This is a genomic window from Rubrobacter sp. M3-4, from assembly GCF_059772285.1.
In genome coordinates, this window is the sequence record NZ_JCBAJP010000005.1 from 55,257 (window position 1) to 111,040 (window position 55,784).

Below are 55,784 nucleotides of genomic sequence, written 5' to 3' on the forward strand. Positions count from 1 at the left end.
CATCGCGGCGATCTCGTCCGGCCTGACGAGCCGCCCGTGCGGCTGACGCGCCCGCATCCTGGCGCGCGCCTCCTCCGGGTCGTCGTAGCCGGCCGTGATCCTGGCGACCCACGGCGTGTCCACCGTCCCGGGCGCGATGCAGTTGACCCTCACCCCCTCCCCGATGTGGTCCATCGCGCAGGCCCGGGTCATCGAGAGGATCGCACCCTTCGCCGCGCAGTAGACCGCCCGGTCGGTGAGCCCCACCAGCGCCGCGATGGAAGACATGTTTATGACCGACCCACCCCCGGAATCCCGGATGGCGGGGATGGCATACTTCATCCCGAGGAAGGTCCCCCGCACGCACACGTCCATCATCCGGTCGTAGTCCTCCTCGGTCGTATCGGGAGCGGTCGCCGCCACCCCCACCCCGGCGTTGTTGACCATCACGTCGAGCCCGCCCCACTCCTCGACGACCCGCCCGACGAGCGCCTCCACCTCATCGGCCCGCCTCACGTCCACCCGATGCACCAGCGTCTCGCCCTCGATCTCCGCCGCCACCTTCCGCGCGGCCTCCTCGTCCACGTCCGCCAGAACCACCCTCGCCCCCTCCGAGGCCATCCTGAGCGCTATCGCCCGCCCGATACCGCTCCCGGCCCCGGTCACCACGACCCGCTTCCCCTCGAGCCGCCTCATCCCCTGCGTCATCACCCACCTCCAGAGATTTGTTCCATTGAATGAAAATTGCTTTCTTTCCTTGACACGAAACATGAAAGCATGTACCTTGCGCTACTGCAAGGGGAAGGAGAGCAGGTGGAAGGGAAGATCAGGGAGAGACGCGACGGCCGGGTAGAGACGCTGGCGCGGGGTTTGAGCCTTCTGGTGGCCTTCGGGGAGGGAGGCGGGGGCAAGACGCTCACGGAGCTGGCGCGGGCTGCGGGTCTTCCGAAGCCGACGGCGATGCGGATGCTCCGTACTCTGGAAGAGTTCGGGTTCGTGAGCCGGGAGGGGAGGCTCTACCACGTGGGTCCGCGGTGTCTTTCGCTCGGCAACCTCTACGATCTGGACGAGGATCTCAGGTGCTGGTCGCTCCCGGTGATGCGCGAGCTGACGCAGGAGGTCGGTGAGGTCGTACAGCTCGCGGTGTTGAAGGGACGGGAGATCCTCTACCTCGAGCGCACCGAGCCGCGCCGGTCGGTCACGGTCGTGCTCTCGCGGCCCGGTTCGACCCGCCCGGCGCACTGCACGGCTTTGGGCAAGGCGCTTCTGGCCTTCGGCGGCGAGAGGGAGCGGGAGGAGTATCTGGCGGTGGACAGGCTCGAGTCGCGCACCCCGCACTCCATCACGAACCCGGAGGCCCTGCGCGCCGAGCTCGAGGTCACGCGGGAGCGCGGGTACGCGGTGGACGACACCGAGAGCGACGAAGAGGTAAGGTGCGTGGCCGCCCCCATCTTCGACGGGGAGGGGAGGTGTATAGCCGCCATGAGCATCTCTGCGCCCGCCTACCGTCTGCCGGAGGAGAGGCAGGCGGCGCTCGGGGCGCTGGTGCGGGAGTATGCCGGGAGGGTCACGCAGGCTTACGGTCGGGAGACAGAATCGACACAAACGAGTCAATCGGTGGGACGCAGAAACAGTTGATGGGAAGAATCCCGGCGTTGCAGGAGTACGAGTGGGTCGACCTCTCCCACACGCTGGAAGAAGGCATCCCTGTGTGGCCCACGCACGCACGCTTCGGCCGCACCCTCTACGAGTCCTACGAGCTCGGGGATGCGGCCTGTCAGTACGCGCTCGCCATGGGCGAGCACACCGGCACCCACCTCGACGCCCCGCTCCACTTCATCGCGGAAGGCAAAGCCCACTACGGGATAGACGAGATCCCTCTGAACCGGCTGGCGGGACGCGCCGCAACGATAGAGGCCACAGACCTCGCCCCGCGCGAGACGCTTTCGGCGGGGCGTATACGCAGCTGGGAGCGAGAGCACGGCGAGCTCGAGCCCGGGGACGCCGTCCTCATACGCTTCGGCTGGGACGAACGCTGGGCGACGGGCAGGGAGGGCAGGGCCTTCCTCGAGGCCTGGCCGGGCCTCGGCCGGGAGGCCGCAGAATACCTGGTGGAGAGGAAGGTGTCGCTCGTGGGCTGTGACACCCTGGCGATAGACGCCTCCGGTGACGAGGAGTTCCCGGCCCACCACACGCTTCTCGGCAACGAGGTCTACATCGTCGAGAACCTCGCCAACCTGAGGTCGTTGCCGCCCTTCTGCATGTTCATGGCGTTCCCGCTCAAGATCCGCGGCGGCTCGGGATCTCCGGTCCGGGCCCTCGCGCTGGTACCGAAGTAGATCCGGGAAAGGAGGAGAACCATGCAAGACTCTGCAACGCCCGCTCCGGTGGGCCGGGCCCGCTGGGCCAGGCTCATCCCGGTGGCGATCATCGTCTACATCATCTCGTTCATGGACCGGACCAACATCGGGTTCGCCTTCGGCGGGATGGAGAAGGAGCTGGGGATAGGAGCCGCAGCCGCGGGGCTCGCCGGGGGGATCTTCTTCATCGGGTACCTCTTCCTGCAGATCCCCGGCGGACACCTCGCCGAGCACTGGAGCGCGAAGAAGTTCGTCGGGATCATGATCATCGTCTGGGGCATCTTCGCGGTCCTCTCGGGGCTCGTGCAGAACTACTGGCAGCTCCTGGCGGTGCGGTTCTTGCTCGGGGTGGCCGAGGGCGGCATCTGGCCCGCGATACTGGTGCTCATAAGCCACTGGTTCCCCGCACGCGAGCGCGCCCGGGCCTACGGTTTCTGGATCATGAACATCGCGATAGCCTCGATCATCACCGCGCCGCTCTCCGGCTGGATCCTGACGTTCGCCGACTGGCGGTGGCTGTTCATCATCGAGGGGCTCTTCCCGTTCTTCATCGCCGCCCCGCTGTGGTGGTGGCTCGCCGCCGACTGGCCCTCGGAGGCCTCCTGGGTCTCGCAGGAGGAGCGTGACTACATCGAACGCACGATCGCCGAGGAGCGCCGCAACGCCCCCGAAGTGGCCGGCTACAGGGAGGCCCTGCGAAGCGGCGTGGTGTGGCAGCTCGTCCTGGTCTACTTCCTGATCCAGATAGGCTTCTACGGGCTGAACCTGTGGCTTCCGACCGTGATCCACGAGATGAGCAACCGCGGTTACGGGGCGGTCGGGCTGCTCACGGCGATCCCCTACATCGTCGCCATGATCGGGCTGTGGGTCAACGGCTGGGCCGCCGACAGGGACGGCCACTACTCGCTGCACGTCTTCCTCGCGATGCTCATCGCCGCGGTCGCCCTCGTCGCCTCGGTGACCATCGGCAAGGGCAACATCGTCCCCGCGATGGCGCTTTTGAGCCTGGCGATGGGCGGCGCCCTGGCCTACGACGGTCCGTTCTGGGCCGCTGCCTCGGAGGCGATGCCCGCGGCCGTGGCGGGTGGAGCGATGGGTCTGATCAACGCGCTCGGCAACCTGGGCGGGTTCGCGGGGCCCTACCTGGGCGGATATCTGCAGCAGAAGAGCGGCAGCTTCGTGAGCACTGCGAGCGTGCTCGCCGCCGCGCTCTTTCTTGCGGGAATAGTGATGATGACGGTGAGGGTGCGCCGCCAGCACGTGGAGGCGCGTGTAGGGAGGACCCAGGAGGTGGGAAGCTAGCGTGAAGGCACTGGTCTGGCAGGGGCCGCGGAGCATGTCGGTCGAGGAGAGCCCGGAGCCCGAGCCGGGTCCCGGAGAGGTGGTACTGCGCACCGGCGCCGCCGGGATCTGCGGCTCGGAGGTCGAAGGGTACCTGGGCAGGATGGGCAACCGCACCCCGCCGCTCGTGATGGGACACGAGTTCGCAGGCACGGTGTCGAAGGTCGGCGAGGGGGTGGACCCTTCGTGGGAGGGGAGGAGGGCCGCGGTTAACCCCCTGCTCCCGTGCGACGAGTGCCCCATCTGCCGGGCCGGGATGGAGAACGCCTGCCCCAACCGCACCATGATCGGCATCCAGCACCCCGGAGCCTTCGCAGAGTACGTCCGCGTCCCCGCCGCGGCGCTGCTGCCGGTCCCCGACACCCTCCCGATGACCGCCGCGGCCCTCGCCGAACCGTTCGCCAACGGGGTGCACGCGGTACGCCTGGCGCAGGTTCGGGGGCCGATGGAGCGCGCCGTCGTCCTCGGCGCGGGCACCATCGGCACGATGGTCCTGCAGGCCGCGGTCCTGAGCGGGATCCCGGAGGTCACCGTCGTCGAGCCGCACGAGGGGAGGAGGGAGAAGGCATTCTCCTTCGGGGCGAACGCAGCGTTCCCCTCGGGTGAAGACGCGAAGGAGGCGCTGCGCGAGGCCACGGGCGGCCTCGGTGCCGACGTCGTCTTCGACGCTGCCGGCACCTCTCAGACGCGGCGTCTCGCCGCCGGGCTGCTCCGTCCCGGAGGGATGGCCGTCCTCGTCGGGCTGCACGAGGACGAGAGCCTCATACCCTTCCACCACCTGGTGCGCAACCAGCTCGCGCTGCAGGGCTCCTACGCCTACACCCGCGAGGACTTCCGGCAGGCGCTCGACTGGATCTCCGAGGGCCGCGCCGGGATCGGCGAGCTCCCCGACCCCCTGCCGCTCTCCGAGGGCCCCGAAGCGTTCCGCCGCCTGGCCGAAGGTCCCACAGACCAGGTGAAGATCTTTCTGGCGGAGGGGGCGTGAACGGGCGTCCGCTCTCCGGGTGCACCGCGATCGTCACCGGGGCCTCGAGCGGGATCGGGCTCGCCACGGCGAACCTCTTCTGCGACTCCGGGGCCCGCGTCCACGCGGTGGCGCGCAGGAGGGAGGCCATGGAGGAGGGCGCCGGCGAAGAGCGCCTCGCCACGGGGCGCCTCATCCCGCACGCCCTCGACGTCTCGGACCGCGAGGGCGTGGAGGCGCTGGTCGCGGAGACGGGCGGGCGTGAGCGAATCGACCTCCTCGTGCTCGCGGCCGGGACCAACGTCCCCGACAGGAGCCTGGAGAAGCTCTCCGCGGAGGACTGGGAGCGCATCCTCTCGGTGAACCTCTGCGGGGCGTTCTACTTCCTCAAGGCCGCGCTTCCCCACCTCAGAACCTCGCGCGGCCAGGCCATCCTCATAGGCAGCGTCTCCGGGTTCTGGCCCGACGCCTCCGGCCCGGCGTACCAGGCCTCGAAGGCCGGGATGGCCGCGCTCGCGCGGGCGGCGGGCATCGAGGAGCACGCGAGGGGCGTGCGCTTCTCGAGCGTGCTGCCCGGCATCGTGGACACGCCCCTGCTGGACGACCGGCCCGCACCGCCGCCCAGGGAGGTGCGCGAGCGGGCGCTCAAGCCCGAGGACGTGGCGCGGGCGTGCCTGTTCCTCGCCACGCTCCCGGAGCACGTCTACGTGCCCGAGATGACCATCCTGCCGGCCGAGCTCCAGGCCCTCGGCAAGACCGGAGCGGCGACCCCGCAACTTCCCCCCAGAGAGGAGGACGCGTGAAGATAACGAGCATCAGCACGGCCGTCGTCGAGGCCAACTACGACTGGACCTTCATCCGCATCCGGACCGACGAAGGGATAACCGGGCTCGGCGAGAGCTACCTGGCGCCGGGGCTCACCGCGATCATCCGCGAGATGGGGCGGCTGCTCGTCGGGGAAGACCCGAGAGACATCGACCGGCTCTTCTCCAAGATGCGCTGGGCCGCCTCGGGCGCGGGTTCGATGGGCGGGATCGTCTACAACGCCATCTCCGGGATAGAGGCGGCGCTCTGGGACGTGCTCGGCAAGTACTGCGGCGTCCCCATCTACCGCCTGCTCGGCGGTAAGTACCGCGACCGCGTCCGCGTCTACGCCGACTGCCACGCCGGGGAGGCGCTCGAAGCGCTCGACTCGCTCATGGTCGCCCGCCGCCCACGCTGGCTGCCGGAGGAGGAGAGGACGGCGATCTCCGCCGAGATCAACCACCCCGTCCACGGTCGGGCCTACGGGGAGGCGGAGGCCACCGAGGTCTTCACCCCCGAGATGTACGCCGCCCGCGCCCGCGAGGTCGCCTCCCGCGGGTTCACCGCGCTCAAGTTCGACCTCGACGTCCCGAACCCCCACACCCTGGACACCCACTCCGGCACCCTCACCCACGCCGAGGTCGGGTTCATGGTCTCGCTCGTCGAGGCCGTCCGGGAGGCGGTCGGGGATACGGTGGACATCGCCTTCGACCTGCACTGGCGCTACGACGTCTCCGACGCGCTGCGGCTGGCCTGCGAGCTCGAGCCTTACGGGCTGATGTGGCTCGAGGACCCGGTCCCGCCGGAGAACGTCGAGGCGCTGCGGCGCGTCACCGCGGGGACCCGCACCCCGATCTCGAGCGGCGAGAACTTCTACATGCGCTACGGCTTCCGCGAGGCTCTGGAGAGGGGCGCGCTGGACATCGCCGCCCCCGACCTGCAGAAGACCGGCGGGCTCCTGGAGGGACGAAAGATAGCCGACCTGGCAGACACCCACTACGTCGCCCTCGCCCCGCACTGCATCGCCTCTCCCGTCGGGACGCTCGCCTCGGCGCACCTGGCCGCCGCGATCCCGAATTTCCTCGCGCTGGAGTGGCACGGGATGAGCGTCCCGTTCTGGGAGGAGATGGTCACGGGTCTCGACCACCCCGTGATCGAGGACGGGTTCATCCGCGTTCCGGAAGCCCCGGGGCTCGGGGTCGAGCTGAACGAGGAGGTGGCCCGCCGCTACGCCCGTCCCGGCGAGCCGTTCTTCGAGGAGACCTAGAGAGAAGGACGCCGGCCTTCGAACCCCGTCGCCTGCTCGAAGGCGTGCGCGAGGCGCAGCACCCCGACCTCGTCGCGGGGACGGCCCACGATCTGAAGCCCCACCGGAAGCCCCTCCGGGGTGAAACCTCCCGGCACCGAGATCGCGGGCAGGGCGGTCACGGTTATGTAGTAGCAGGACTTCATCCAGTCGATGTAGGTCTGCATCGGCTCGCCCGCCACCTCCGTCGGGTACTCCACCTCGACGTCGAACGGGAGGACCTGAACCGTCGGGAGGAGCAGGAAGTCGTAGAGATCGAGGAACTTTCGCACCCGGTGGTAGAGCTCCGTCCTGGCCTTCTCGGCCCGTGCGAGGTCGTCCGGGGTGAGCCTCGCCCCCTGCTCGATGTTCCAGACCACCGTCTCCTTCATCTCGTGCCGGTGCTCCGCGAGAAGCTCCCCGTAGGAGAGGTGGAACTGGAAGGCCCTGAAGACCTTGAACGCCTCGTCGGCGCCGGAGAAGTCCGGTGCGGCCTCCTCGACGGTGCATCCGATCTCTTCGAAGACACCGAGGGTGCCTTCGAGCGTCTCCAACACCTCCCGCTCGACGGGGAGCTCCCCGAGGGTGGGACTCCAGGCGAGACGCGCTCCGGAGAAGTCATGCTCCAGGGAATCGAGGAAGATCTCCCCCGGCTCGGACAGAGAGAGCGGGGCGCGCGGGTCGGGGCCCGCGATCGCCGCGAGCATGAGCGCAACATCGGAGGCGCTCCGGGCCATCGGACCTTCGACCGAGAGCGGGGACCACGGGACGAGCGTGGGCCAGGTGGGGACCCTCCCGGGTGAGGGCCTCAAACCCACGACGTTGCAGAAGGAAGCCGGGTTGCGCAGCGATCCCCCCATGTCCGAGCCGTCGGCGATCGGAACCATCCCGGCCGCGAGCGCGGCGGCCGCCCCGCCGCTCGACCCGCCGCAGGTCTTCGAGAGGTCGTAGGGGTTTCTGGTCGCCCCGAAGATCGGGTTGAACGTCTGCGAGCCCGCGCCGAACTCGGGGGTGTTGCTCTTGCCCAGGGTTATCGCGCCGGCTCTCTTCAGGCGCTCGACGATGAGCGCATCGTCCTCCGGGACGAAGTCTCTGAAGGCCGGAGAGCCGAAGGTCGTGCGGATGCCCCTGGTGGTAACGAGATCCTTGTGCACCACCGGGAGCCCGTGCAGGATCCCGATCTCCCCGCCCCGGGCAAGCCTCCGGTCGGCCTCGCGCGCCTCCTCGACGGCCCGCTCCGGCACCAGGGTGACGATGGCGTTCACCCTCGGGTTCGTCTCCTCGATGCGCCGGAGGTGGGCCTCGACGACCTCCACGGCGGAGAGCTCGCGCTCCCGGATCATGCGGGCCATCTCACGTGCCGGGAGGTAGCAGATCTCCTCAGCCACGGGCCTTCCGCTCCGGACTCCGGGCGGGCCCCATCAGCGGCATCTGGCCGGCGCGGAATCCTGCACCACCGGGGAGGGAGTCTCGGGTTCGGGGGAGCGGGCGCTGAGGCGTCCGAGCACGAAGACCGAAGCCCAAAGGAGGAGGAAGCCCGCGATCTGGTTGGGTGTGACGCCCACCCCGAGCACGACCCAGTTGAGGACCACCGCGGTCGCGGGGAAGGCGAGCTCGGCGAGGGTGGCGTAGGAGGCGCGGGTGGAGGTCAGGCCCCGGTAATAGAGCAGGAGGGCGATGAGCCCCGGGATCAGGGCGAGCAGCGCCACCCGCAGGGGGTGTGCGGCGATCCCCTCCCCGACGCCGCCCATCCTCCCCTGCCAGAGCACGATCACCCCGAGCAGCGGCAGCGCACTCAGGAGACGGGCCCCGGTGAGGGTGTGGAAGGGGAGATCCCGCAGCACGAAGCGGCCCATGACCGTCGAGGAGCCCCAGAGAAACGCCGCCCCGAGCGCGAAGAGCGATGAGAGTAGCGCACCGCTTCCGAGCTTCCCGAACGGCGAGAGGTCGGAGAAGGAGATCAGGTACGCCCCGGCCATCGCGACGACGAAGCACCCCCAGTAGCGCCAGCCGAGCCGCTCGCGCAGGAGCAGCGAGGAGAGGGTTATCGCGAAGAGAGGCTGGGTCTTCTGCAGCAGGATCGCGGCGGTCGGGTTCCCGAGTGCGAACGCCTCGGTGAACATCAGCGTGGCGAGCGCCGAGCCTCCCCAGCCTATGGTAAACAGCGCGAGCCAGTGCAGCGCCCGGAAGCCGCGGAACGCCCGCCAGCCGAGCGCGACCGCCGGGACCGAGTAGGCGGCCAGAAACAGGTGCTCGGAGAAGACGATCGCCGTCGGCGACATGTACTTAAGGAGCGGCACCCGCAGCACCCCGTCGGTGCCCCAGAACGCCGCCCCGACCGCGACCATAAGGACCCCGAGGAAGCTCCCCCTCTTCCAGCCCAAGCTAGGCCGCCCCCGGCCAGCGGAGCTTCGGGATCACCCGCTCCCCGTAGACGCGGATGAACTCCTCCTGGTTACGCCCGACGTTGTGCACGTAGACCTCGTCGAAGCCCAGGTCCACGTAGTGCTGGATGTGCTCCAGGTGCTCGTCGGGGTCGGCGGAGATCAGCACGCGGTTCGCGAAATCCTCTATCCTGACCTGCCTGGCCATCGCGGCGAAGTCCTCGGGGTTTCTGATGTCGGCTTTGGGGAAGGGCATCCCGCCGTTGGGCCACTCTTTGAGGGCGTTCTCCTCGGCCTCTCTCTGGCTCTTCGCGTAGGAGACGTGGAGCTGCAGGATGCGCGGCATCTCGGAGGGGTCCTTGTCCTCCTGTCGCGCCCCCTCCTCGAAGCGCTCCATGAGCATCCTTATCTTCTCGTCCGGGGCGCCGACGGTGATGATCCCGTCGCACAACCTCCCGGTGCGCCTGCTCATGACGGGCCCGGCGGTGGCGACGTAGATCGGGGGCGGGCTCTCCGGCAGGGTGTAGAGCCTCGCGCTCTCGAGCTTTATGTGCTCCCCCTGGTACTTGACCACCTTCCCCGAGAAGAGCCGCCTTATCACCTCGATCGACTCCATCAGGATGCGCAGGCGGGTCGGGGCCTCGGGCCAGTAGCGCCCGACGACGTGCTCGTTCAGGGCCTCACCGGCTCCCAGCCCGAGCCAGAAGCGTCCGGGGTACATCGCCTCCAGCGTGGCCGCGGCCTGCGCGATCACCGCCGGGTGGTAGCGGAAGCCGGGCGGTGTCACCCCGGTCCCGAAGCGCAAAGAAGTCGTCGCCCCGAGCGCCCCGAGCCAGCTCCACACGAACGCGCTCTGCCCCTGCTCCGGGGTCCAGGGGTGGAAGTGGTCGGAGGCCATCACCGAGGTGAACCCGGCCTCCTCCGCCTGTTTCGACCACCTCAGGAGGTCCGTCGGGTGGAACTGCTCGAACATCGCCGCGTAGCCGAGAGTGCCGGTGGTCTTCATGCCCCTCCCTGATCTCGCCTGTAATAAGCAGGGTACCGGCCAATTATATTTGCGATCCCGGCGGACGGGCGTGTATATTCCGGCCCGTGTGAGACCTTTTCACGGGGAGGAGGGTGCGGACGCAGGGAACCCGGATCACGATAGCCTCGCGCCTGGACCGACTGCCGGTCTACTCGATGCACCGCAGGCTCATCGCCGTGCTCGGTGTAGGCACCTTCTTCGACCTCTACGACATCTTCCTCGGCGGGGTCCTGGCGGCGGTGCTCGCGGACACCTTCAACCTGGGAACCACGGGCAAGGCGCTCGTCATCGGCTCGGGCTTCGTCGGGATGTTCTTCGGGGCGAGCGTGCTCGGGATCGTCTCGGACTACGTCGGGCGGCGGGCGATGTACCAGGTGGACCTCCTGATCTACTCGATCTTCTCGCTCGCCGCCGCGTTCGCGCCCTCGCTGGCCCTTATCCTGATCTTCCGCTTCCTCGGCGGCCTCGGGCTCGGGGCGACGCTCCCGATGACCGACATCTACATGGGCGAGATGGTCCCGCGCCGGGTGCGCGGCCGGTTCACCGCGCTCGCCTACACCATAGGCTTCTTCGGGGTGCCGGTCGCCGGGCTCGCCGGTCGGCTTCTCGCCCCGAACGACCTGGGCGGGATCGCCGGCTGGCGGTGGCTCTTCGTCTTCGGCTCGCTCGGGGCGTTCATCGTCTGGTTCATGCGCCGCAGCCTCCCGGAGTCGCCGCGGTGGTACGAGATAAAGGGCCGTCCGCTGGAGGCCGAGGCGGCGATGCGCCGGATGGAGGAAGCGGCCCGCCGCGAGCGCGGCATCGACGAGCTGCCTGCGCCCGAGCCCGCCCCGGTCGAGCCCCAGCGCGAGGCGACCTTCCGGGAGATCTTCGATGAGGGCTACGCCCGGCGTACGGTGATGCTCTTCGTCTTCCAGATCCTGCAGACCGTCGGTTACTACGGCTTCGGCTCGCTCGCCCCGATAGTCCTCACCGACAAGGGCTTCGACATCGTCGAGACGCTCGGGTACACCGCGCTCATCTTCCTCGGCTACCCGATAGGCTCGATGGTCTCGGTGCCCGTCGTCGAGCGTTTCGAGCGCAAGTGGATCATCGTCGGTTCGGCGATCCTGATGGCGATCCTCGGGATGGTCTTCGGCTTCGCCTCCTCGGTGCCCGTGATCGTCTTATCCGGGTTCCTGCTCACCGCGGTGAGCAACCTCTTCTCCAACGCCTTCCACATCTACCAGGCGGAGATCTTCCCGACCCGCATGCGCGGCACGGCCGTCGGCACGGCGTACAGCCTGAGCCGCCTGACGAGCGCCGTCCTGCCGTTCGTCGCCGTTCCTTTCCTGGCGGCCTACGGCCCGGCGGCGACGTTCATCGGCTCGGCCGTGATCCTGGGGATCCTCTGCCTGGACGTGGGCATCCTCGGCCCCCGCTCGACGGGCCGCACCCTGGAGAAGATCGCGCGCTAGAAGTGGTCCGGGCGGAAGACCCACGGGTCCCGCACCGGGAAGATCTCCTCGAGAACCTCCAGCGCCCGCTCCGTGTCGGGCTCGATGAGCCCGCGCCGGGCGAGATCGCGCGCGGGCAAATACCCGGCGTAGAGCTGCGCTAGCCGCCGCACGTCGAGCGTGACGCGCCCGGCGATCTCCCCCTCCCCCACGACGTGCTCCCCCTCGTTCTCCGGAAAGAGCTCATCTCGGACGTCGAGCGCGAGCGACCGTGATCCCCGGGGCCGCAAGAGATCCAGGGCGCCGCGCACGTCGACGATCCGGAGCATCTGCTCGGGGCTCACCCGCGCCTCGACGTATGAGCTCCTCAGGTAGGGGTGCAGCGGCTCCCCGCGCGGGCTCCACATCCTGACGCCGAAGACCTCCGGGTCGAGCGAGGCGGGGAGCGAGAGGAGCCCGGCCAGGGCCTGGGGTGTCCGCCAGACGAGCTCGCGCACCCGCATCGTCCGGCGCGGCTCCCGGGCGGGCTCGAAGGGGCTCGTCTCGTAGAGCATGTACCCCTCCAGCTCGTCGCCCTGCTCGTAGACGGCGGCCTCGACCTCCTCCCGCCCCAGAAGCCTCTCCCAGTACGCCCGGCCGCGGCGCACGCAGAGCCGGTGGCGGGCGGCCGCCTCCTCGTGCAACCCCATCATCCGCACCAGGTCCTCCTCGCAGCAGGCCCGCACGTTCCGCTGCTCCGGAGACGTCGGCAGCTTCCCCGGCTCCAGCCGGTACTCGATGGCCTCGCCCGCGAGCTCGTAGCCGAAGGAGCGGTAGAAGGCGTGGGCGAAGGGCCAGAGCATCGAGAGCGAAACACCTCCCGCGCGCATCCGGCGCAGCGCCTCGCGCACGAGCTCCCCGGCGTAACCCCGCCTCCGGTACGCCGGGTGGGCGGCCACCGCGGCGACCCCGCCCACCGGCACCGCCCTCCCCTCAACATAGGCCTCGAGCGGGAGCACGGTCGCCGTCGCCCGCACCTCCCCGTCTTCCTCCAGCACGTAGACGCTCTCGGGATCCACCCGGGGGTTCTTCCCGGGGTCGAAGTAGTCCCTCCAGCGCCCGACGTCGTTCCCGAACGCGAGCGCGAGCAACCGGGAGAGGGTCTCGAGATCCTCCCCGGCGACCGTCCTCACCTCCAAAGCCATCCTCCCTTCCGCTCGACTCCGAAGGGATTGTAACCGGATCAGGCGAGGCGGCTGATCAGGAACATGAACAACACCCCCCCGAGCGCGAGCAGCGTGCTCCTCCGGAACCCGAGCGGCGCAGCGAGCGGCAGCAGCCTCCCCGTCGCGGCGAAGATGAAGAGCCCGGAGAAGAACCCTATCGCCACCGGGAACACCACGCCCGGAACCGGCAGCACCATCGCCACGACCGCCCCGACGAGCGGGGTGAGCGCGTCCGCCACGAGCATCCCCACGGACCGCTTCACCGGCTGGCCGTGGGCGACCATGTAGGAGACGGTGTCAAGCCCGTCGGAGAAATCGTGCCCGATGACCGCGAGCGCGACCAGCACCCCCACGCTCATGCTGACCTCGAACCCGAGCCCGATGGCGAGCCCGTCGAAGAAGCTGTGCACCACGAAACCACCGGCTCCGACGAGCCCGGCCGTCCCTCCACCTTTCTCGTGGTGCCCCGCGGAGTGCTCCATCACCCTGAACGCAAGGTACCCGGCGAGCGCAGCCCCGAGCGGCACCACCGGCTGCATCCCGAGCTCAGAGGCCCGGCTCACCGCATCCGGCAACAGGTCGAAGAACGCCGCCCCGAGCACCACGCCCCCGGCTAGAGCCATCAAAACCTGCCGGCGTCCCGGCCAGCGCAGCGCCGCTATCCCCCCGGCCATCGTCGAGAAGAACGTCACCGACGAAAACACGAGCGTGGCTATCGTCGCCCCGTTCATGCTCCCTCCCCCGAACAACGGGGACAGAGGCCGGTGAAGAGCAACTCGTGCCCGAAGACCCGAAACCCCGTCGCCTCCTCGACCCTCTTCTCACACCCGCCGACGATGCACCCCTCGACGGCGGAAATCGTCCCGCACCGCTCACACCTGACGTGCTCGTGGTGCCCGCGGGCCGCCTCGTAGCGCGCCTTCCCATCCCCGAACTCCACCCGCCTCAATACCCCCTCCTCCTCCAGCCGCCGCATCGCCCGCCATACCGTCGAGAAATCCACCCCCCCACCAAGCGCCCGCGCAACATCCTCCACAGACCAGTCGTGCCTCCCCGAAGAGCCCACGAGCCTCTCCACCGCTTCCTTCGTGTGCGCCGGTCGTGCCAACCTTAAAACCTCCCTCTCGAAAAGCTTCTCGCCACCGGGCAGTATAGCCCCGAAACAACATTTTGCAAGTCGTTTGCGAAATGGGGCGGGGTGGTGAAGGAAGGGTTATGGTTAGGGAAGCTGGCGAGAGGAGGTCGGGAGGTCCGTGCATGGAGCGGGGAAGGTTCACGGCTGGCATGGAGGGTTCGTTCGCGGTGTTCATCTTCGGGATCAGGGTGAACAGGCTCCGTGCCGTCGGGAGGTGGCTCCCGGTATTGAGGGCGCTGCGGGGCGTGTTACGGGAGCTCCGCGGGCACCGGGGGAGAGGCTTCTTCGGGGCGGAGACCTTTTTCTATTGGCGGGGGGTGGCGGTGGTCCAGTACTGGCGTTCGCGGGAGGATCTGGAGCGCTTCGCGCGTGATCCGGAGGACGTACACCTGCCGGCCTGGAGAAAGTTCAACCGGGAGGTCAGGAAGAGCGGGGTGGTCGGCGTCTGGCACGAGGCGTATGCGGTAGAAGACGGGCGCTACGAGGCCGTCTACGCCAACATGCCGCCGTTCGGGCTGGCGCGGGCCACCGGGCGCGTCCCGGCCGTGGGGGGCGGGAAGGGCGCCCGGCGGCGTACGCGGGGCGGGGAGGAGGGCTAGCCCCGCTTTTCGAGGTGCGAAGCGAGGAGCGGCATGTCCGCCGGGCCGAGCCGGTCGGAGGCCGTCTTGAGCTGGTGCCAGAACGGGTAGATGAGCGGCGGGGCGCTCACCTCGTCGAGGCGGGCGCGCTCCTCTGCGGTGAGCTCGAGGTCCGCGGCCTTCAGGTTGTCCGCGAGCTGTTCGTCGGTGCGCGCCCCTATTATCACGGAGGCGACGCCGGGACGGCCCAAAAGCCAGGCCAGCGCGACCTGGGCGGCGGAGACACCGTGGTTTCCGGCGATCTCGACCAGGGTCTCTATCGTATCGTAGAGTTTCTCCTCGTCGCGCACCGGGGGTTCGTCCCAGCCGGCGAGGTGGCGGCCCTCCTTCGCGTCCTGTCCCCGGCGGTACTTGCCCGAGAGGAGGCCGCCGGCGAGCGGGCTCCACACCAGGATCGAGCAGTCCTGGTCTATGGCTATGGGCACGTTCTCGTACTCGGCGTCGCGCGATTCGAGGGAGTAGTAGATCTGCTGGCTCACGAAGCGCTCGTAGCCGAGGTGTTCGGAGATCCCGAGCGCCTTCATCAGCTGCCAGCCCGCGTAGTTCGAGCAGCCGACGTAGCGCACCTTGCCGGACTTGACCAGGGTGTCCAGGGCCTCGAGCGTCTCCTCGAGCGGGGTGAGGCCGTCCCACTCGTGCACCTGGTAGAGGTCTATGTAGTCGGTGCCGAGGCGCCTGAGGCTGGCCTCGCACTCCCGGATGAGGTGGTGGCGGGAGAGCCCGGAGTCGTTGGGCCCTTCGCCGGTGCGCATGCGGGCCTTGGTCGCGAGCAGCAGCCTGTCACGCTTGCCGGCTATGGCCTTGCCGAGGATCTCCTCCGACTCACCCGCGGAGTAGATGTTCGCGGTGTCGAAGAGGTTCACGCCGGCGTCCAGGCACATATCCACCTGGCGGGTGGCCGCTTTGACGTCGGTGGAGCCGACGGCCTTGAAGCCGCCCTTCCCGCCGAAGGTCATCGTGCCGAGCGCGAGCGTCGAGACCATGAGCCCCGAGCGCCCCAGCCTGCGGTACTCCATCCCTCCTCCTTCCGTGGATGTCTCCTGTTCGTGCCAGTTTGAAAGCCTAGCACAGCGCTCAGCGCCCGACGCTCGGGCGCACCCGCTTCATCGCGGTGCGGAAGTCGTAGGTGGTGACCCGGAGCGAGTCGAGCCGGTGCGGGGGGATACGACGCTCGAGGGAGCGCAGGTCTATGGTGCGGCGCATGCAGGCGAGCGCCGCCTCCCGGCAGAGCGCCTCGATGTCCGCGCCGGAGTAGCCGCGGGTGAGGCGGGCCAGCTCGTCGAGGTCGAGGGTGGGGTCGGTGGGCATCCGGCGGACGTGTATCTCGAAGATCCGGCGCCGTCCGGCTTCGTCGGGCAGTCCGACCTCGATCTCGTGGTCGAAACGACCGGGGCGGCGGAGGGCGGGGTCTATCGCGTCGAGGCGGTTGGTGGTGGCGATCACGCAGACCCGCCCGGGCTCGCCCAGCCCGTCCATCAGCGAGAGGAGCTGGGAGACGAGCGTCGCCTCGAAGCTCTCGCTCATCGCCTCGCGCGCGGAGGCGAAGGAGTCGATCTCGTCGAAGAGGATGATCGAGGGGGCCTTCGCCCTCGCCTCGGCGAAGATGGCCCGGAGCTTCGCCTCGCTCTGGCCCCAGAAGCGGCTCAGGATCTCGGGCCCGGAGACCGCGATGAAGTGCGCCCCGCACTCGTGCGCGACCGCCCGCGCCAGAAGCGTCTTGCCGGTGCCCGGTGGACCGTGGAAGATGATACCCCTGTGCGGCCTTATCCCCAGCCTCCGGAAGATCTCCGGGTGGGTCATCGGCAGCTCCACGGCCTCCCTCACCAGCGCCACCGTCTCGTCGAGGCCACCCACGTCCTCGTAACGGGTGGCAGGGATGCTGCGGCTCCCGGGAGCGTCGCCGCCCGCCGCCGCGACCCCCGCTCCCCTGCTGCGGACGCTCTTCGCCAGACGCTCGAAGAGGCTCTCGCCCTCCTCCGGCTCTTCCTCCCGCTCCCCGCTCCGCGTCACCCCCCACTCGGAGAGTGGACCGTCCTCCCGGTAGCTCCAGCCCGCCTCGCGCGAGGGGTCTATCTCGTCGGGCAGGCGGGCCATCGTCTCCGCGATGCCGTCGAGGTCGAGGATCGGGCAGTGCGCGTAGGCGCCCAGGTCGGAGACGACCCGGGCCGCCATGGCCTCCTTGTCCACCCGGAAGACGCCATCCTCCCCCATCCTGCCGAACGAGTACCAGGAGTTCGGCGTCCTGCGCGGGTTGTCGTAGACGTGGATCTGCCGGCAGGGGAAGAGCTGCCTCTCTGAGAGGGAGCGCGGCGTGCACCACTCCCGCGCCGGGCTCCCCGAGCGCTCCTTCCTGAAGAAGCACCGCATCCCTGCGAACAGTTCCTCACCCCTCACGGCCCGGCCATCCACCGCGTACTCCACCCGTCCCTCGCCGCGCAGCAGGACCGAGAGCTCATGGAGGGTACGCCAGTCGGCGGGGAGGTCCAGCTCCACCCCGACCCGCTCCCCCTCGATGCGGCAACCCGGGTGCCCCGCCGCGACCTCCCTCGCCCGGCCGAGCGGGCCTCCGGAATCGAGCGGGAACCTCAAGAAGACCTTCACGAACGATGATTCTAACCCAGAGGATGCTAGATTACGCGTCGAAAGGCCGTGGAAGGGGAACGATGCCACCTTCGGAGAGCGCGGAAGGAGAGCCTGATGGGCGAGAAGGACAACCCGCCGGTCTCGACCGGCAGAGGAGACGACGGCACGACGACCCTGCTCGGGGCGGGACGTCTGCGCAAGGACGATCCGCGCATAAGGGTGCTCGGGGATATAGACGAGGCGAGCTCCTTACTCGGGCTCGCCCGCGCCGAGGCCGGGGAGGGGGAGCTGGCGGCGCTGTTGCTCTCCCTGCAGCGGCTCCTCTACCGCATCATGGGCGACGTCGCCATGCCGAACGAGGAGAACACGGTCGGCGAGAGCGACCTCGAGTACGTGCAGGACGCCCTGGCGCAGTGGAGGGAGCGGACGGAGATCCCGCGCGAGTTCGTCGTACCGGGGGAGAGCCGCCTCGGTGCGCTCGTAGACGTGGCCCGATCGGTGGTGCGCCGGGCGGAGAGGAGCCTCGTCGCCGCCGGTTACGCCGAGGCCCACCCGCAGGCCCTGCGGGTGATCAACAGAACCTCGGATCTGCTCTTCGTCGCGGCGCGCCACGCCGACGGGGGGAACCGGCTCTCGAAGGGAGACTAGCGGCTCCCGCCGGGGGCGAGCATCTCGTCCAGACGCCACGCCGGCAGGAGCCCGGCGAAGAGGTTCCCCTGCAGCGTGGTGCAGCCGAGGACCCGCAGCGCTTCGACCTGTCCGCCCCGCTCGACCCCGTCGGCCACCGGCTCGACCTCGAGGGCCCGCGCCAGCGCCACCGCGGACCCCACGGCCGCCCGGCAGGAGGCGTCGGACTCAAGCCCCTCTACCAGCGAGCGGTCGATCTTCACCGAGTCAGCCGGCAACTTCCCGAGGTGCGAGAGCGGCAGACCGCCCACCCCGAAACCGCATATCTCCAGCCCGACACCGAGCCGCTTGAGGTGCGCGAGCGAGCGCTCCATCCCGTTCGGCGCGCTCACCAGGGCCGCCTCCGGGATCTGCAAAACCAGCGTCCGCGGGTCGAGCCCGCCTCCCTGCAGCAGCCGGGCGAGGAGGCCGACGAGCCCGGGGACCATGCGACCGGAGAGCGCGACCCCCACGAAGGGCGTGGCGCCTCTCCCCGCCCAGAGCACGGCCCTCCGGCACGCCTCTTCGAGGACCATCCTCCTCAGATCCTCCTCGAGGCCGGCCGTCCCGGCGACCTCGAACAACTCTCCCGGCGTCAGCCTGCCGTGCTCGGGGTGCTCCCAGCTCGGGAAGGCCTCGGCGCCGACGACCCGCAGGATCCCGTCCCGCAGGCTCACCCTCGGCCGGAACAGGAGCTCCACCTCCCCGCGGTCGAGGGCAAGCCGCAGGTCCGACTCCAGCGCCAGACGCTCGAAGGCGCGCGCCTCCTCTTCCGCATCGAAGAACCCGCACGCCGCCCCACCCCGGGCTTTGACACCGGAGGAGGCAGCCTCCGCCTCGAGCAACATCTCCTGCGGGGAGACGCCCGTCCTGCCGAGCGAGACGCCGATGCTCGCGCTCAGGAGCACGTCGGCACCCTCCACGGTGAAGGGGTGTCGGATCTCCCGCTCGAGCTTCCGGGCGAGGCGCGCGGCGTCGGCGGCGTCACGCACATCCTCGATCAGGACGGCGAACTCATCCTCCCCGAGCCGGGCCACGGTGTCCGTCTCCCGCACCGAAGAGGAGATCCGCCGTCCGGCGGCGCGCAGCAGGGCTCCGCTCCCTTCTTCTCCCAGAGCGTCTCCGGCGAGCCGGAACCCGTCCAGGTCGAGGTGGAAAACGGCCGGAAGCCCGCTGCCGGCGCGGTGCAGCAACGCCCGCGAGAGCCGGTCGAGGAAGATCTCCCTGCCCGGGAGCCCGGTCAGCGGGTCGCGGGGGGGCTCCCCGAAGGGCCGCTCTTCCCGGAGGGCTGTCAACTCGACCATGACCCCCTGCCAGCGCACCCCGCCGTCCTCCTCGACCGGAGCGCTCGCGTCGCGCACCCAGACGACCCGCCCGTCGCGCGAGATCATCCGGTACTCGATCTCGACCGGCTCCCCCGTCATCCGGGAGCGCACCGACGCGGTGAGGACCCTCTCCCGGTCTTCGGGGTGCAGGAGCTTGAGGAAGAGGTTCTCGTCGGCCAGCCATTCCTCGGGGGAGAAACCGAGCATCTTCTCGGCGTACGGGCTCATGTACGGCCGGGGTTCGAGACCCCCCGCGTCGTCCACGTAGAAGACCACGCCGGGGGTCTCCTCGACCAGGCTGCGGTACCTGCGCTCCGTCCTCCGCAGATCCATCTCCATCCGGCGGCGTCCTGTGACCTCGCGCACGAGGCAGACGACCGCACGAACCCCTCTCCAGTCCACCGGAGACGCGCTGGTCTCGGCGATGAACCTCTCGCCGTCCTCCCCGCGGTGCACCGCCTCGTAGCCCAGCGGCCCACGCAGGGCCCGCAGCAGCTGCCGCCTCTCTTCGTCGGGCCGGTCCGAGAGCCGCGAGAGCGAAGCACCGCCGCGGAGACCGTAAAGTTCGCGGGCCCGGGCGTTGGCGGCCAGCACCGCCCCACTCTCCGGGTCGATCACCAGGGCGGCTTCCGCCAGCCGCTCGAAGAGTGCGCGGTATCCGTCCCCTCCCTGCCTGTCCCTGCCCGCCACACGCCTGTTATCGGTCGGAACGGGGGCGGGGTTTAGCGAGGGAGTCCGTGCCGGGCGGGGCGTAGCCAGCCCCGGCCTCCTACTGGTAGTCGACGACCGCCGGCGCGGGGTCCATCCTGACCACCTCCGTGGGAGAGAGGAGCGGCCTGTCCTGCCGGTAGAAGAGCTTGAAGCCCCCGTACTGAACCGGGCGGGTCCGGACGAGCATCCGGTACTTGGCGAGCTTGTCCCTGGGCACCCCGAACCCATCCGCGTTGAGGACCACCTCGACGTGGCGGGTGGGCTTTACGAGCCCGACGTTCCTCACCACCCCGCTCTGGAACTGGTGCACGAGCACCACCTTGGCCGGGAGGTCGTTCCTGCGGACGAGGCGGTCCACGTAGCGCACGGCCTGCTCGATCTCGGAGCCGTCGACGCTCCCGAGGTCCCGCCCGGGCACCTCGCCCGGCCCCACGTGGTACTCGGTGTCTATGGCGAGCTCAACGTAGGGAAGCTTCAAGAACGGCGCGAGCGCCTTGACCTCGTCCATCACCGAGTCGCGCCCGAGCTGCACGTCGAGCATCAGGAGGGCGTGGTTCTCCTTCGCCAGGGTGGCGTAGCGGCGTATCACCTTCGGGTCGAGGCGCGAGACGTAGAGCCCGCCAGGACCGGGATCGCGTTGAGCCACGGAGGCTATGAGCTCCACGACCGGGATGGCGGGATGCCGGGGGTCGGCCTTCGAATACGCTCTGGCCTGCGCCTTCAGACGCCGCATCATCTCCTTCGGGGGGTACTCGCCCAGGATGCCCATCTGGTCCGAGAGGGGGCTGCCGTAGTACATCACGAGCCGGTGGCCCTCGAGCGGACCTCCGGAGGTATCCCTGGCCCCGGCATGCAGCGTACGCCCGAGGGGTACGCTGCGCTCTATCACGTGACCGCCGTCCCCGGAGGTCCGCCAGGTGAGCGGCACGCTCTCCATCTTCAAGACCTTCTCAGCGAGAGTTCCGTCCGAGGGCGGTACGGCACCCCGGGGTGGGGAGATAGCCTCGTAGGGCTCCTTCCGGGGAGCGCTCTTCCGGGCCTGGTGTCCCCCCGAAGCCGCGGTCCCGCCGTCGACGCGGGACGACGACCCACCGGGTGAGCCGGTGGAGGGCGCACGCACCCCGATGAACACCGCCGCGAACAAGACGACCACCATCCCGGAGATCAGAGCCCCGGCGCGCCTCCTCCGCCCGTAGCCCATCCTCCGGCGTCTTCTCCCACCCAAACTTCCTCGCTCTTTCCGCCTGCAGGCCAGGGCCCGCATGCTAGAGGTTTCCCGGGGACATTTCCAAGGCCCCCCATATGGTCTACACTAATAGCCCGCGAGAGGAGAGGTGACCTTGGACCAGAGACCACAATCCATAAAAGTAGACAAACCGTGGGGCAAGTTCGAGCAGTACACCCACAACCTCCCGTGCACCGTCAAGATCATCACGGTGGCCCCCGGTGGAATACTCTCCCGCCAGTACCACGACCGGCGGGACGAGCTGTGGGTGATCCTCGATCCGGGGGCCAAGGTGGAGCTCGGCGACAAGACGCTCTACCCCGACCCCGAGGAGAAGCTCTTCATACCGCGCGGCACGATCCATCGCCTGGCCTGCGTCGGGGACTCCCCGGTCAGGATCCTCGAGATCTCCTTCGGCGTCTTCGACGAGGAGGACATCGTCCGGCTCGAGGACGTCTACGGTCGGGTAGGACCCTGACCGGTCAGACACCGTGTCCCCGGGTTACGGAGCGCCGTACCCACCCTCTCCGGAAGGGTTCTGGGGTGCCCTCAGGGAGGTGTGGCTCGCCCCGAGACGTTTCTTTCGCAGGCTCGACCCCGAAGGCGGCATCGTGCGGCCCGCGCTCTTCGCGGCCGCCGTGCTCTACCTGAACCTGCTGCTCGGCACCTTCCTCAGGTCCATCCTCGCCGGCGGGTTCGGTTACGCGCTCCTGTACGCCCCGCTGCTCGGGCTCGCCGTCTCCGCGGTGCTCGGTCCGCTGCTCGTGGCGGCCTTCGCCACGCTGGTCCTGTTCGTGCTCGACGGCACTCCCTCGGCCGGCCGCCTGGGGCCGCTGTTCCGCGCCCTGTGCTACTCGACGGGCATAGGCGTGGTGCTCTGGGTCCCCTACGGGCCGCTGCTGGCCCTCCCGTACGGCGCCTGCGTCGTAACCCTCGCCGTCCGTGAGACCCTCGGGGTCGGGTGGCGGCGGGCCGCAGCCGGGGCCCTGATCCCTCTCGCCACCCTCGTGGCGCTGCTCGTCCTGTTCGGCGCGCCCCTGGGTTCCTACCCGCTCCCCGGAAGCCCTCTCTGAGAGAGCGCCTCGAGCGCGAGCGCGGCGAGCAGAGCGGAGCCCACGGGCATCACGCTCTCGTCGAAGGAGAAGGTCGGGGTGTGGAGCCCGGAGACATCCCCGACCCCGAGCCAGATGTACGCCCCGGGGACGGCCTCGAGCATGAACGCGAAGTCCTCGGCCCCCATCGCTGGCCGCGCGGCCTCCACCGCCCGTCCCTCGCCGAGCACCTTCCCGGCGACGTCGAGGGCCAGCCGGGCGGCCTCGGGATCGTTGCGCGTCACCGGGTAGGAGAACTCGTAGTCGAGCCGCACATCCCCCCTCATACCGCGGGCCACCCCGCGGGCGAGCTCCTCGATGCGCTGCGGCATGACCCGGCGCAGCTCCTCGTCGAGCGTGCGCACCGTCCCCTTCAGACGCGCGGTCTCGGGGATGATGTTGAAGGCGGTACCGGCCTCCAGCTGCCCCACGGTCACCACCGCGGGTTCCGTCGGGTCCACCTCGCGCGCGACGAGGCTCTGCAACAGGGTGACGATCTGCGAGGCCACGAGGACGGCATCGGTCCCGAGATGCGGCATCGCGCCGTGGGTGCCCTTCCCCTCCACGAGAAGCTCGAAGGCGTCGGCGGCGGCCATGATCGGACCGGGTCTGGTCGCAGCGCTCCCCAGCGGCAGCCCGGGCCACAGGTGCAGCGCGAACGCCGCTGAGACGCCCTCGAGCACCCCCTCCTCGACCATGACCCTGCCCCCGCCGCCACCTTCCTCGGCCGGCTGGAAGACGAACTTGACGCTCCCCTCGAGGTGCCGGCGCAACCCGGCCTCGCACAGTGCCAGCGCCGCCCCGAAGAGCATCGCCGTGTGGGCGTCGTGCCCGCAGGCGTGCATCTTCCCGTCGAACTCGGAGGCGAACGGAAGCCCGGTCTCCTCCCGTATGGGAAGCGCGTCCATGTCGGCCCGCAGGACGATGACCGGGCCCTCCCCGTTACCCTCCAGCGTCGCGACGACGCCGTTCTTCGCCACCCCGCTCTCCACCTCGAGCGGGAGTCCCTCGAGCGCCGAGAGCACCTTCCGTGCGGTCCTTTCCGTCTCGAAGCCGAGCTCCGGCTCGCGGTGTATCTCGCGGCGCAGCGCCGTGATCCTCTCCCCGAACTTCCCGGCTATCTGGTCCGCGAGCCCCTCGAAGAGGCGGGTCGCGCCCACGCAAGCCCCCTTTCTCTCGTTACGAACACCTTCTCGCTCCTCACCCTGCAAGCCTACCCGCGACGCAGTCGCTCGAACTCGGCCTCGAAGCGTTCCCAGAGCTCGTCTTCCGTGATCCCGAGCCCCGCCGCGTCGCGCACGATCTCTCCCACCCTCCGGTAGACGTCCTGCACCCGCCTCTCCCTGACCCGCGTCCCGGCGGTGCCAGCGACCACCGTCCCGACCCCGGGGCGGCTCTCGATCAACCCCTCCCGTCGCAACTCGCCGTAGGCCCTGACCACGGTGTTCGGGGCGACGCCCAGCTCCCTCGCCAGGGCGCGCACGGTCGGGAGCCGGTGCCCCGCCTCGAAGCTCCCGACCTCCACCGCATGCCTGATACGCTCGACGATCTGCAGGTAGATCGGGATCCCGCTCCCGTGATCGACCCCCGGCAGGACCAAAGCTCCACCCCCCGCGCGCAATGTCGTACCCATCTGAAACAACATAGCGGCGGGGAATGGAGACTTCAAGCACGAAGGTCTCAGAGGGTCCAGACCTGGACGGGCTCCTCCTGCGGCAGGGAGGTGAGGACGACGTTCTTCACGCCCATCCCCCACAGCTCTCGCGCGATGAGGGAGGCGTCGGACATCACGAGCCCGGGGCGTACCCCGGTGATGAGCACGGCCTTGCGGCAACCCTCGGGGACCCTGCCGAGCGAGCCCTGCGCCAGAGCCCGGGCGAAGGCGGAAGCGGTTATGGTGTGTCCGGCGCCGACCCCGGTGAGCTCGGAGAAGATCTCCGGCCGGTGGACGTAGCGCTCGTCGACCGGCTTGCCGAGCGCCTCGACGTTGCCCACGGCCACGGTGAGCGTGACGGAGCCAGGGAGGACCGGCTCGTGCTCCGCGGTGCCTTTGATGAGACGGCGCCTGGCGCCGTCCGCCTCGACCAGCACGACGTCCGCTAGCGTCCTCAGCTCGTCCACCCAGGACGGCTCCACGCCGCCCACCCTCTCCTTCGAGAGCAGCGTGCTGCCCGCGACGACCGCCCGCGACACCCCGAAGGCCTCCCCGACGCGGTCCCGGAGCTCGCTCAGGTTCTCCGAGGTCAGTACGGGTCCTATCTTCGCCGCCTCCTCCAGGAACATCTTGGTCGTCGGCACCACGAGAACCCGGGCACCCTCCCCGGCGAACTCCGCGGAGACGCCGATGATCGCCCCAGACTTCCCTCCCGCCCCGGCGAACGCGACCACGTCTCCCGCTCTGATCTCTAAAGCCTCATGTAGCTTCAACCTCTCCTCCTCTACGAGAGCAACCACCCATGGGCCACACCCGCAGCCGAAATCCAACCTTCTTGTACACCCATGCTCATATTACATCACGCGTTCCGATAACGCCTTTATGCTATGTTGATAACTACGCACCTCTCGTACGTGATCGAACGGCAGAGAAACATTGCGGCAGTTATATTTACGTTACGGCACGTGTCGAGATGCGGGCGAAGAAAGGAGAAACGTTGACCGATCAGAGAGAGCGGGTGGCCGAGGTCTCGAGGGAGGTGGAGGAAGGTCCACCGCCTTCGGACCGCAGCATAAAGGAGATAATAGATGCCCTGCGACCCCAGTTGCAGGAGCTGGTCAGCAAGCAGATGGAGCTGACGAAGGCCGAGCTGGCCCCGAGCGGCAGGCGCGCTGGGATGAGCCTGGGGCTGTTGCTCACCGGTGCGGCCTTCATGCTCCTGTTCACGATCTTCATCTGCTTCACCGCGGTCTACGCGATCGCGCTCGCCCTCCCCTTGTGGCTATCGTTCCTTATAGTCTCTGTTATACTGCTCGTGCTCGGCGCGATACTGGCCGGGGCGGGTGCGGCCTCGCTGCGCAAGGTCGACCCGGTGCCGCGCCGGTCCATACGGGCGCTGCGTCAGAACATCGACTGGGTGAAGGGGCAGCTCAAAAAGTGAGCGAGATACCTGAACGCATAGAGAGGGAGATGTTCGAGATCCGGAGCCGCATGACCCGGGATCTCGTGGATCTGCGCAAGCACGTGGACCCGAAGGTCGTCGGCGAGCGGGTCAAGGAGAACGCGCGACAGAGGGCGCGAAAGCTGCTCGGTCGGCTGCAGAAAGAGCTGCGCCAGCGGGCGGAGAAGGCCCTGGCCTCGGCGCGGGGCCAGATGCTCGCGGCGCGCGAGGCGAGCGAGAAGCGCGACCCCGCGATACTCGCCGACGCGGTGCGCAGCGACCCGGTCCCGGCGGCGATCCTGGTCGCCGTGGTGGTGCTGATGGCGAGTGCGGCGCGGCGGTCGAACGGGGCGAGGTAAGGCTCTCTGAGCCACGTACACTTCCAGCCCTTCGGCGGGGCCGCGGGTGACATGTCGCTCGCGGCCCTCATACAGGCGGGAGCCCCCGCTGAGGAGGTCTCGTCCGGCCTCGAGGCCCTCGGGCTCTCGCTCGAGCTGCATCTCGAGGAGGTGCAGATCAGCGGGGTGCGGGCGCTGCACCTCTACTTTCATGCTCCTCCCGAGCACGCCCACCGCACCCTGCGCGACATCCGGCGCATGGTCGAGGGTTCCGGGCTCCCCGACCGCGTCGTCGGTCGGGCGATGGACGCCTTCACAAGGCTCGCCGAGGCCGAGGGCGAGGTGCACGGCACTCCTCCCGAGGAGGTCACCTTCCACGAGGTGGGGGCGTCGGATTCGATCGCGGACATCGTCGGGGTCTGCCTGGCGCTGGAGCTGCTCGGGGCCGATTCGGTGAGCTGCGCCCCGCTCCCCCTCGGGGGCGGCGTCACCCGCAGCGCCCACGGTCCCCTCCCCGCCCCCGGACCGGCCACGCTCGAAGTACTGCGCGGGGCGAGGATCAGGTGGGAGGAGGTTCCCCACGAGATGACCACCCCGACCGGGGCCGCGCTCATGGTCTCGCTGACCGGCGGACGCTTCACCGGTGCCGCCCCGCCGATGACGCTCTCCTCCTGCGGCTACGGTGCCGGGAGCGCCCGCTTCGAGGAGGTGCCGAACCTGCTGCGCGCGGTGGTCGGCCAGCTCGAAGGCCCCGCCGGGGACATAGAGCTGCTCGAGGCCAACGTGGACGACGCTTCGGGGGAGATCCTCGGCTCCGCCGTCGGGAGGCTGCTGGAGGCCGGGGCGCTCGACGCCTGGCTCGAACCGATCGTGATGAAGAAGGGGCGCGGGGCGTACAAGCTCTGCGCCCTCGCCGGAGGCGCGGATAGCGAGAAGCTGGCGCGGCTCACGATGCGCGAGACGGGCACCCTGGGCGTCCGGCACCATCCCGTCTCCCGCACCGTCGCCGAGCGGCGTACCGTGAGCGTGACCCTCCCCTACGGGAGCTGTCGGGTGAAGGTCGGGAGCATCGACGGGGAGGATTTCATCGCCTCACCCGAGCACGAAGACGTCGAGAGGCTCTCCAGGGAGGCCGGGCTTCCCCTGGTGCGCGTGTACGCCGACGCGCGGGAGGCCTGCACCCGCTACCTGGGGAATCCGGACGCGAGCAACGCCTCGCAGTCGCGGTAGACCCCCGCGGCGCCCGCCTCGCGCAGCTCGGCCTCGCTGAAAGCGCCGCCGGTAAGCACGGCGAGCGTCCGGATCCCCGCCGCCCCGGCGGCCTCGACGTCCCACACCGAGTCCCCCACCGCGACGGTCTCCTCCGGAGAGGCTCCGGCCCGTTCGAGGGCGAGCTCGAAGATGTCCGGGGCCGGCTTGGACCGCTCGACGTCGCCGGATGAGACCACGCCGGAGAGACGTTCCCCGGCGTCGAGCGCCCGCAGGTGATGCTCGAGCTCCTCGGGCTTCGCGCTGGTGACGAACCACACCTGGTAGCCCCGCTCCGAGAGGGTTTGGATCATCTCGGACGCCCCGGGAAGGGGGTAGCCGAACTCCTGGAACCCGGAGTAGAGTTCGCTGTGCAGCTCGTCGACCCTCCCTGCCACTCCCTCGTCCTGCGTGAAGCGGGCGATGAGCTGGTCCGATCCACGCCCTATCTGTTTGTGTATGGCGGCCCGCGGTATCCTCATCCCGACCTCCTCGAAGGCCCGGGCCCAGGCCTCGACGTGCAGATAATTCGTGTCCATGAGCGTCCCGTCGACGTCCAGGACGACGTTCCTCGTCACCATCGGCTCTCCTCGTGGTCGCTGGGCTTCGATGGCATAGAATACCCCCATGGAGAGAGCGAGAACCTCGGACGCAAAAGATAGCGGCTACCGGGCACTCTTCGAGAAAACGGCGATCGTGGACCTCGGGGGCTGGACGGTGCTGCGCCTCTCCGGGCGCGACCCGGCCGGGATGCTCGACGCCGTCCTGACGCGCAACCTCCCCAAAGAGGAGAACGGGGGGGTCTACGCGGCGCTTCTCAACCCCAAGGGCCGCATCCAGACGGACCTGCGGGCCGTCAGGTGCGAGGGCGGGGTGCTGGTCGTCACGGGCAGCGCGGGGGGCGGCGCGGCGCGCGAGATCCTGGGGCGCTACGCCCCGTTCTCCCGCGTGAGGCTCGAAGACCTCTCCGCCGGCGAGGAGCGCTGGTCGGTCCTCGGCCTCTACGGGCCGGACTCCCGCGACCTGCTCGGGCTCCCGGAGATGGCCGAGCACGAGGGCCGCCCGCTGGAGCCGGGGCTCATCGCCGTCCGGGTGGAGCTCCCGGTGTCCGGCTACGACCTGATCGGCGCCCGCAGCGCGCTCGCGCGGGTGCGCCGGGCCCTCGAGAACCGTGGGGCCGTCGTGGCGGACGAACGGGCCTACGAGGCCGCCCGCATCTCCGCCGGCATCCCCCGCTTCGGCGTGGATCTCACCCCGGAGAACTTCCCCGGCGAGTGCCCCACGTTCCTGCGGCGGGCGGTCAGCTTCGAGAAGGGCTGCTACCCGGGTCAGGAGACCGTCTCCCGGATGCACTACCGGGGACACCCCAACAGGACGCTGCACCGCTTCGAAGTAGAGGGGAATGCGCCGCAGACCGGCGCCCCCATCACCCAGCGCGGCGAAGAGGTCGGCCGGGTGACGAGCGTCGCGCCGCTGCCGGTGGGCGGCAGGGTCTTCGCCCTCGGATACCTCTCACGCAGGGCGGAGCCGAAAGACGAACCCCTGTACGCCTCGTCCGCGGTGCTTCACCCGAGCGATCCGCCCGGGAAGGACCGGTAGAGAGAAGCGCAGCACCCCTTCACCCGCGGGGCGGGTTTGCCTAAAATACCCGCATGTTCTACGGGGTGATGCTCCTCTCGGGAGCGCTGTGGACGCTCGCCTACCTGCTCATCCTGCGCCAGGGATACCTGGACCGCACCTACGGGATGCCGCTCGCGGCCCTCGGCGCGAACATCTCCTGGGAGTTCGTCTTCTCGTTCGTCTACCCCCCGCACTCGATCCAACACCCCGTCAACATAGTCTGGTTCTGCCTGGACCTGCTCATCGTGCTGCAGACGCTCGGCTTCGGACCCCGCGAGTTCCCCGACCTCTCCCGGCCCCTCTTCTACGCCACCTTCGCCCTGATGGTCGCCATCGCCCTCCCCACCATCATCCTCATGAGCCGCACCTTCGGAGATTACGACGGCGCCTACTCGGCCTTCGGCCAGAACCTCATGATGTCCGCCCTGTTCATCGCCATGCTCTACAACCGCCGCTCGCTGCGCGGACAATCCCTCCCGATAGCCCTCTGCAAGCTCTTCGGCACGGCCGCAGCCTCCTTCGCCTTCTACTTCTACTCCACCGACTACAGCGGCTCCCCCCTCCTCACCTTCCTCTACCTCGCCATCTTCGCCCTCGACCTCCTCTACACCCTCCTGGTCCTCGCCGCGACCAGGATGCGCCCGGCCGGGAAAGCCCCCACCCGAAGAGCACATACAGAGAATCGTTCCCGATAACACCCCCTCAGAGCCCACCGCCTGTTACAATCTCGCCCCGCATTTACTGATAACGACAATCATTATCAGTGATATGGCATCCGGCATCCACTGAGGGCGAGAGGCGCTTTAAAAAGCGCATTTTCCGGTCTTTCAGGAAGTGTTCTTGATGCAGGTCACGCGTTGTTGTTGGTCGGGGCGTGCTGTGATTAAATAGCTCTGGAGTAGCAAGCTTGTCAAAGCACAGCGGGGGTTAGATGCTAAAGATAGAGAACCTGCACGCCGGGATAGAAGGCAAGGAGATCCTCAAGGGCGTCGATCTGGAGGTAGGGCTCGGGGAGATCCACGCCATAATGGGCCCGAACGGTGGGGGCAAGAGCACGCTGGCGAGTGTTTTGATGGGGCACCCCCGCTACGAGGTCACCGAGGGGTCTGTGACCTTCGACGGGCACGACGTGCTCGAGCTCGAGCCCGACGAGCGGGCGAAGCTGGGGATGTTTCTGGCGTTCCAGTATCCGAGCGAGGTACCGGGGGTCTCCGTAGCGAACTTCCTGCGCACGGCGGTCAACTCGGTCAGGGAGCAGGAGCTCTCCCCGATGGAGATGTACCGGCTCCTGCAGGAGAAGATGAAGATCATGAAGATGGATTCGAGCTTCGCCGAGAGGTATCTCAACGAGGGCTTCTCCGGCGGCGAGAAGAAGCGCAACGAGATCCTGCAGATGCTCATGCTCGAGCCCAAGCTCGCCATCCTGGACGAGACCGACTCCGGGCTAGACATAGACGCGCTGCAGGTCGTGTCCGACGGGGTCAACAGCATGCGCGGCCCCGACTTCTCGGCGATCGTGATCACGCACTATCAGAGGATCCTGCGCTACATCGAGCCCGACTACGTACACGTCATGCTCGACGGCAGGATCGCCACCTCCGGCGGCAAGGAGCTCGCCGAGGAGCTGGAGCAGAAGGGCTACGACTGGGTCCGGCAGGAGTTCGGCGCCGGGGCCCAGAGCTGAAGGAGGAGAAAGATGCCTGAAGAGAAGAGCATCACCGAACTCGGTCTCGACGAATACAAGTACGGGTTCCGCGACCCGGAGGAGTACTTCTTCAAGACCCCGCGCAAGGGGATAGACCACGAGGTCGTGGCGATGATCTCCAAGCACAAGGGCGAGCCCCAGTGGATGCTCGAGTTTCGCCTCAAGGCGCTCGAGTCGTTCCTGGAGAAACCGATGCCCACGTGGGGTGCGGACCTCTCCGACCTCGACTTCGACGACATCTACTACTACATAAAGCCGGTCGAGAACCAGGGGCGCTCGTGGGACGAGGTCCCCGAGACGATAAAGAACACCTTCGAGAAGCTCGGCATCCCGCAGGCAGAGCGCGAGTCGCTCGCCGGTGTCGGGGCGCAGTACGAGTCTGAGGTCGTCTACCACTCGCTCAGGAAGGAGCTCGAGGAGCAGGGGGTCATCTTCCTGGACATGGACGGTGGCCTCCGCGAGCACGAGGACCTCGTACGCGAGTACTTCGGGACGGTCATCCCGCCCGACGACAACAAGTTCGCCTCGCTCAACAGCGCGGTCTGGAGCGGCGGGTCGTTCGTCTACGTGCCCAAGGGCGTGCACGTGGACATCCCGCTGCAGGCGTACTTCCGGATCAACGCCCAGAACATGGGCCAGTTCGAGCGGACGCTCATAATCGCGGACGAGGGCTCCTACGTCCACTACATCGAGGGGTGCACCGCCCCGACCTACACGACCAACTCGCTGCACTCGGCGGTGGTCGAGCTCATCGCCAAGCCGGGCGCGCGCATCCGCTACTCGACGATCCAGAACTGGTCGCACAACACCTACAACCTGGTGACCAAGCGTGGGGTGGCCTACGAGAACGCGACCATCGAGTGGGTCGACGGCAACCTGGGCTCGAAGACCACGATGAAGTACCCGGCGGTCTACCTGATGGGCGAGGGGGCGCGCGGCGAGATCCTCTCGGTCGCCTACGCCGGGGACGGCCAGCACCAGGACACCGGCGGCAAGGTCGTGCACGTCGCGCCGAACACCTCGAGCCGCATAACCTCCAAGTCGATCTCGAAGGGCACGGGCAGGGCCAGCTACCGGGGGCTCCTGAAGGTACACCCCGGGGCGGTCAACTCCAAGAGCCGGGTCGAGTGCGACGCCCTGTTGCTCGACGAGCAGGCCCGCACCGACACCTACCCGTACATCGAGATCGAGGAGAAGAAGGTAACGACCGAGCACGAGGCCTCGGTCTCGAAGGTCGGCGAGGACCAGCTCTTCTACCTGATGAGCCGCGGGCTCTCCGAGGACGAGGCGATGGCGATGGTCGTCAACGGCTTCATCGAGCCGATCGCCAAGGAGCTCCCGCTCGAGTACGCGATCGAGCTGAACCGTCTGATCCAGCTGGAGATGGAAGGTTCGGTCGGGTAGGAGGCCGGGAGGCTCGCGGTCCGGCAGAGAACGTGCTTTCGGGGCGGGCTCCCTCCGGGAGTCCGCCCCGTTTCCTGAGAGAGACGGGCGTAAGTATCAAACGCAAAGAGAGGTGGAAGATGAGCGAGAACGGCGTGCCGGAGGTTCTGAAGAGCAGGGGCCTGAGCGTCGAGGTGGTGAAGGCGCTCTCGGCGTACAAGGACGAGCCGCGCTGGCTGGCGGAGAAGCGGCTCGCGGCGTGGCGCCTCTTCGAGAAGACGCCGATGCCGACGCTGCGCGACGAGGAGTGGCGCTACACCGACGTCTCGGACATAGACCTGAACTCGTTCGTCCCCTACGCCGCGAGCCCGGACGTGGAGCGCGAGGGGGATCTGCCCGACGCCGTACAGACCATGATCCGGGAGGGCGAAGAGAACTCGGCCCTTCTCGTGCAGCACAACTCCGAGACCACCCTGAGCCGGGTTGACGAGGAGCTCACGGCGAAGGGCGTCGTCTTCACCGACCTGCACACCGCCCTCAGGGAGCACGGGGAGCTGCTCGAGGAGAAGCTCTTCGGGCTCGTCCCGGCCGACTACGACAAGTTCGCCTCGCTCTCGGCGGCGCTGTTCTCCGGGGGGTCGTTCCTGTACGTCCCGCGCGGCGTCGAGATAGAGGTCCCGATCCAGAGCTACCGCTGGCTGGACGTGACCGGATCGATCATGCCGCGCACGCTGGTCATCGTCGAGGAGGGCGCCGTCGTCACCTACATCGACGAGTACGCCTCCTCCGGCGGAGAGGACGACGAGCTCGCCCTCTCCAACGGTGCGGTCGAGCTCTACGTCGGCGAGGGGGCCAGCCTGCGCTACGTCTCGCTGCAGAACTGGGGGCGCAACGTGGTGCACTTCAACACCATCCGCGGAGAGACCGGACGCGACGCCACGCTCAACAGCCTGGTCGTCTCCTTCGGGGCCGACCTCTCGCGCACCAACGTCGAGGCAGGCCTCGCCGCCCCGGGGAGCGACTCGGAGATGCTCGGGCTCTACTTCGCCGACTCCAACCAGGTCATAGACCACCACACCCTGCAGGACCACCTCGCCCACGACGCCCACTCCGACCTGCTCTACAAGGGCGCGGCGCGCGACGAGGCGCTCACGGTCTTCTCCGGCCTGATCCGGGTCGAGCCCGGCGCGCAGAAGACCGACGCCTACCAGACCAACCGCAACCTGATCCTGGGCACCGAGGACGCGATGGCGATCTCGCTGCCCAAGCTCGAGATACAGGCCGACGACGTCAAGTGCTCGCACGGCTCGACGACGGGGCAGGTCGACGAGGAGGAGCTCTTCTACATGATGAGCCGCGGCGTCCCGCGCGCGGAGGCGGAGAAGCTGGTCGTCTTCGGGTTCTTCGGCGAGGTGACGAGCCGCGTCCCGCTCGAGGGCGTCCGGGAGAAGCTCGACCGGGTGATCGAGGAGAAGATCGGGCTCAGCGCCGGGGAGCGTGTGGCCTAGGATGGCGGAGTTCCACAAGCTGGCGGCCGCAGGAGAGATAGGGCCCGGGCAGATCCGGCGCTACACCGTCGCGGAGAGGCCCGTCGCCCTGTGCAACATCGAAGGCGAGTTTCACGCCTTCGAGGACATCTGCACCCACCAGTACGCCCACCTGAGCGAGGGCGAGCTGCTCGAGGGCGGCCGCATCAAGTGCCCGCTGCACGGGGCCGTCTTCGACGTCCGGACCGGGGAGGCGAAGAGCCTCCCCGCCGTCAAGCCCGTCCCCAAGCACGAGGTGAAGATCGAGGACGGCTTCGTCTACGTCGCGCTCAACCCCGAGCGGGTGAAGGTCGGCGGGAGGCGCCGCCGCAGGAGGTAAGAGCCGTGTACGACGTGGAGAAGGTCCGCTCGGACTTCCCGATCCTCGCGCGCGAGGTAAACGGTCACCCCCTCGCCTACCTGGACAACGCGGCGACCTCCCAGAAACCCCGCCAGGTGCTCGCGGCGCTGGAGGACTACTACACCCACCACAACGCCAATGCCAAGCGTGGTGTGCACCGCCTCGCTGAGGAGGCGACCTCGCTCTACGAGGGGGCGAGGGAGAAGGTCGCCCGCTTCATCGGGGCGCCGGATGCACGCGGGCTGGTCTTCACCCGCGGGACGACCGAGGCGATAAACCTGGTCGCCCACGGCTGGGCGAGGAAGTTCCTGCGCGAGGGCGACGAGGTAGTCCTGACCGAGGCCGAGCACCACTCGAACCTCGTCCCCTGGCAGCTCACCGCGGGGGCGACCGGAGCCCGTCTGCGTTTCATCCCGATACGCGAGGACGGAACGCTCGACATGGAGGAGGCAGAGCGCATCATCGGGGAGCGCACCCGCCTCGTCTGCTGCGCCCACGCCTCGAACGTGCTCGCGACCGTCAACCCCGTCGAGCGCCTGGCGCGGATGGCCCACGCACACGGAGCGCTCCTGCTCGTCGACGGGGCGCAGAGCGCGCCGCACCTGCCGGTGGACGTGGAAGAGCTCGGCTGCGACTTCTTCGCCGCGAGCGGGCACAAGATGCTCGGTCCCACGGGGGTGGGGTTCCTGTGGAGCCGTCCCGGGCTGCTCGAGGAGATGGACCCCTTCCTGGGCGGCGGGGAGATGATCCGGGAGGTGCACCTCGACCACTCCACCTGGAACGACATTCCGCACAAGTTCGAGGCCGGGACGATGAACATCGCGCAGGCCGTGGGGCTCGGCGAAGCGGTAGACTATCTGCGGGAGCTCGGCATGGATGAGATAAGAGAGCACGAGAGCAGGCTCGGGCGCTACGCCTGCGAGCTGCTCTCCGCGGAGGTCGAAGACGCCGTCATCTACGGCCCCGGGGAGGAGCGCACCGGGGTCCTCGCGTTCAGCCTGCCCGACGTGCACCCGCACGACCTGGCGCAGCTTCTGGACCAGGAAGGCATCGCGATAAGGAGCGGCCACCACTGCTGCCAGCCGCTCATGCGCCGCCTCGGCGTCGTGGCGACCGCGCGGGCGAGCTTCTACCTCTACAACACGGAGGATGAGGTACGGAGGTTCGTCGGCGCGGTGAAGAAGGCCCGCGAGTTCTTCGGAGCGTTCGCCTGAGATGATGCGCGACCTCTACGGCCAGATCATCATGGACCACTACAGGCGCCCCCGCAACCGGGGCGAGCTGGAAGGTGCCGGGCTCACCGAGCACCTGCTGAACCCACTCTGCGGCGACGAGGTGACCGTCTACGCCACCTTCGAGGAGGACAGGCTCGCCGATGTCAGGTTCACCGGGCGGGGGTGTTCGATCTCGCAGGCCTCGGCCTCGATGATGACCGAGCGGCTCAAAGGTAAGAGCCGGGAGGAGGCAGAGCAGGAGATAAAGCGCTTCAAGCGGATGATGACCGGTGAGGAGGAGTTCCCCGAAGGCGAGGAGCTCTACGCCCTCAAGGGCGTGATCCAGTACCCCTCCCGCATCCGCTGCGCCACGCTCGCCTGGGACGCCTTCGAGCGGGGGCTCGGGAAGACATGACGCGGGACATCGTGATCGGTGGTCTGGTCGAACGACCGGGGATACTGGGCGAGCGGGAGCTCTCCACCCTGCGGCGGGTGGAGCTCGTGGGCGACTTCCACTGCGAGGAGGGCTGGACCCGCAAGGACGAGCGGTGGGAGGGGTACCTGCTGGAGGACGTGCTCTCGCTCGCCGGTCCAGAGATAGAGGGCGGGTACATCCGGGCGAGCTCGGGCGGGTTCTCCGCCGTCGTCGGGCGCGAGGAGGCCGGCGAACGGGCGATGGTCGCGACCCGGCACAACGGAGAAGAGATCACGCCCGAGCGCGGCGGCCCGTGGCGGCTGGTCGTCCTCGGCGGCCCCTGCTACCGGAGCGTCAAGAACCTGGAGCGCGTCGAGCTGCTCGCGGAGGCTCCAAGGGAGACGGCGAAGGAGATCGCGCTCGGGCGCATCTCCGGCGGGGAACGGTAGAGAGCGGTCGCTGCTGCTAAAATCTCCCGTACTATGATGCTCTCACGTCGTACCGCGAACATTCTGCTCACGATCGGACTCTACACCCTCTTCGTCTGGGGCACCCGGGCGTTCACCTTCTACCAGCAGCTCAGGGAAGGGACGATGGTCGCCCCGGCCGTCCACTTCACGCTCGTCGTGATAGGGGTGGTCATAGGGATCTACCTGACCTACCTGGGCTTCAAGGGACGCTCCGCCGCTCCCCGTAGGAAGGGCTAGGAGCCGTCCCTCCACCAGCTGTCCGTGTCCTGCCGCGAAGGCTCCGATCCTCGCGCGGTGGAGTAGTTGGGGACCAGCCGGCGCAGGATCTCGAGCGCCCTGCGGTCATCCTGGGCGCGGGCGTAGAAGACCATCTCCTCCGCGAGCGCGAGCGGGTCCTCCTCGGGAACCACCTCCGATGAGAGCCTGAAGACCATCGGGTGGTCCGTGGGTTCGCGGCGCTCGTCGATCCCGGAGAGTTCCTCCCGGATCTTCTCCCCCGGCCTCAGGCCGGTGTAGCGGATCTCCACGCCCGCCGCGCCCATCACCTCGATCATCTTGCGCGCAAGGTCGACTATCCTGACCGGCTCGCCCATCTCGAGCAGGTAGGTGCCGTAGGAGTCGGCCATCGCCCCGGCCTGCAGGATCAGGGAGACCGCCTCCGGGATGGTCATGAAGTAGCGGGTCATCTCGGGATGGGTGACGGTGACGGGGCCCCCGGCCTCTATCTGCCGGCGGAAGGTCGGCACCACCGACCCCCGGCTCCCGAGGACGTTCCCGAAGCGCACCGAGGCGTAGACCGTCTCCGGGTACTCCTCGGAGAACGCCCGCACGATGATCTCCGCCAGGCGCTTGGTCGCCCCCATCACGTTCGCCGGGTTGACGGCCTTGTCGGTCGAGACGTTGACGAACTTCTCGGCCCCGTACTCCCCGGCGGCCCGGGCGACGTTTATCGTGCCGTAGACGTTGTTGACGATGGCCTCGGTCGCCTGCAGCTCCATCATCGGAACGTGCTTGTACGCAGCGGCGTGGAAGACGAGCTCGGGCCGGAAGCGCTCGAAGGCGTGGCCCACCCGGTCGGGGAGCGTGACGTCCCCGACGAAGAGCTCGGCCTCGGAGAAGTCCTCGCGCGAGAGCTCCTCGCTCAGGTAGTAGAGCCCGCTCTCGTCGCGGTCGAAGAGGATGAGCTTCGCCGGCCCGAGCCGCGAGATCTGGCGGGAGAGCTCCCGCCCGATCGAACCGCTCGCCCCGGTCACCAGAACCCGCCGCCCGTTTATGTACCCCGAGAGCGCGTCGAGGTCTATGTCCACCGGCTCGCGCCCGAGCAGATCCTCTATCTGCAGCTCCCTGAGCCTTATCGTGCCGTGCGAGAGCACCTCGTCGAGCTCTGGCATGACCTTCACCTCGACCCCGGCCCTCACGCAGCTGCGCCAGATCGAATCCATCCACTCCCGGCTCGCCCGCGGCACGGCGATGATCACCTGGTCGACGCCGTGCCGGGATATGACCTCCTCCACGTCGCCGGGGCCGCCGAGCACCGGAACCCCCTCGATGTGCCGCCCCACGTCCTCCCCCGACTCGCTGATGAACCCGACCACCTGCGCGTTCATCGCCGGCGTGCGCCAGATGTGCGAGGCGAGCGCCACCCCGGCCTCCTCGGCCCCCACGATCACCGTGCGCGTCCTGCGTCCGATCTCCCTCAAAGAAAGCTCATAGAAGACCCTGGGATACAGCCTGACCGCGACGAGCTGCACGTACGCCAGGACCGCCCCCACCAGGACCACCGAGAGCGGGACCGGCCGGTAAGGCAGGATCAGCTCGCCTATCGCGTAGTCGGCGATGAGCATGACCCCGGCCGCGATCGCCGTCGCGCTCGCCACCTGTACTCCCTGGTAGATCCCGGTGTAGCGCAATATGCTCTGGTAGACCCCGCTCTCCCAGAGCAGCAGCACGAAGACCACCGCCCCGAAGAGCGCAAAAGGCCAGAAAGCCTCCCACCAGGTGTCCCTCACCTGGCCGTCGAACCTGAAAAGAAGCCCCACGACGAGCGACTCGAGCACGATCGCCGCATCCACCAGCATCGCCGCCCCGCGCCTGAGCGTCGGCGGCGATTGACGCAGCCGCTGCTGCGCCCTCCCGAGTAGCTCCGTCCCCCTCTCTTTAAGCATCATTGCGTTATTTTACAGTTTGTTGAGGACGCAGGTCCAGAGAGAACACCTCCCACCTTTCGATCATACACCGCTAGGAGGAGAAAACCTTCAGCGAGGGCAACGCGGCGAGCACGCAGCAGACGGCGGCGGCGAGGGCGATCCCGGCGACGGCGGTCCCTCCGCCCCGGGCGAACAGGAGGGCGGCGAAGCCGGAGAGCACGCTCGCGCCGTAGTAGAGGTTGCTCGTGCGGCGGTGCAGCGCGGTCGAGGGGGTTATGCGCTGGTAGACGTGCTCCCGGTGGGCGGAGAAGACGTTCTTCCCGGCCAGGAGCCTGCGGAGGAGCGTGTAGGCGGTGTCGAAGAGGTAGGGGGTGAAGACGAGCGCGCAGGCCACCGACCCGATGGGGGACCATACGTCACCCGGCACGGGGGCGTAGAGGGTGACGGCGGCGAGCGCGAACCCCAGGAAGTAGCTGCCCGCGTCGCCGCAGAAGGTGGAGGCCGGGCTCACGTTCCAGACGAGGAAGCCCGCGGCAGCCCCCGCGAGGGCGGGGAGGAAGGCTCCCGCGCCGCCGGAGAGGGCGTGCAGGAAGAAGGCGCTCGAGATGGCCACCCCGCCGGTGATGCCGTCTATACCATCCATGAAGTTGAAGGCGTTGGAGAGGGCCGAGACCCAGAGCACCCCGACGACGAAGACCGCGGCGGCCAGGAGCCCGTCGGCGCGGGCCAGGAGCTGCGGCGGGTCGTAGAGGAGGAGCCCGGCGGCGGCCAGGAGCTGGGCGAGCGCCTTCGTCCCGAAGTGCAGCCCCCGCAGGTCGTCGGCGAGCCCGACCACCCCGATCAGGGTGGCCGCCACCAAAAGCGGCCAGACGTCCGAGAGGCGCGCGGCGGCGAACCCGACCCAGGTCGCGACGATTATCGCGGGGCCGCCGAGCCGGGGGGTCGGAACCTCGTGCGAGCTGCGGTCGTTGGGTACGTCGAGCAGGTTGCGCCCGAGCGCGTAGCGCACCAGGAGCGGCACGGCCGCGAGCGCGACGAGGAAGGCGAGCCCGAAGGAGACCGTCTCCCTCACCGGCGCACCAGCCCGACCTCGCGCAGCCGCTCCGCCTCGAGCGCTATCCCCTCCTCGAAGGTGCGCGGCGCGTAGCCGAGGTCCCGTCTCGCGGCTTCGTACGGGTAGGCCTTGTCCTCCCTGAGGCGCATCACCTGCTCGGATTTTACCGGCAACGGGAGCCCCGCCCTCTCGGCGAGGGCGAGTGCCCGGCGGGCGGGCTCGAGCGGGAGATGCACGAGATGAACCTTCCTGCCCAGCGCCCGGGCCGCCGCGAGCACGAGGTCCCGGTAGGCGAGCGGACGCCTTCCGGGCAGGTCGTAGGTCCTCCCCACGGCGGCGTCCCGCTCCAGCGCGGCGAGCATGCCCCGCGCGAGGTCCTCGTGGTAGACCGGCTGCCAGAGGTTCTCCCCACCCCCGAAGACGGGGAAGACGGGCGACCGATCGAGGAATCGCAAGAGAAAGTGCATGTTCCTGTCCAGCTCGGTGCCGTAGACCATCGTCGGACGCACGATCGTCCAGGCGAGGTCGCTCTCCCGCACCACCCTCTCGCCCTCCCGCTTGGGACGCGAGCGTGAGGGGTAGGCGGAGTGGGCGCTCGTGCTGCTCACCGCGAGCAGCCGCTCCACCCCGGCGCGGCGCACCGCCTCCACGACTGCGGGAGCGTACTCCACGCCCGCCACGTGAGCGACGGCCTCCACCCCGGCGAACGCGCGGGAGAGCGCACCGGGGTCGAGCACGTCGGCCCGGAGGATCGCCACGTCGTGCCCGGCGAGGCGGCCCGCATTCGGGCTCTCCGGTCGCACCACGCAGCGTACGTCGTGCCCCGAGCGCAAGAGCGCCTCGAGCAGGGCGAGCCCGGGGAGGCTCGTCGCGCCTGTGAGCACGACCCTCATCCCGGAGGGGACGACATCAGCCGGCCAGGCCCGCGGAGACCTTCTCGGCCCACGCGGCGTTCTCCACGTACCAGGCGACCGTCTCGCGGATGCCGCGCTCGAAGGGGTGCTCCTGCCTCCAGCCGAGTTCCCGCCGCAGGAGGGAGGAGTCGGTCGCGTAGCGGCGGTCGTGCCCGGGACGATCGGTGACGAAGGAGATCAGGTCGTGAGGTTTGCCCAGGGCGTCGAGGATGATCCTGGTTATCTCCAGGTTGGTGTGCTCGTTGCCCCCGCCGACGTTGTACACCCGCCCCGGCCTGCCCCTCTCCAGGACGAGCGCCACCGCCCGGCAGTGGTCCTCGACGTGCAGCCAGTCGCGGACGTTCATCCCGTCGCCGTAGAGGGGGACCGGCTCGTCCCTGAGCGCGTGGCGGATGAAGGAGGGGATGAGCTTCTCCGGGTACTGGTATGGACCGTAGTTGTTCGAGCAGCGGGTTATGAGCACGTCCATCCCGTAGGTCTTGTGGTAGGCGCGGCACAGCAGATCCGCCGAAGCTTTCGAGGCCGCGTACGGGGAGTTGGGACGCAGCGGGGTCTCTTCGGTGAAAGGCGGGTCGTCGGGGCCGAGCGAGCCGTAGACTTCGTCCGTCGAGATCTGCAGGAAGCGCGAAACACCGTGCCGGCGGGCCGCCTCGAGCAGGTTCTGGGTACCGAGCACGTTCGTCTCGACGAAGACGCGCGGTCCGGCGATGCTGCGGTCGACGTGGCTCTCGGCGGCGAAGTTCACCACCGCGTCGAAGCCCTCGGAGAAGAGCGCCTCGACGAGCTGCGCGTCCTCTATGCTGCCGTGCACGAAGCGGTAGTTCGGCGCGTCCGCGAAGTCCTCGGTGTTCTCGAGCCAGCCCGCGTAGGTGAGGGCGTCGAGGTTCACCCACTCGGTCTCGGGACGCTCGCGGACCATCAAGCGCAGGAAGTTGCACCCGATGAAGCCGCAACCGCCGGTGACGAGGACCCGCCTCATGGAGACATCTGCCGACACGGAGGGCATTTAATCACCCGGCGTCAGGTCGCTCAAGATCACCCCTCCGGCAGCCGCCCCCTGAGGTCATCCGCGGAGAAGGGCCCCTTCTCGGCGATGAGGGCACGGGCGTTCTCGACATGATCCCAGACGTTCCAGAGCAGCACCCCCCGCACCCGTCCGTCACGCAGGTAGTAGACGACCCCCTCGCGGCCGGGTTCCTTCCAGTCGGAGACGGTCTCGAGGGTGGAGTCGAGCTCGCCGACGGCCTCGTAGCCCAGCTCGAAGAGGTCCGAGTAGAAGAAGGGCAGGTGGTGGTAGGGCTCTCCGGCCCCGGCCATGTTCCAGCCGGCCTGCTGGCCCATCGTGTTGGCGTTGTCCTCGTGCTCGACCCGCAGCCGGCTCCCGAGCGCGGGGTTGTAGAAGCGGGCGACGTCACCCGCCGCGTAGACGTCGGGCGCGCCGGTGAGCAGGTGCTCGTCGACGACGATGCCGTCGTCCACCTCGAGCCCGGCCGCCTCGGCCAGGGAGGTCTCGGGGCGTATCCCGAGCCCGGCGACGACGCCGTCGGCCTCGATCTCCCTGCCGTCCGAGGTACGCACCACCTTCCTGCCGCCGCGATCTCCGATGCCCTCGACCGTCTGCCCGGCGAGCACCTCGACGCCCTTCTCCCGGTAGTAGTCGTTGAGGAAGCCGGAGAGCTCGGACGGGAAGGTGCGTGCCCCGATCCCGTCCTCCGGGAAGACCATCGTCACCCGACGGTCGTTCATCGCGAGCGCCGCCGCGATCTCCGAGCCGATGAACCCCCCGCCTATGACCACGAAGCGCTCTCCCCGCTCCGCCAGGTCGCGCAGCCTCTCGTAGTCCGCGAAGGTGCGGAAGTAGATCACGCCCTCGTCCCCGCCGGAGGGCAGCCGGCGCGGCGTCCCTCCCGTCGCCAGAAGCAGCTTCCCGAAGGTGTGCTCCTGACCCCGCTCGTCGGTGACGCGCCGGCCCTGCAGATCCAGCGCCCGCGCCCGCACCCCGAGGTGCAGCTCTACCCCCCCGATATCCTGCGTGTCACGCCAGATGCCATCGACCGGGTCACCCTGCCAGAGTCCCTTCGAGAGCGGGGGCCTGTCGTAGGGGGGTACGTCCTCCCCGCAGAATATCCCTATGGTGCCCCCCTCGTCCAGCTGCCGGATGCCGCGTACGGCCGCGTCGGCGGTCATCCCGCCCCCTATCACCAGGTAATCGTAGTGCGCCACCTTCTCGACGACCTCCTCTCGCCACGTTCGCCGGCCTCCTCCCGAAGAAGGCCCCGCCATCCGAAATGGTATCGCAGTCCGCTGGGGAAACCCATCCACATGAACTGCTAGAATCCCCGGCGGCCGCGCCGCCGCGCAACCTCGCGGTGGAGTGCGCCGTACCCGTTCAGGCATGGTATACGACCAGAGTACATGGAGGTGAGCGACCGCCCTTGCGAAACCACCGTTACGCAGTTGCGATAGCCGCAGTCGGGGTCCTGCTGCTGGCGGCCTACGTCTCGGCTACCATGCTGGATTCCGGCGAGCCCCCCCTGCCCTTCTCCCCCAACACGCTCTGGAGCCCTGGAGGAGCCGGGCTACTCGTGCAGGCCGGCGCCGTCCTCTTCGGCTCCCTCATCCTCGCGCTCGTGGCCCTGACGGACGACGAGAGGTGACGGCGCTCACCCGTGCCTCTGGCGGGAGACGCCGGAGAGGGGACCGCTCTGAAAGGCGTTCTTCCCCGGCCACTCCTCCCACAACACGGACTCGTACAGCGGGTAGGTGATCGTCTCCCCTTCGGGGGGACTCTCTATGAGCCTCTCGGCGCAGTAGCGCCAGAAGGAGGCGTACCCGCCGAAGCGTTCGTCGAGACGTTCGATCAGGTCGCGGTAGGTCTTCGCCAGGTGCACCGCCATGCGGGTGGGCATAGCTTCGGAGGAGCGGGTGTGGATCTTCTCCTTCCTGACCCCGTAGCCGGCGTCGGGGTCCACCCCCAGGAAGGCGTACACCTCCCGCATCAGGCGCTCGGGATGGAAGTGGACGTCTTCGAGGAAGCCGACGAAAGTCCGCTCCGGCGGGTAGTACTCCCCCCAGTTCTCGAGCACACCCAGGTAATCCGTCTGCAGCCGGGAGTCCCTGCGCCGGAACTCGGCGAGCACATCCTCGTCTCTTCCCGGCTCCGTCCGGCCTCGCTCTCCCTTGTCGAAGCTCATCATCGCGTGCGACCAGGCCCGCTCTATGGGGTTGCGCATCATGTAGATGATCCTCGCTTCCGGCATCAGCCGGTGGACGCGCGAGATCATGTACGGCCTGAGGATCGCGTACCCCGGCGTGATATCCCCGGTGATCTTCTTCCGCCCCGGCTCGAAGAGCGAGGCGTACCACCCGTCGCTGGGGGGCCTGAAGTAGTAGTTGATGTCCCAGAGAACGTTCTGCAGCCTGAAGTTTCTCCGGTGTCTCCGGGCCCGCGCCCGCACCTGTCCGCGCCACCTGACGTCCTCCGGACGATCCCCGAAAACCTTCTGCATCAGGAAAGGTATCACGTGCCGCGGATCACCCATCCTTACGTCGAAGTAGTGGAGTTCCTTGAGTGGGGGCAGCCAGACCTGCGGGTGCGCCCGCAGGTTGCGGTCCAGCCACGTCGTGCCCGCCTTCTGCGCTCCTATGCATAGAAAATCCGGAAACAACCCTGCCGCCTTCCCCCTTCGTGTAGATCTTACCCGGCTCGCTTCAGCCTCTCCTCCAGATGCTCCATGAAACGCGCAAACCCCTCCCGCTCCTGCTTCAGGGTGTGCCTCGCCGCCGTGGCGTACCCATTCTGCCGCAACCGCTCCATCTCCTCCAGCCTCATGCGGCGCAGGGCTTCGAGCGCCCGCACGTAGCTCTTCTCGTCGTCGAGGGCGACCTCGAGGCAGTTCTCGCCGAAGCGGCAGTAGGCCATGTTCCCTCCGGCGTCGGGCGTGAGCAGTATCGCGCCCGCGGCCATCGCCTCGAGCCCCGGCATGTAGAACCCCTCCTCGGCGAGCGGGGTCGCCAGGAACACGTCCGCCCAGTGGTAGAGGGCCCTGAGCTCGTCCCAGCCGACCGGGTCGCGGACGGCCCGGAACTCGAAGCCGCGCCCGTCCAGGATCCCCGCCACCCTGTCCCCGACGTCGGACTTCCATGTCGTATATCCGACCCGCACCGGGGAACCCAGCCCCCCGGAGCGCTCCCGGTGGAAGAACCCGACGTCGTGCCCCAGCGGGATCACCTCGTTGAGCGATGAGGTGTTCAGGTATGGCTTTACCGCCTCCAGCACCACCTCGTTGGTCATGATGCGGGCCATCGGGCGGGTGAGGAGCCTCAGGGCGTATCCCCCCGTGAACTTAGGATTGGCCCAGCGGACGTTCTGCACGATGCAGATCACCTGCTCGTGCAGCGTCCAGCGGCTCATCCTCCGCTCGACGATCTCGTAATGCTCCGGCCAGGAGACGAACGCCAGCTCGAAGGGCCCGACGGCCGCCTTCTCCAGGTCGGTGAACCTGATGCCGTTCTCCGGCGAGATGCCGGAGAACCGCTCGTTGCGGAAGAGGGGCATCGTGGGCTTGTAGGTCTCCGGGCAGCAGATGACCGGCTCGTAGCCCAAAGAGAGCGCGTGGTTTACGTAGTCGAAGATCTTCACCACCCCACCCACCGGGGTGAAGGTGGGGGTGAGAAAGTAGATCCTGCGCCACCTTCGTGCCACGCTAGATCCCCTCCAGGATGCGCGCCAGCGGCTCCACCGCGACCTCCGGATCGACCAGCTCCCGCGCGAGCGTGCGGGCGTTCTTCTTCTTGCGGTAGACCTCCTCCGGGTTCGCGATGATCTCATCGAAGACCCTCCCGACCTCCCGCGGTCTCGCCGGGTCGACGAGCCATCCGGCGTCGTAGCGTGAGATCATGCGTGAGACCTCCGTGAAGGGTGGATGAACGACCGGCACCCCGCACGCGAGCGCCACCACCGAGCGGGTCACCATCGCGTACTCCCGCTCCAGGTTGTGCTCGAAGAGGTCGACCGCGACGTCTACCCCGGTGAGGAACCTCCTGAAGTCCGAGAAGCGCATCTGTCCGTGCACCGTGACCGAAGGATGGGCGGCGATGCGGTCCAGGTCCCCCTTGGAGGCGTGCGTGCGCTCGACGTTCCCGCCCCAGTGCCAGGGGGTGAGGAGATCGAGGCTCACCCCCGGACGGGCGAGCCGTCCCTCCAGCTCCCCGACCCACGCCCCGAGCGTGCCCCACTGCTGCAGGTAGCCCGCGATCGCGAACCGCACCCCCTCGCGCATCTCCGGCTCCCCACCCCCGAAGGCGAGCGGGACGCACATGTTCACCACCTCGAACGGCAGGTGCCTTACGTCGCGCCCGGCCTGCAGGAGCCAGGCCAGGAAGTAGGGCACCTTCTTCTCGCCGTTGACGATGAAGGCGTCGGCGAGCCGGATCGCGCGCAGCTTGCGCTCCCGAAGGAGTTCGAGCTCCTCGGCCGGGTACTCCTCGCCCCGCTGGTAGAGCGTCTCGAGCATCTTGGGGGCGAAGAAATCCAGCACGTAGCGCACGCCTTCGACGGGGCGCAGGTGGTCGGCCTGGTTCGAGTTGATCATGATCGCAACCGCCGGGGAGTTGGCCTCCAGGAACCCCGCGAGCCTCCGGGCGGCCACCACCACGGTATCCGGCGCGGTGGGATGCGGGACGGCGCTCCCGAACCTGAACCACTGCCGCTCGGCGAACCCCCGCGTCAGTACGGTCTTCACCTCGAAGCCGTGCGCCCGCAGCCCCTCGGCGAGCCCGAACGCCCTCAACCCCGGGGCTGCGACCGGCATCTCCTGGGCCGGCACGATGTCGTTCGAGATCACGAAGACCCTCCTCACCATCGCCGCGGCACCCCCAGCCTGGAGACGACCATGAGCCCGCCCCGGTGGAAGTCGTCGTGCGGGTACTTCACGGACTCGAAGTGCTCCAGCGTCGCCTCCCCCCCGCTCACCCCGACGAGGAGCTCGACGAACGCGGAGACGGACATCGGGTAGACGGTCTCGTCATCCGAGCGCCTCACCCCGACGAAGTCCTCCAGAAAGGCGAGCCTCCCCCCCGGGCGCACCACCCGCCACATCTCCGAGAGCAGCCTCCGTTTGATCTCCGTGGGGTTGTGGTGCAGCACGGTGACGGTGAACGCCAGGTCGAAGCTCTCGTCCTCGAAGGGGAATTCGAGATCGTCTCCCAGCACCTCGAAGCGCGCCCACGGGAAGTTCTCCCCGGCCGCCCCGACCATCGCCTCGCTTACGTCCAGCCCCGTATAGCGGGCCCCGAGCCGCCCCAGGCTCGCCGCCCACCGCCCGACCCCGCAGCCGACCTCGAGCACCTCCAGCGGCAGATCCTCCGCCCGCGCGGAGCGGACCGCCGCGAGCTGCGGCTCGAGGGCGGCGGCCTGCACCCCGTGGATGGCCTTGTTGAAGGCCCGGCCGTGCGCGGCGCTGCAGATGGCCCGGTGGGGAACCTCCCGCGCGAACCTCTCCCCCCGACTGCGCCAGTACTCCCGCGCCTCGTAAGACCCTCTGCCGGAAGGAAGCTCCGCCCCCTCCTCGGACAGCAGCATCCCGCACACCTCCCGGGCAACACCCGCCGGGTCTTCGCTCTCCGGCCGTATCCGCTGGCAGGCCGCCCACCCGTAGCGCACGCCGAGGGCTTCCCAGAGCGCATCGTCGGCGGTTACGACGAGGTCGAAGAACCCGAGCCGCTCGAAGAGCGGTTTTTCCAGCACGCTCACGAGGAACTCCTCGTCGTGCTCCTGAGGCAGCACCGCGGCCACTGGCACGTCCCACCGTCCGCGGGGCATCGCCTCGTAGGGGAAGGAGAGGAGGTCGAGGAGGACCAGGGCTCCGGCGCGGCGCAAAACCCCCGAGAGGCGGTGCGGGAGCACGTCCCACTCCCCCATCACCTCGCAACCCTCGGGGAGCCCGGCCCCTTCCACCCGGTCCCGGTAGCGCCCGGCGTAGACCGCCACCGGCCGCCCGAGCGCCGCACCCCGCTTCCCGGCCTCCTGCACCGGACCGCTCACAGGTAGCGCTCTTCCAGGGTGCGGAAGTTCCTGTTGCGGCGCAGGGCGGGAGCGAGGGGGCTCGAGGCCATCCTCCGCAGCAGCAGCTTCAGGTCCCGCTCGGCACCCTCCAGGTAGGCGACCCGCCGGGGCGAGGATTCCTCCGGGTGAGGGGATCTGAGATAACGATCTTCCAGCGTCCTGAAGTTGCCGTTGAGCCTGAGTGCCGGAGCGAGAGGGCTCGAGGCCATCCTCCGCAGCAGCAGCCTGAGGTCGGTCTCCGCGGCCTCGAGCTGCGAGAGGCGGCTGAGCGAGACGGAGGATGGGGTGCCCGCCGTCCCCCCTCCACCGCTGTTCAGCCTCGCCTTCAGGTAGCGGACTTCGAAGGCGAGAAGCTCGTTCTCCATCCGGAGCCTGTCCAGCTCGGTCGGGGTATAGAACTCATCTTCGGGCATCTCTCATCTCCCCAAGAAGCATCGCTTCCGTCCTCCTGCTCAGGGCCTCCAGCTCCCGCCAGACTGCACGTACCCGCCCGATGAGCCCGCGGTCGGAGACCGGCTGCCTGCCGGAGCGGCTGGTCGTGGCACCCGTGTCGAAGACCTCGCCGACGGGCACGTCCGAGAGCCCGAGGCCCCAGCGCCGCTCCAGCGCCCGGATCAGGGGAAAGCCGTCCTGCAGCATCCGCATCGAGACGACCATCGTGTCCTGCGGGTGGGTGCGGGCGAACGCGAGCAGCGCCTCGTTGCCCGCGAGCCACATCCTGAGCGCGAGGTCCGGCTCACTCCAGAACCTGCGGTGCAACTCCGCGGGTCCCTCGCCGTCGAAGAGGTTCTGCGCGTGGCGCCGGGCGAGCGAGTAGGTCGAGTCGGCGAAGTGCCGGTAGACGACGAGCACCTTCGCGTCGGGCAGGACGTACTTCCAGAGCCCGAGGAAGTGGCAGACCCGCGGGTCCTTGAAACCCCACAGCCGGTGCTCCGCGTTGCGGCGCTCGGCGATCTCGCGCAGCCACCGCCAGCGGGCCTCTCCGACCACCGGGAGCAGCGGCCCGGCGACCTGCCAGGTGAGATCGTTGTCGCCGAGGATCTGCTGGTGCAGATCGACGACCTCCCGGTCCTCGAAGTGGCCGTAAGGGTTCGAAGGGTTGGCTTCGAGCATCTCGTAGCCCAGGAAGAGACCCGCCCGGTGCAGAAGCTGCGCCGTCAGCGAAGTCCCGCTGCGATGGAAGCCCGCGATGATCAGTTGTTTACTCAACGGCCCTTTTCTTTTCGATTTCCACCACTACGTACCCTAACAAAATCGTGGCGTTTTGATAATGTCCCTCCATCATGTACGAGCAGAATGTGGTGCTGGTCAGGCCGCCACGTAGCGGGGCGACGCTCTGCCGCCAGCTTCTGAACCGGTTGCCCGGCGTGCTCGTCCCGCACGAGCCTATATGTCCGGCACGTTTTCTATCTGAGGACGAGGGACCCACCCTCGCGGCCCGTCGTCTGGAACACCTCTTCAAACAACTCTTCAAAAGATCACACCGGACGGTCGACGAACACGGCGTCGTCTTCACCAAGCAACGCGCCGGGGCGATTCCGTCCGATCCCTACGAGCGCAGTATCCGGGAGGGAGGCGTCAGGCGACAGCTCTCTGGGGAAGAGTGGTCCGAGATCCCGGTGGACCGTGAAAGGCTCGGTGAAGAATATTGACACCGAGAGCGTCGTTGCGGCCATAAGTGAGCAGATAAGGCGGCTGCCCAGGACCATGATCGACACCCTCACCTCTGGGATAGGGGCCCAGAGATAGCCGCACACAAGAAGTGCCCCCTAGCCACCGACGTCTCTGTGTCTACTTCTTCGACCCAGGAACCCCTGGCAGCGTGGCACGAGCGAAAACACCAACGACTCCTCAGGCAGTACCTGCCAAGGAGGACCGACCTCTCCGTGCACGACCAAGCCGATCTCGACCAAATCGGGCTCAAGCTCAACACCCGTCCGCGAGAGACTTTAGGCTACGACACGCCGGCTGCTACACCGGCCAGGGCCGTTGCGCTCACCGATTGAACCCACCGCGGCTTTTTCAGTATCTCCCGCTCCTGACGTAGAACTCTACCCCCTTTACGGAGCTTCCTTAGCTCCTCGCGCTCCTCGGTAGTGAGCCTTGACGTTTTCCCTGATCTATCTCCGAGTGCTTAACCCAGGTTCTAAGGGCGTTATCCGAAACACCAAGCTCGCGGGCAATCTGGGAGGCGGGTTTGTCTGGAGTAGAACGGACAAGGCGAACGGCCTCTGCTTTGAACTCTGGTGTATAGGGGGTGTTGCTTCCGGCACCTTTGGGACTCCCTTCTCTGACGTTCACATCTGAAACTCTGATGTGTCCGCCTTCCGGGGTCAAGCCCACCAATGTAGTTGCGGTGCAACCTGCACAACTCCGCCAGCTTCTCCTGGGCCAAACCCCTACCCAAGCGAAGCTGCCGCACCAACACCCCGAACCTTCTGGTTAACCTCCCCGGCCATAGACACTGAAGGTAGGGAGGATCATAATCATAGTCTATGTCTATACACTATTGATGTGAAGTTGGAGCGCAATAGGAAGCTGAGGTTAGCCAAGGGTTATGGCACTTAAGTTACAAAAACTTGGTCACATCTATAGGCCCCCTAAAGCTGGGGGGTTCGGACTGTAGGTGCTGCGTTATCGGATCATGCAGGAAGAGAACCTTAAGATCGTCTATCCCAGCAGAGGCAGTTCTTTTCACTTCCGCCTCGCCACAAAGCTGCACGAAACGTTAGAAAACTCGGGCAAATCGGTGGACCTTATGGATTCTGCCCGGGTACGCGATGTCTATGAAAAAAGCTTAGCGGAGAGCACCTTGCTGATCGTCAATCCCTGGGAGTGCGCATACGAGATCGGCGACCGTAAGAGACTCTTCAAGCGAATGAGGGAGGCCAAAAGAAGAATCGCGGTACTGGCGGAGGCAGTGGAAATCGAGTGGTTCAAAAGGCAGTTTCGGCTTCCCCTCTCTTATGATGCTGTAATCGACATCGGCTTCGTCTCCCAACAAGAAAAACTTAAAAGCGACTTTGACGTTCCGTACTTCTTTCTCTACAACGCCCCTACACTGGAAGAAAAGCAAGCCCTTGAACGTGGGATAAACGACGAAAGGCCGATCCCATGGGCCTTTGTAGGACATTTCAGACAGGAGCGTGCCAGGTTGGCCGCGAAGCTTATTCAAGGGCTCAACCCGCGAGGGGTCGTGTTTTTGCCAAAGGGCGGAGTTGTCAAGGAGGGGCAGGGAACCATCGGTCCCTTGGGCCTCTCGGCGTTGCTCTCCAAAACAAAATTTTACGTTTGGAGTTCACATCACGAGTTTCCATACTACGAGTCTTTACGCTTCATCGAAGCCCTCACAGTTGGGTGTGTACCGTGTAAGGTAGACGCTGCAACTGCTCACCTCTGGCGCGGTGCAGGCATACCGGGTGTCTTTACGTCGGTTGAGGAGTTAGGAGAGGCAATAAAAAACAAAGGGTTCGGGGTGCTGCTAGAGGAGGCCAGGGAATACTATTTGTCCAAAGGCTTGCTGAGGGACCATTTGACCGAGCTCTTTGATAGTTTGGGCTTATAAACATCACAAGGAGCCTTCCGGAGGGATAAACGTGCCGGCGCAGCCAGCAGATAATAGGCTTTATGTCAGTTTGGGCCGCATAGAGTCCAGCACCGTAGATGAAAAGCTACTAAATATACCTTCTCGAAAGAAGGCAGAAGGGCTTACTATCTTTGTCCCGAACTACAACCACAGGGCCTTCTTACCCCGGTCGCTTGGTAGTGCGCTGGACGGACTGTGGGTCTTAGGACAAGAAGGATTCGACGCAGAGATTCTTGTCGTGGACGATGCTTCTCGCGATGGCTCGCAGAAATTCTTGAGGAGTATCCAGGCCCTCTATAATGATGCGCGCATCAAGGTTATGTGTTTGGAGGAAAACTACGGACAGGCGAGACTGTGGAATATAGCACTAAAAATGTCGAGATATCGACACGTTTTGAGGATGGATGCCGACAACGAGCTTATTCCGGAGAATTTGCCGCTTTTCATGCGCGCGGCAGAGGAAACCAGCGCAGCGATGGTCTACGGCACCTTGTTACAGGTCAAGGACGGCGACGCGGTCGACGTGCTCTCGAACATGCCACCGACTTGGCGTTTGTTGGGAGGCAACTACATCGACGCATTTTCTATCGTGGACGCGCTACGAGTGCTGGAGTTGGGAGGCATCAAACGGATACATCCCTACGCGCCCGAGGACTGGGAATTGGTGCTGCACCTGGTCACCGAAGAGGAGGAAGTGGTGTTTGTGCCCGCCGTACTCGGCTATTACCACAGGCACCAGTTGTCGGCTAGCCAGGATCTCCAGATACATAGAAGCGGCGTAGAGGCTTTGCGCCGTTCCTACGGGCAGAGCGGGATGCGAACTTGGGATTCCGAAAAATTAGGCCGTATCTACCACCCCGACATCGGTTACCTTGATGAATGGTGAGGAGGCGTTAGGAATCATGGCACTTCCTGAAAGCATCTGGGGACAGCAGTCCGCCAGCCGCTACCTTGCTCCAGTTGAAGAATACAAGCGGACGGTTCTAGAGGCTTTCCCGCAGCTATCGAAGGAGCCGCTTGATAACTGTTCAATCTTCGCCGTAGATGCAATATTCCTGGGCTACTTTCTCGAAACCCTTCCTCGTAAAGTTTCGGTGGTTGAGATCGGCAGCTTCGTTGGGACCTCTGCTTTCTGCTTCGCTTCCCATCCGAATGTTGCAGAGGTGACGTGCATCGACCCAAACTTGCCGATAGCGGACGAGCTTACCGCCAACTCAGATACGTGGAAGGGGAGGGTGAACCTCGAGCCCCTAAAAGATTTAAAGCCTTTTGATGTGGCTTATAAAGCACTAGCTCGCTTTGAGAAGCAGAGAGAGAAGATTAACTTCCTCGAAGGTGTCGCGGGTACTACGCAGGTTGGAGCGAAGCTGGGGACTATGGCGAAGACAAAAAAGGTTGAGATCCCTGCTCCCTCCGATGGTGTAATTTCCTTGGTTTATGTAGACGGGCTGCACACTAGAGAGGGAGTACGTGCAGATTTAGAAGCGGTATTCGGCAGAAATCCCGAGGCCCTGGCTATCCTGGACGACTGTCGTCATGCCTGGGGGCCTTTCGTCCAAGCAGGGATCGTTGACTTCATGGAGAGTGTGGAGAGGAAATACCTTTTTCGTCTCGTTGCCGATTTGAACTCGTCCTTGGGAACGAGCAACCTTGGGGTGCTCTACCCGGAGTCTTTAGCCCAAGAAGTAGAGAAAGCCCTCACTGCGGTCACGCGTATGTTCGGAAGGCGCTTAGATCTTCTGCGCTTATTGAGAAGGGAAGAAGAGCTGGTTGAAGCTGTAAACAGAGCCAGGCAGGAGACGATACAGGCTCGCGAAGACATCAAACGCCTCCGGGAAAAGATCTCTCGACTACAGCAAAAGACCTCCCAACTACAGCACAAACTAGCTCATTACCAGAACAGCCGCCGCTATAAGGTGGCGGACGCTGCTGCAAAATTGCTAGGACGCTAAACAAGCTGATGTAGGAATTGTAGCCCCCTTGAATCAAGGGGGCGTTCTTTAAATCTGCTCAACGGCTAACGATAGCTTCGATTGAGCACGCAACCATAAAACAATTTCTTTTCAACAACTTCCGCCACTTTCTGTATCTCCACATCACTCACCAGTAGCTTCGACGTTCGGCGAGTAAGTTGCGGATGCAGACGGCAGACTCCATTCGACCTCAGCCAGAACCACCCCGAGATAGTGCAGTTTATTGCATGCGGAACGTCGAGGATCCGCTCACCCGCCTGAATCCCCCTGAACCCGAGGGTGCCGCGACGCAAAGTCTGGCAAACTGGTGCGTAGCCTCGTGGACGCAGAAAGTCCCCTCTCGACCTATACCGTATAGCCGACATCTCCACGCAACCACTGCAAGAGTAGCGGGCACCGATGGCGTTCTCGGATCGTACACGAGAGAAAGACCAGAAGGCATATAGAATAACCCCTGGTGTCTCCTGGCTCGTAGAAAGGAAGAGCAGGCGGTGCGAACTGTGATCATCGGGGCTGGGGAGGTAGGGTTCAACACGGCCCGCATGCTCTCTCAGGAAGGGCACGACGTGGTCCTCGTCGAGCAGGACGGGGCTCTGGTGGAGCGTGCGTCGGAGCAACTGGACGCCCTCGTGATACACGGCAACGGGGCGAGCCCCAGGATGCTGGCCGAGGCCGGGATCGAGAAGGCGGACCTGCTGGTGGCCGCGAGTAGTTCGGACGAGGTGAACATCATCGCGTGCCTGGCGGCCAGATCTCTGGGGGTGCCACGCACCGTGGCCCGCATCCACAACCCGGACTATCATGACCCGCAGGAGCCGTTCGCCCAGAAGATGCTGGGCATAGACTTCATCATCCACACCGAGCAGGCGGCCACCGAGGAGATAAAGAAGGCCCTGCTCGTGCCGGGGGCGATCAACGTGGACACCTTCGCCGGAGAGGCCATAGAGGTGGCGGAAGTCATCCTGGAGGAGGGCTCCCCGGCGATCGGGCGTCCGCTGAAAGAGGTGAGGCTGCCGGAGGGCAGCCTCGTCGTCGGCGCGGTGCGGCGCGGGGAGGCGCTGGTCCCGCACGGCGAGACCGTGCTGGAGCGTCGGGATCACATCCTGCTCGTCAGCAGCCGGCAGCGGCTGGCGCAGGCGGTCAAGGCCGTGGCCACGGATACGGCACCGGTCCGGGAGGTGGTCATCTACGGGGGAGGCAGGATCGGCCTGCGGCTGGCTCTGGCTTTGGAGAAGGTCGGCATGTCGGTGAGGGTCATAGAGAGGGACGAGGCCCGGGCCCGGTACGTGGCCTCCCAACTCAGGAAGGGGTTCGTGCTGCACGACGAAGGCATCTCGAGGGACTTTCTGCTCCAGGAGCGCGTGGACCGCGCCGACGCTTTCGTGGCCGTCACCGGCGACGACCGGGCGAACCTGCTGGCCGCCATGTACGCCCGCCAGCTCGGGGCGCGCATGACCATCGCGGGGGTGAGCCGGGGCGAGTTCACGCCGCTCGCCGAGGCTCTGGGGGTAGACCTGACGATCTCGCCGAGGACGCTGGCGGCCGAGGCGATACTCCGGTTCGTACGCCGAGGAGAGGTGCTGAACGTGGCCCTCCTGGAGAGCGGTGCCGAGATGCTGGAGCTGCGCGTTCCCGAAGGCTGTCCGGTGGACGGGAGCATGCTCTCGGAGGTGGGTTTCCCGGAAGGGGCCATCGTCGGCGCGCTCTTGCGCGACGGGGAGATCATCATACCGACCGGCAAAGAGGAGATCCGGGCCGGCGACAAAGCGGTGATCTTCGCCCTCGGTAAAGCTGTGAGCGAAGTCGAGCGCCTCTTCGCCGCTTAGACATGCCGGGCGGGCGGTCGGAAGGGGGAGGCCGGATGGTGCGGGCGGAGCCTGAACGATGAACATCAGGCTCATCGTCCGTCTCAACGCGGGGGTGGTGCTGGCCATCGGGGTGGCACTGCTGGTTCCTCTGGGCATCTCCCTGCTCTACGGCGACGGCTCCTGGGAGAGCTTCCTGGTACCCGCAGCGGCGATGATCGCGGCGGGTGCCGCGGGCATCCGGTTCACCAGCCGGCCCGGCCGAGGGCGGGAGATCGTCTCCAACCGGGACATTTACTTCTCGGTGACCCTTGCCTGGGTGCTCGCTGCGATGCTCGGCGGCATCCCATACCTGATGCAGGGCACCTTCACAAACCCTCTCGACTCCACCTTCGAGGGTATGAGCGGGTTCACGACCACCGGAGCGACGCTGCTCTCGCACATCCAGGCCCAGACACCTTCAATCCTCTTCTGGCGCAGCATGACCCAGTGGCTCGGAGGTGTCGGGATCGTGGTCCTCTTCGTCGCCGTGGCCCCGGCCCTCGGGACGGAAGCCTCCCGGCTCCTCGGAGCAGAGGTCTCCGGGCTCACCGGCACCCGCCTGACACCTCGCATAGGAGACACCGCGCGGTCGCTCATCTTCATCTACCTGGCGATATCCGCCGCCTGCACGCTCGCGCTGCTGGGGGCCGGCATGCCGCTCTACGACGCCGTAGTGCACACCTTCGCGACCGTGGCGACGGGTGGGTTCAGCCCGAAGTCGGCTTCCATCGGCTTCTACCACTCCCTGCCCATAGAGGCGGTCCTGATCTTCTTCATGACGGCCTCGGGAATCTCTTTCTCCCTCTACTACGTCCTCTACACCCGGCGTCGCCCGGACGCGCTGCTCAGCCGGGAGGTTGTCGTCTACCTGGGCACGATGGCCGGCGCCACCATCCTCGTCTGGGGACTGCTGGTCTACGGCGGAACCTATGGTCCAGACTGGGGCCGGGCGCTCAGAGACTCGGCGTTCACGGTCTCCAGCATCATGACGACCACGGGCTTCGTGACGGCCGACTTCGACAAGTGGGGAGGGGCGGCGAAGTTCATCCTCGTCCTCCTGATGTTCGTCGGAGGCTGCGCGGGATCCACCGCCGGAGGCATAAAGGTCATAAGGATCATGATCGTGGTGCGCACCAACCTGCAGGAGATCTTCCACATGGTGCACCCCCGGGCGGTGACACCGCTCACCATAGGCGGCCGGACGATCCCAGAGAGGGTGCGCGTGGCGACGCTCGGGCTGTTCGCGGCCTGGATCTCCGTCTTCGCACTGGCGACCGTGCTTCTGGCCTTCCAACCCAACCTCTCGATGGTCTCCGCCGCCACCGCGGTGGCGGCCACCCTCAACGTGGTCGGACCGGGTCTGGGGCAGGTCGGGGCCGCGGAGAACTTCACGGCGGTGGATCCATTCGGCCGCGGAGTGCTCACGGTGTGCATGCTGTTCGGACGGCTGGAGCTGTTCACCGCTCTGGCCCTGATCTCACCTGCCTTCTGGAGGAAGGCCTGAGAGAGAGGATCAGGGGTCGAATGCAGGATCTCGCCCCCGGTAGATCCGCTCGAGCGCCTCGCGCGCCCTGGCGTCGAGCCCCGGCTGCGACTCTTCGGGGACGAGCACGATCCCTTGAGGGAACTTCGAAGTTATCCTCCGTTCGTACCCAGGCCCACG

59 protein-coding genes (2 of these 59 cut by a window edge) are annotated in these 55,784 nt (G+C 67.3%); 31 read left to right on the forward strand and 28 right to left on the reverse strand.

Annotation, left to right across the window (positions count from 1 at the left end):
- A protein-coding gene (locus tag AC6EKW_RS07155; protein ID WP_498514043.1) for an SDR family NAD(P)-dependent oxidoreductase crosses the window boundary here: on the reverse strand, positions 1-687 show its 5' portion. The gene continues 81 nt to the left of window position 1, outside the view; only the first 687 of its 768 coding nucleotides appear in the window; the start codon lies at positions 685-687; its stop codon lies beyond the left edge, outside the window.
- 105 nt (positions 688-792) lie between these two features.
- On the opposite strand from AC6EKW_RS07155, the gene AC6EKW_RS07160 reads away from it, so the two are divergent.
- Genes AC6EKW_RS07160 through AC6EKW_RS07185 form a run of 6 tightly spaced genes read left to right on the forward strand, consistent with a single transcriptional unit; the run spans position 793 to position 6,715 of the window.
- A complete protein-coding gene (locus AC6EKW_RS07160) occupies positions 793-1,617 on the forward strand; it encodes an IclR family transcriptional regulator (RefSeq protein WP_498514044.1) in 825 nt (274 codons plus the stop codon).
- A complete protein-coding gene (locus AC6EKW_RS07165) occupies positions 1,617-2,318 on the forward strand; it encodes a cyclase family protein (RefSeq protein WP_498514126.1) in 702 nt (233 codons plus the stop codon). The genes AC6EKW_RS07160 and AC6EKW_RS07165 overlap by 1 nt, the downstream gene beginning before the upstream one ends.
- A gap of 21 nt (positions 2,319-2,339) precedes the next feature.
- Complete coding sequence (locus AC6EKW_RS07170) at positions 2,340-3,641, forward strand: MFS transporter (RefSeq protein WP_498514045.1); 1,302 nt, start codon at positions 2,340-2,342, stop codon at positions 3,639-3,641.
- A 1-nt stretch (position 3,642) separates the two neighbouring features.
- The gene (locus AC6EKW_RS07175; RefSeq protein WP_498514046.1) at positions 3,643-4,665 is read left to right on the forward strand and encodes a galactitol-1-phosphate 5-dehydrogenase; all 1,023 of its coding nucleotides are present in this window, start codon (positions 3,643-3,645) and stop codon (positions 4,663-4,665) included.
- Positions 4,662-5,447, forward strand: a complete 786-nt coding sequence (locus AC6EKW_RS07180) for an SDR family oxidoreductase (protein WP_498514047.1) — start codon at positions 4,662-4,664, stop codon at positions 5,445-5,447. The genes AC6EKW_RS07175 and AC6EKW_RS07180 overlap by 4 nt, the downstream gene beginning before the upstream one ends.
- Positions 5,444-6,715, forward strand: a complete 1,272-nt coding sequence (locus AC6EKW_RS07185) for a mandelate racemase/muconate lactonizing enzyme family protein (protein ID WP_498514048.1) — start codon at positions 5,444-5,446, stop codon at positions 6,713-6,715. The genes AC6EKW_RS07180 and AC6EKW_RS07185 overlap by 4 nt, the downstream gene beginning before the upstream one ends.
- Here the strand turns inward: AC6EKW_RS07185 and AC6EKW_RS07190 are convergent.
- Genes AC6EKW_RS07190 through AC6EKW_RS07200 form a run of 3 tightly spaced genes read right to left on the reverse strand, consistent with a single transcriptional unit; the run spans position 6,712 to position 10,123 of the window.
- Positions 6,712-8,121 (reverse strand): amidase, encoded by a 1,410-nt coding sequence (locus AC6EKW_RS07190; RefSeq protein WP_498514049.1) that lies wholly within the window; start codon positions 8,119-8,121, stop codon positions 6,712-6,714. The genes AC6EKW_RS07185 and AC6EKW_RS07190 overlap by 4 nt on opposite strands.
- A 33-nt stretch (positions 8,122-8,154) precedes the next feature.
- Entirely contained in the window at positions 8,155-9,117 is a 963-nt protein-coding gene (locus AC6EKW_RS07195) for a DMT family transporter (RefSeq protein ID WP_273888084.1), read from the reverse strand.
- Between the two features lies 1 nt (position 9,118).
- On the reverse strand, positions 9,119-10,123 hold the full coding sequence (locus AC6EKW_RS07200; RefSeq protein WP_498514050.1) for a TIGR03557 family F420-dependent LLM class oxidoreductase: 1,005 nt from the start codon (positions 10,121-10,123) through the stop codon (positions 9,119-9,121).
- Between the two features lie 113 nt (positions 10,124-10,236).
- Between AC6EKW_RS07200 and AC6EKW_RS07205 the strand changes: the two genes are divergently transcribed.
- Positions 10,237-11,601 carry an MFS transporter gene (locus tag AC6EKW_RS07205; protein ID WP_273888082.1) on the forward strand — a complete coding sequence of 455 codons (1,365 nt, stop codon included), beginning with the start codon at positions 10,237-10,239 and terminating at the stop codon, positions 11,599-11,601.
- Here AC6EKW_RS07205 and AC6EKW_RS07210 read toward each other — a convergent pair.
- The 3 genes from AC6EKW_RS07210 to AC6EKW_RS07220 are packed head-to-tail and all read right to left on the reverse strand — an operon-like array spanning position 11,598 to position 13,893.
- A complete protein-coding gene (locus tag AC6EKW_RS07210) occupies positions 11,598-12,752 on the reverse strand; it encodes a GNAT family N-acetyltransferase (RefSeq protein WP_498514127.1) in 1,155 nt (384 codons plus the stop codon). The two genes, AC6EKW_RS07205 and AC6EKW_RS07210, sit on opposite strands and share 4 nt — an antisense overlap.
- A 50-nt stretch (positions 12,753-12,802) precedes the next feature.
- Complete coding sequence (locus tag AC6EKW_RS07215) at positions 12,803-13,516, reverse strand: ZIP family metal transporter (RefSeq protein WP_273888081.1); 714 nt, start codon at positions 13,514-13,516, stop codon at positions 12,803-12,805.
- On the reverse strand, positions 13,513-13,893 hold the full coding sequence (locus AC6EKW_RS07220; protein WP_273888080.1) for a Fur family transcriptional regulator: 381 nt from the start codon (positions 13,891-13,893) through the stop codon (positions 13,513-13,515). The genes AC6EKW_RS07215 and AC6EKW_RS07220 overlap by 4 nt, the downstream gene beginning before the upstream one ends.
- 149 nt (positions 13,894-14,042) lie before the next feature.
- Between AC6EKW_RS07220 and AC6EKW_RS07225 the strand changes: the two genes are divergently transcribed.
- The gene (locus AC6EKW_RS07225; protein WP_273888079.1) at positions 14,043-14,519 is read left to right on the forward strand and encodes a DUF4188 domain-containing protein; all 477 of its coding nucleotides are present in this window, start codon (positions 14,043-14,045) and stop codon (positions 14,517-14,519) included.
- Here the strand turns inward: AC6EKW_RS07225 and AC6EKW_RS07230 are convergent.
- Entirely contained in the window at positions 14,516-15,574 is a 1,059-nt protein-coding gene (locus AC6EKW_RS07230) for an aldo/keto reductase (protein ID WP_498514051.1), read from the reverse strand. The two genes, AC6EKW_RS07225 and AC6EKW_RS07230, sit on opposite strands and share 4 nt — an antisense overlap.
- Before the next feature lie 58 nt (positions 15,575-15,632).
- The gene (locus AC6EKW_RS07235) at positions 15,633-17,159 is read right to left on the reverse strand and encodes an ATP-binding protein (RefSeq protein ID WP_498514052.1); all 1,527 of its coding nucleotides are present in this window, start codon (positions 17,157-17,159) and stop codon (positions 15,633-15,635) included.
- A 96-nt stretch (positions 17,160-17,255) separates the two neighbouring features.
- On the opposite strand from AC6EKW_RS07235, the gene AC6EKW_RS07240 reads away from it, so the two are divergent.
- The gene (locus AC6EKW_RS07240) at positions 17,256-17,789 is read left to right on the forward strand and encodes a cob(I)yrinic acid a,c-diamide adenosyltransferase (protein WP_273888076.1); all 534 of its coding nucleotides are present in this window, start codon (positions 17,256-17,258) and stop codon (positions 17,787-17,789) included.
- Here AC6EKW_RS07240 and AC6EKW_RS07245 read toward each other — a convergent pair.
- Both AC6EKW_RS07245 and AC6EKW_RS07250 read right to left on the reverse strand, forming a co-directional pair.
- Positions 17,786-19,822 (reverse strand): putative bifunctional diguanylate cyclase/phosphodiesterase, encoded by a 2,037-nt coding sequence (locus AC6EKW_RS07245; RefSeq protein WP_273888075.1) that lies wholly within the window; start codon positions 19,820-19,822, stop codon positions 17,786-17,788. The two genes, AC6EKW_RS07240 and AC6EKW_RS07245, sit on opposite strands and share 4 nt — an antisense overlap.
- A gap of 79 nt (positions 19,823-19,901) precedes the next feature.
- On the reverse strand, positions 19,902-21,068 hold the full coding sequence (locus AC6EKW_RS07250) for a hypothetical protein (RefSeq protein WP_273888074.1): 1,167 nt from the start codon (positions 21,066-21,068) through the stop codon (positions 19,902-19,904).
- Between the two features lie 115 nt (positions 21,069-21,183).
- Here AC6EKW_RS07250 and AC6EKW_RS07255 point away from each other — a divergent pair, with 115 nt between their 5' ends.
- A complete protein-coding gene (locus AC6EKW_RS07255; RefSeq protein WP_273888071.1) occupies positions 21,184-21,546 on the forward strand; it encodes a phosphomannose isomerase type II C-terminal cupin domain in 363 nt (120 codons plus the stop codon).
- 13 nt (positions 21,547-21,559) lie between these two features.
- Positions 21,560-22,141, forward strand: a complete 582-nt coding sequence (locus AC6EKW_RS07260; RefSeq protein ID WP_273888070.1) for a YIP1 family protein — start codon at positions 21,560-21,562, stop codon at positions 22,139-22,141.
- On the opposite strand, the gene AC6EKW_RS07265 is transcribed toward AC6EKW_RS07260, so the two are convergent.
- The 3 genes from AC6EKW_RS07265 to yqeC all read right to left on the reverse strand — a co-directional run bounded on the left by AC6EKW_RS07265 (position 22,114) and on the right by yqeC (position 24,586).
- Complete coding sequence (locus AC6EKW_RS07265; RefSeq protein ID WP_498514053.1) at positions 22,114-23,319, reverse strand: M20 metallopeptidase family protein; 1,206 nt, start codon at positions 23,317-23,319, stop codon at positions 22,114-22,116. The two genes, AC6EKW_RS07260 and AC6EKW_RS07265, sit on opposite strands and share 28 nt — an antisense overlap.
- 53 nt (positions 23,320-23,372) lie before the next feature.
- On the reverse strand, positions 23,373-23,759 hold the full coding sequence (locus tag AC6EKW_RS07270) for a GntR family transcriptional regulator (protein ID WP_498514054.1): 387 nt from the start codon (positions 23,757-23,759) through the stop codon (positions 23,373-23,375).
- An 80-nt stretch (positions 23,760-23,839) separates the two neighbouring features.
- Complete coding sequence (gene yqeC / locus AC6EKW_RS07275; protein WP_273888066.1) at positions 23,840-24,586, reverse strand: selenium cofactor biosynthesis protein YqeC; 747 nt, start codon at positions 24,584-24,586, stop codon at positions 23,840-23,842.
- A 224-nt stretch (positions 24,587-24,810) separates the two neighbouring features.
- On the opposite strand from yqeC, the gene AC6EKW_RS07280 reads away from it, so the two are divergent.
- The 3 genes from AC6EKW_RS07280 to larC are packed head-to-tail and all read left to right on the forward strand — an operon-like array spanning position 24,811 to position 26,822.
- Positions 24,811-25,254, forward strand: a complete 444-nt coding sequence (locus AC6EKW_RS07280) for a phage holin family protein (RefSeq protein WP_273888065.1) — start codon at positions 24,811-24,813, stop codon at positions 25,252-25,254.
- Positions 25,251-25,613, forward strand: coding sequence for a DUF3618 domain-containing protein (locus AC6EKW_RS07285; protein WP_273888064.1), 363 nt, complete (start codon positions 25,251-25,253; stop codon positions 25,611-25,613). The genes AC6EKW_RS07280 and AC6EKW_RS07285 overlap by 4 nt, the downstream gene beginning before the upstream one ends.
- A gap of 6 nt (positions 25,614-25,619) precedes the next feature.
- Complete coding sequence (gene larC / locus AC6EKW_RS07290; RefSeq protein ID WP_273888105.1) at positions 25,620-26,822, forward strand: nickel pincer cofactor biosynthesis protein LarC; 1,203 nt, start codon at positions 25,620-25,622, stop codon at positions 26,820-26,822.
- On the opposite strand, the gene AC6EKW_RS07295 is transcribed toward larC, so the two are convergent.
- The gene (locus AC6EKW_RS07295) at positions 26,777-27,421 is read right to left on the reverse strand and encodes an HAD family hydrolase (RefSeq protein ID WP_498514055.1); all 645 of its coding nucleotides are present in this window, start codon (positions 27,419-27,421) and stop codon (positions 26,777-26,779) included. The two genes, larC and AC6EKW_RS07295, sit on opposite strands and share 46 nt — an antisense overlap.
- Positions 27,422-27,467: 46 nt before the next feature.
- Between AC6EKW_RS07295 and ygfZ the strand changes: the two genes are divergently transcribed.
- The 10 genes from ygfZ (at position 27,468) to AC6EKW_RS07345 (ending at position 35,771) form a co-directional block, all read left to right on the forward strand.
- Positions 27,468-28,439, forward strand: coding sequence for a CAF17-like 4Fe-4S cluster assembly/insertion protein YgfZ (ygfZ, locus tag AC6EKW_RS07300; RefSeq protein WP_273888061.1), 972 nt, complete (start codon positions 27,468-27,470; stop codon positions 28,437-28,439).
- Between the two features lie 53 nt (positions 28,440-28,492).
- Entirely contained in the window at positions 28,493-29,155 is a 663-nt protein-coding gene (locus AC6EKW_RS07305; protein ID WP_273888060.1) for a transmembrane-type terpene cyclase, read from the forward strand.
- A 236-nt stretch (positions 29,156-29,391) separates the two neighbouring features.
- A complete protein-coding gene (sufC, locus tag AC6EKW_RS07310; protein ID WP_273888059.1) occupies positions 29,392-30,144 on the forward strand; it encodes a Fe-S cluster assembly ATPase SufC in 753 nt (250 codons plus the stop codon).
- A gap of 12 nt (positions 30,145-30,156) precedes the next feature.
- Complete coding sequence (gene sufB, locus AC6EKW_RS07315) at positions 30,157-31,569, forward strand: Fe-S cluster assembly protein SufB (protein WP_273888058.1); 1,413 nt, start codon at positions 30,157-30,159, stop codon at positions 31,567-31,569.
- A gap of 119 nt (positions 31,570-31,688) precedes the next feature.
- Positions 31,689-33,056: a Fe-S cluster assembly protein SufD gene (sufD, locus tag AC6EKW_RS07320; RefSeq protein ID WP_273888056.1), complete on the forward strand. Its 1,368-nt coding sequence runs from the start codon at positions 31,689-31,691 to the stop codon at positions 33,054-33,056.
- Between the two features lies 1 nt (position 33,057).
- Complete coding sequence (locus AC6EKW_RS07325) at positions 33,058-33,414, forward strand: non-heme iron oxygenase ferredoxin subunit (protein WP_273844270.1); 357 nt, start codon at positions 33,058-33,060, stop codon at positions 33,412-33,414.
- Positions 33,415-33,419: 5 nt separating this feature from the next.
- Complete coding sequence (locus AC6EKW_RS07330) at positions 33,420-34,649, forward strand: cysteine desulfurase (RefSeq protein ID WP_273888054.1); 1,230 nt, start codon at positions 33,420-33,422, stop codon at positions 34,647-34,649.
- A gap of 1 nt (position 34,650) precedes the next feature.
- The gene (sufU, locus tag AC6EKW_RS07335) at positions 34,651-35,064 is read left to right on the forward strand and encodes a Fe-S cluster assembly sulfur transfer protein SufU (protein WP_273888053.1); all 414 of its coding nucleotides are present in this window, start codon (positions 34,651-34,653) and stop codon (positions 35,062-35,064) included.
- Positions 35,061-35,513, forward strand: a complete 453-nt coding sequence (locus tag AC6EKW_RS07340; RefSeq protein WP_273888052.1) for a molybdopterin-dependent oxidoreductase — start codon at positions 35,061-35,063, stop codon at positions 35,511-35,513. The genes sufU and AC6EKW_RS07340 overlap by 4 nt, the downstream gene beginning before the upstream one ends.
- Before the next feature lie 33 nt (positions 35,514-35,546).
- Positions 35,547-35,771, forward strand: coding sequence for a hypothetical protein (locus AC6EKW_RS07345; protein ID WP_273888051.1), 225 nt, complete (start codon positions 35,547-35,549; stop codon positions 35,769-35,771).
- On the opposite strand, the gene AC6EKW_RS07350 is transcribed toward AC6EKW_RS07345, so the two are convergent.
- From AC6EKW_RS07350 to AC6EKW_RS07370, 5 genes are all read right to left on the reverse strand, one after another.
- Positions 35,768-37,702 (reverse strand): nucleoside-diphosphate sugar epimerase/dehydratase, encoded by a 1,935-nt coding sequence (locus AC6EKW_RS07350; RefSeq protein WP_273888049.1) that lies wholly within the window; start codon positions 37,700-37,702, stop codon positions 35,768-35,770. The genes AC6EKW_RS07345 and AC6EKW_RS07350 overlap by 4 nt on opposite strands.
- Positions 37,703-37,772: 70 nt before the next feature.
- On the reverse strand, positions 37,773-38,753 hold the full coding sequence (locus tag AC6EKW_RS07355) for a glycosyltransferase family 4 protein (RefSeq protein WP_273888048.1): 981 nt from the start codon (positions 38,751-38,753) through the stop codon (positions 37,773-37,775).
- Entirely contained in the window at positions 38,750-39,628 is an 879-nt protein-coding gene (locus AC6EKW_RS07360; protein ID WP_498514056.1) for an NAD-dependent epimerase/dehydratase family protein, read from the reverse strand. The genes AC6EKW_RS07355 and AC6EKW_RS07360 overlap by 4 nt, the downstream gene beginning before the upstream one ends.
- Positions 39,629-39,644: 16 nt before the next feature.
- Complete coding sequence (rfbB, locus tag AC6EKW_RS07365; protein ID WP_273888046.1) at positions 39,645-40,628, reverse strand: dTDP-glucose 4,6-dehydratase; 984 nt, start codon at positions 40,626-40,628, stop codon at positions 39,645-39,647.
- A gap of 56 nt (positions 40,629-40,684) precedes the next feature.
- Positions 40,685-41,872, reverse strand: a complete 1,188-nt coding sequence (locus AC6EKW_RS07370; protein WP_498514057.1) for an NAD(P)/FAD-dependent oxidoreductase — start codon at positions 41,870-41,872, stop codon at positions 40,685-40,687.
- 212 nt (positions 41,873-42,084) lie between these two features.
- Here AC6EKW_RS07370 and AC6EKW_RS07375 point away from each other — a divergent pair, with 212 nt between their 5' ends.
- The gene (locus tag AC6EKW_RS07375; protein WP_273888044.1) at positions 42,085-42,306 is read left to right on the forward strand and encodes a hypothetical protein; all 222 of its coding nucleotides are present in this window, start codon (positions 42,085-42,087) and stop codon (positions 42,304-42,306) included.
- Between the two features lie 6 nt (positions 42,307-42,312).
- On the opposite strand, the gene AC6EKW_RS07380 is transcribed toward AC6EKW_RS07375, so the two are convergent.
- From AC6EKW_RS07380 to AC6EKW_RS07405, 6 genes are read right to left on the reverse strand one after another with little or no spacing between them, the layout of a single operon-like run.
- Positions 42,313-43,317, reverse strand: coding sequence for a sulfotransferase family protein (locus AC6EKW_RS07380; RefSeq protein ID WP_498514058.1), 1,005 nt, complete (start codon positions 43,315-43,317; stop codon positions 42,313-42,315).
- Positions 43,318-43,346: 29 nt separating this feature from the next.
- Positions 43,347-44,354: a glycosyltransferase gene (locus AC6EKW_RS07385; RefSeq protein ID WP_273888042.1), complete on the reverse strand. Its 1,008-nt coding sequence runs from the start codon at positions 44,352-44,354 to the stop codon at positions 43,347-43,349.
- A gap of 1 nt (position 44,355) precedes the next feature.
- Positions 44,356-45,495 carry a glycosyltransferase gene (locus tag AC6EKW_RS07390; protein WP_498514059.1) on the reverse strand — a complete coding sequence of 380 codons (1,140 nt, stop codon included), beginning with the start codon at positions 45,493-45,495 and terminating at the stop codon, positions 44,356-44,358.
- An 11-nt stretch (positions 45,496-45,506) separates the two neighbouring features.
- Positions 45,507-46,694, reverse strand: a complete 1,188-nt coding sequence (locus AC6EKW_RS07395) for a class I SAM-dependent methyltransferase (protein WP_498514060.1) — start codon at positions 46,692-46,694, stop codon at positions 45,507-45,509.
- Entirely contained in the window at positions 46,691-47,128 is a 438-nt protein-coding gene (locus tag AC6EKW_RS07400) for a hypothetical protein (protein WP_498514061.1), read from the reverse strand. The genes AC6EKW_RS07395 and AC6EKW_RS07400 overlap by 4 nt, the downstream gene beginning before the upstream one ends.
- Positions 47,115-47,924, reverse strand: a complete 810-nt coding sequence (locus AC6EKW_RS07405; RefSeq protein ID WP_498514062.1) for a sulfotransferase — start codon at positions 47,922-47,924, stop codon at positions 47,115-47,117. Before AC6EKW_RS07405 ends, AC6EKW_RS07400 begins: the two co-directional genes overlap by 14 nt.
- Positions 47,925-47,998: 74 nt before the next feature.
- Here AC6EKW_RS07405 and AC6EKW_RS07410 point away from each other — a divergent pair, with 74 nt between their 5' ends.
- A complete protein-coding gene (locus AC6EKW_RS07410) occupies positions 47,999-48,367 on the forward strand; it encodes a hypothetical protein (RefSeq protein WP_498514063.1) in 369 nt (122 codons plus the stop codon).
- 421 nt (positions 48,368-48,788) lie between these two features.
- On the opposite strand, the gene AC6EKW_RS07415 is transcribed toward AC6EKW_RS07410, so the two are convergent.
- Entirely contained in the window at positions 48,789-49,058 is a 270-nt protein-coding gene (locus tag AC6EKW_RS07415) for a transposase (RefSeq protein WP_498514128.1), read from the reverse strand.
- A gap of 301 nt (positions 49,059-49,359) precedes the next feature.
- Between AC6EKW_RS07415 and AC6EKW_RS07420 the strand changes: the two genes are divergently transcribed.
- From AC6EKW_RS07420 to AC6EKW_RS07440, 5 genes are all read left to right on the forward strand, one after another.
- Entirely contained in the window at positions 49,360-50,280 is a 921-nt protein-coding gene (locus AC6EKW_RS07420; protein WP_498514064.1) for a hypothetical protein, read from the forward strand.
- 31 nt (positions 50,281-50,311) lie between these two features.
- Positions 50,312-51,187, forward strand: a complete 876-nt coding sequence (locus AC6EKW_RS07425) for a glycosyltransferase family 2 protein (RefSeq protein WP_498514065.1) — start codon at positions 50,312-50,314, stop codon at positions 51,185-51,187.
- Between the two features lie 16 nt (positions 51,188-51,203).
- Positions 51,204-52,253, forward strand: a complete 1,050-nt coding sequence (locus tag AC6EKW_RS07430; RefSeq protein WP_498514066.1) for a class I SAM-dependent methyltransferase — start codon at positions 51,204-51,206, stop codon at positions 52,251-52,253.
- 512 nt (positions 52,254-52,765) lie between these two features.
- Positions 52,766-54,100: a Trk system potassium transporter TrkA gene (gene trkA / locus AC6EKW_RS07435; protein WP_273888031.1), complete on the forward strand. Its 1,335-nt coding sequence runs from the start codon at positions 52,766-52,768 to the stop codon at positions 54,098-54,100.
- Between the two features lie 58 nt (positions 54,101-54,158).
- Positions 54,159-55,625, forward strand: coding sequence for a TrkH family potassium uptake protein (locus AC6EKW_RS07440; protein WP_273888029.1), 1,467 nt, complete (start codon positions 54,159-54,161; stop codon positions 55,623-55,625).
- 9 nt (positions 55,626-55,634) lie between these two features.
- On the opposite strand, the gene AC6EKW_RS07445 is transcribed toward AC6EKW_RS07440, so the two are convergent.
- On the reverse strand, positions 55,635-55,784 hold the 3' portion of the coding sequence (locus AC6EKW_RS07445) for a hypothetical protein (RefSeq protein ID WP_498514067.1). Its footprint extends 978 nt past the window's final position; 150 of the gene's 1,128 nt are visible here — the last part of the coding sequence; its start codon lies off the right edge, out of view — the gene reads right to left on this strand; the stop codon is at positions 55,635-55,637.

Bases quoted from the DNA above. Each gene is read 5' to 3' on its own strand.
- AC6EKW_RS07240 (WP_273888076.1), top strand. From the start codon at position 17,256: ATGGGCGAGAAGGACAACCCGCCGGTCTCGACCGGCAGAGGAGACGAC.
- sufB (WP_273888058.1), top strand. From the start codon at position 30,157: ATGCCTGAAGAGAAGAGCATCACCGAACTCGGTCTCGACGAATACAAG.
- AC6EKW_RS07430 (WP_498514066.1), top strand. From the start codon at position 51,204: ATGGCACTTCCTGAAAGCATCTGGGGACAGCAGTCCGCCAGCCGCTAC.
- AC6EKW_RS07200 (WP_498514050.1), bottom strand. From the start codon at position 10,123: ATGAAGACCACCGGCACTCTCGGCTACGCGGCGATGTTCGAGCAGTTC.
- sufC (WP_273888059.1), top strand. From the start codon at position 29,392: ATGCTAAAGATAGAGAACCTGCACGCCGGGATAGAAGGCAAGGAGATC.
- AC6EKW_RS07225 (WP_273888079.1), top strand. From the start codon at position 14,043: ATGGAGCGGGGAAGGTTCACGGCTGGCATGGAGGGTTCGTTCGCGGTG.
- AC6EKW_RS07400 (WP_498514061.1), bottom strand. From the start codon at position 47,128: ATGCCCGAAGATGAGTTCTATACCCCGACCGAGCTGGACAGGCTCCGG.
- AC6EKW_RS07325 (WP_273844270.1), top strand. From the start codon at position 33,058: ATGGCGGAGTTCCACAAGCTGGCGGCCGCAGGAGAGATAGGGCCCGGG.
- AC6EKW_RS07165 (WP_498514126.1), top strand. From the start codon at position 1,617: ATGGGAAGAATCCCGGCGTTGCAGGAGTACGAGTGGGTCGACCTCTCC.
- AC6EKW_RS07360 (WP_498514056.1), bottom strand. From the start codon at position 39,628: ATGAGGGTCGTGCTCACAGGCGCGACGAGCCTCCCCGGGCTCGCCCTG.
- AC6EKW_RS07305 (WP_273888060.1), top strand. From the start codon at position 28,493: ATGTTCTACGGGGTGATGCTCCTCTCGGGAGCGCTGTGGACGCTCGCC.
- sufD (WP_273888056.1), top strand. From the start codon at position 31,689: ATGAGCGAGAACGGCGTGCCGGAGGTTCTGAAGAGCAGGGGCCTGAGC.
- AC6EKW_RS07230 (WP_498514051.1), bottom strand. From the start codon at position 15,574: ATGGAGTACCGCAGGCTGGGGCGCTCGGGGCTCATGGTCTCGACGCTC.
- AC6EKW_RS07420 (WP_498514064.1), top strand. From the start codon at position 49,360: ATGCAGGAAGAGAACCTTAAGATCGTCTATCCCAGCAGAGGCAGTTCT.
- AC6EKW_RS07340 (WP_273888052.1), top strand. From the start codon at position 35,061: ATGACGCGGGACATCGTGATCGGTGGTCTGGTCGAACGACCGGGGATA.
- AC6EKW_RS07170 (WP_498514045.1), top strand. From the start codon at position 2,340: ATGCAAGACTCTGCAACGCCCGCTCCGGTGGGCCGGGCCCGCTGGGCC.
- AC6EKW_RS07295 (WP_498514055.1), bottom strand. From the start codon at position 27,421: ATGGTGACGAGGAACGTCGTCCTGGACGTCGACGGGACGCTCATGGAC.
- rfbB (WP_273888046.1), bottom strand. From the start codon at position 40,628: ATGAGGCGGGTCCTCGTCACCGGCGGTTGCGGCTTCATCGGGTGCAAC.
- ygfZ (WP_273888061.1), top strand. From the start codon at position 27,468: ATGGAGAGAGCGAGAACCTCGGACGCAAAAGATAGCGGCTACCGGGCA.
- AC6EKW_RS07350 (WP_273888049.1), bottom strand. From the start codon at position 37,702: ATGATGCTTAAAGAGAGGGGGACGGAGCTACTCGGGAGGGCGCAGCAG.
- AC6EKW_RS07345 (WP_273888051.1), top strand. From the start codon at position 35,547: ATGATGCTCTCACGTCGTACCGCGAACATTCTGCTCACGATCGGACTC.
- AC6EKW_RS07215 (WP_273888081.1), bottom strand. From the start codon at position 13,516: ATGAACGGGGCGACGATAGCCACGCTCGTGTTTTCGTCGGTGACGTTC.
- AC6EKW_RS07410 (WP_498514063.1), top strand. From the start codon at position 47,999: ATGTACGAGCAGAATGTGGTGCTGGTCAGGCCGCCACGTAGCGGGGCG.
- sufU (WP_273888053.1), top strand. From the start codon at position 34,651: ATGATGCGCGACCTCTACGGCCAGATCATCATGGACCACTACAGGCGC.
- AC6EKW_RS07440 (WP_273888029.1), top strand. From the start codon at position 54,159: ATGAACATCAGGCTCATCGTCCGTCTCAACGCGGGGGTGGTGCTGGCC.